The sequence below is a fragment of the Limosilactobacillus reuteri genome (genome assembly GCF_002254085.1).
Taxonomy (GTDB): domain Bacteria; phylum Bacillota; class Bacilli; order Lactobacillales; family Lactobacillaceae; genus Limosilactobacillus; species Limosilactobacillus reuteri_K.
Genome location: NZ_NGPY01000004.1, coordinates 1 through 57,287, shown reverse-complemented (window position 1 = coordinate 57,287; position 57,287 = coordinate 1). Strand labels below are relative to the sequence as shown.

General features: G+C 36.2%; 57 protein-coding genes, 7 pseudogenes, 1 riboswitch and 2 other annotated features (1 of these 67 running past the window's edge). Of the genes and pseudogenes, 34 read left to right on the top strand and 30 right to left on the bottom strand.

What is annotated here, in order from left to right; translation table 11 throughout:
* Positions 1–867: the 5' end (the start) of a peptide cleavage/export ABC transporter gene (locus CBG10_RS01365; protein ID WP_179230712.1), read on the bottom strand. It extends 1,113 nt beyond the left edge of the window; the window shows 867 of its 1,980 coding nt (coding positions 1–867); the start codon lies at positions 865–867; its stop codon lies beyond the left edge, outside the window.
* A 217-nt stretch (positions 868–1,084) separates the two neighbouring features.
* Here CBG10_RS01365 and CBG10_RS01360 point away from each other — a divergent pair, with 217 nt between their 5' ends.
* The 4 genes from CBG10_RS01360 (at position 1,085) to CBG10_RS11105 (ending at position 3,452) form a co-directional block, all read left to right on the top strand.
* A complete protein-coding gene (locus CBG10_RS01360; protein ID WP_094511405.1) occupies positions 1,085–1,447 on the top strand; it encodes a winged helix-turn-helix domain-containing protein in 363 nt (120 codons plus the stop codon).
* A gap of 60 nt (positions 1,448–1,507) precedes the next feature.
* On the top strand, positions 1,508–2,509 hold the full coding sequence (locus tag CBG10_RS01355; RefSeq protein WP_225361544.1) for an AzlC family ABC transporter permease: 1,002 nt from the start codon (positions 1,508–1,510) through the stop codon (positions 2,507–2,509).
* Between the two features lie 96 nt (positions 2,510–2,605).
* Positions 2,606–3,259, top strand: coding sequence for a glucose-6-phosphate 1-dehydrogenase family protein (locus CBG10_RS01345; RefSeq protein WP_094511404.1), 654 nt, complete (start codon positions 2,606–2,608; stop codon positions 3,257–3,259).
* 46 nt (positions 3,260–3,305) lie between these two features.
* Entirely contained in the window at positions 3,306–3,452 is a 147-nt protein-coding gene (locus CBG10_RS11105; protein ID WP_168353429.1) for a hypothetical protein, read from the top strand.
* A gap of 99 nt (positions 3,453–3,551) precedes the next feature.
* On the opposite strand, the pseudogene CBG10_RS01340 reads toward CBG10_RS11105, so the two are convergent.
* The 3 genes and pseudogenes from CBG10_RS01340 to hpt all read right to left on the bottom strand — a co-directional run bounded on the left by CBG10_RS01340 (position 3,552) and on the right by hpt (position 5,551).
* Positions 3,552–4,183, bottom strand: a pseudogene (locus CBG10_RS01340) (GyrI-like domain-containing protein).
* A 22-nt stretch (positions 4,184–4,205) separates the two neighbouring features.
* A complete protein-coding gene (locus CBG10_RS01335) occupies positions 4,206–4,883 on the bottom strand; it encodes an MgtC/SapB family protein (protein WP_019251876.1) in 678 nt (225 codons plus the stop codon).
* A 128-nt stretch (positions 4,884–5,011) separates the two neighbouring features.
* Positions 5,012–5,551: a hypoxanthine phosphoribosyltransferase gene (hpt, locus tag CBG10_RS01330; RefSeq protein ID WP_094509452.1), complete on the bottom strand. Its 540-nt coding sequence runs from the start codon at positions 5,549–5,551 to the stop codon at positions 5,012–5,014.
* 213 nt (positions 5,552–5,764) lie between these two features.
* On the opposite strand from hpt, the gene CBG10_RS01325 reads away from it, so the two are divergent.
* A complete protein-coding gene (locus CBG10_RS01325) occupies positions 5,765–6,784 on the top strand; it encodes a serine hydrolase domain-containing protein (RefSeq protein WP_019251878.1) in 1,020 nt (339 codons plus the stop codon).
* Positions 6,785–6,851: 67 nt separating this feature from the next.
* Here the strand turns inward: CBG10_RS01325 and arsC are convergent, their stop codons facing one another.
* Together arsC and CBG10_RS01315 are read right to left on the bottom strand one after the other, a co-directional pair.
* Positions 6,852–7,262: an arsenate reductase (thioredoxin) gene (arsC, locus tag CBG10_RS01320; protein ID WP_035169933.1), complete on the bottom strand. Its 411-nt coding sequence runs from the start codon at positions 7,260–7,262 to the stop codon at positions 6,852–6,854.
* Between the two features lie 333 nt (positions 7,263–7,595).
* Entirely contained in the window at positions 7,596–8,090 is a 495-nt protein-coding gene (locus CBG10_RS01315; protein ID WP_094502142.1) for a prolyl-tRNA synthetase associated domain-containing protein, read from the bottom strand.
* A gap of 244 nt (positions 8,091–8,334) precedes the next feature.
* Between CBG10_RS01315 and CBG10_RS01310 the strand changes: the two genes are divergently transcribed.
* Positions 8,335–8,595, top strand: a complete 261-nt coding sequence (locus tag CBG10_RS01310) for a type II toxin-antitoxin system RelB/DinJ family antitoxin (protein WP_225359330.1) — start codon at positions 8,335–8,337, stop codon at positions 8,593–8,595.
* Entirely contained in the window at positions 8,585–8,911 is a 327-nt protein-coding gene (locus CBG10_RS01305; RefSeq protein ID WP_094502139.1) for a type II toxin-antitoxin system PemK/MazF family toxin, read from the top strand. Before CBG10_RS01310 ends, CBG10_RS01305 begins: the two co-directional genes overlap by 11 nt.
* A 465-nt stretch (positions 8,912–9,376) precedes the next feature.
* Here CBG10_RS01305 and CBG10_RS01295 read toward each other — a convergent pair whose 3' ends face one another.
* The 5 genes from CBG10_RS01295 to CBG10_RS01280 form a co-directional block, all read right to left on the bottom strand.
* On the bottom strand, positions 9,377–11,536 hold the full coding sequence (locus CBG10_RS01295; protein ID WP_094511403.1) for a peptide cleavage/export ABC transporter: 2,160 nt from the start codon (positions 11,534–11,536) through the stop codon (positions 9,377–9,379).
* An 11-nt stretch (positions 11,537–11,547) separates the two neighbouring features.
* Positions 11,548–12,321, bottom strand: a complete 774-nt coding sequence (locus CBG10_RS01290) for a LytR/AlgR family response regulator transcription factor (protein WP_094502502.1) — start codon at positions 12,319–12,321, stop codon at positions 11,548–11,550.
* A gap of 12 nt (positions 12,322–12,333) precedes the next feature.
* Entirely contained in the window at positions 12,334–13,596 is a 1,263-nt protein-coding gene (locus CBG10_RS01285) for a GHKL domain-containing protein (protein WP_094502501.1), read from the bottom strand.
* Between the two features lie 17 nt (positions 13,597–13,613).
* A complete protein-coding gene (locus CBG10_RS11005; protein WP_136001999.1) occupies positions 13,614–13,778 on the bottom strand; it encodes a bacteriocin in 165 nt (54 codons plus the stop codon).
* Positions 13,779–13,919: 141 nt separating this feature from the next.
* On the bottom strand, positions 13,920–14,402 hold the full coding sequence (locus CBG10_RS01280) for a DUF3278 domain-containing protein (RefSeq protein ID WP_094509399.1): 483 nt from the start codon (positions 14,400–14,402) through the stop codon (positions 13,920–13,922).
* A 202-nt stretch (positions 14,403–14,604) separates the two neighbouring features.
* Between CBG10_RS01280 and CBG10_RS01275 the strand changes: the two genes are divergently transcribed.
* Both CBG10_RS01275 and CBG10_RS01270 read left to right on the top strand, forming a co-directional pair.
* Positions 14,605–14,811 carry a Blp family class II bacteriocin gene (locus CBG10_RS01275; protein WP_019251180.1) on the top strand — a complete coding sequence of 69 codons (207 nt, stop codon included), beginning with the start codon at positions 14,605–14,607 and terminating at the stop codon, positions 14,809–14,811.
* Between the two features lie 26 nt (positions 14,812–14,837).
* A complete protein-coding gene (locus CBG10_RS01270) occupies positions 14,838–15,026 on the top strand; it encodes a Blp family class II bacteriocin (protein ID WP_019251179.1) in 189 nt (62 codons plus the stop codon).
* Positions 15,027–15,668: 642 nt separating this feature from the next.
* On the opposite strand, the pseudogene CBG10_RS01265 reads toward CBG10_RS01270, so the two are convergent.
* Positions 15,669–16,595: pseudogene (locus CBG10_RS01265) on the bottom strand (AEC family transporter).
* Between CBG10_RS01265 and CBG10_RS01260 the strand changes: the two are divergent.
* From CBG10_RS01260 to CBG10_RS01240, 5 genes are all read left to right on the top strand, one after another.
* Positions 16,561–16,812 (top strand): helix-turn-helix domain-containing protein, encoded by a 252-nt coding sequence (locus CBG10_RS01260; RefSeq protein ID WP_094511401.1) that lies wholly within the window; start codon positions 16,561–16,563, stop codon positions 16,810–16,812. The pseudogene CBG10_RS01265 and the gene CBG10_RS01260 overlap by 35 nt on opposite strands.
* Before the next feature lie 96 nt (positions 16,813–16,908).
* Entirely contained in the window at positions 16,909–17,589 is a 681-nt protein-coding gene (locus CBG10_RS01255) for a response regulator transcription factor (RefSeq protein ID WP_065867372.1), read from the top strand.
* Complete coding sequence (locus CBG10_RS01250) at positions 17,586–18,917, top strand: sensor histidine kinase (RefSeq protein ID WP_094511400.1); 1,332 nt, start codon at positions 17,586–17,588, stop codon at positions 18,915–18,917. Before CBG10_RS01255 ends, CBG10_RS01250 begins: the two co-directional genes overlap by 4 nt.
* Positions 18,918–19,021: 104 nt before the next feature.
* Positions 19,022–19,672: a PepSY domain-containing protein gene (locus tag CBG10_RS01245; protein WP_019251410.1), complete on the top strand. Its 651-nt coding sequence runs from the start codon at positions 19,022–19,024 to the stop codon at positions 19,670–19,672.
* 121 nt (positions 19,673–19,793) lie between these two features.
* Positions 19,794–21,086, top strand: coding sequence for an FAD-binding oxidoreductase (locus CBG10_RS01240; protein ID WP_094501354.1), 1,293 nt, complete (start codon positions 19,794–19,796; stop codon positions 21,084–21,086).
* A gap of 339 nt (positions 21,087–21,425) precedes the next feature.
* Here CBG10_RS01240 and CBG10_RS11100 read toward each other — a convergent pair whose 3' ends face one another.
* Complete coding sequence (locus tag CBG10_RS11100) at positions 21,426–21,563, bottom strand: hypothetical protein (protein WP_019251408.1); 138 nt, start codon at positions 21,561–21,563, stop codon at positions 21,426–21,428.
* Positions 21,564–21,828: 265 nt separating this feature from the next.
* On the bottom strand, positions 21,829–22,164 hold the full coding sequence (locus CBG10_RS01235) for a carboxymuconolactone decarboxylase family protein (protein WP_019251407.1): 336 nt from the start codon (positions 22,162–22,164) through the stop codon (positions 21,829–21,831).
* A gap of 201 nt (positions 22,165–22,365) precedes the next feature.
* Here CBG10_RS01235 and CBG10_RS01230 point away from each other — a divergent pair.
* The 5 genes and pseudogenes from CBG10_RS01230 to CBG10_RS01210 all read left to right on the top strand — a co-directional run bounded on the left by CBG10_RS01230 (position 22,366) and on the right by CBG10_RS01210 (position 26,080).
* Positions 22,366–23,237 (top strand): annotated as a pseudogene (locus CBG10_RS01230) (aldo/keto reductase).
* Positions 23,238–23,339: 102 nt separating this feature from the next.
* Positions 23,340–23,744, top strand: a pseudogene (locus tag CBG10_RS01225) (flavodoxin); the annotation flags it as partial.
* Between the two features lie 60 nt (positions 23,745–23,804).
* On the top strand, positions 23,805–24,353 hold the full coding sequence (locus tag CBG10_RS01220; RefSeq protein WP_306819579.1) for a phenolic acid decarboxylase: 549 nt from the start codon (positions 23,805–23,807) through the stop codon (positions 24,351–24,353).
* 42 nt (positions 24,354–24,395) lie between these two features.
* Complete coding sequence (locus tag CBG10_RS01215) at positions 24,396–24,926, top strand: PadR family transcriptional regulator (protein WP_094511398.1); 531 nt, start codon at positions 24,396–24,398, stop codon at positions 24,924–24,926.
* A 152-nt stretch (positions 24,927–25,078) separates the two neighbouring features.
* Positions 25,079–26,080 carry a DUF1002 domain-containing protein gene (locus tag CBG10_RS01210; RefSeq protein WP_035169907.1) on the top strand — a complete coding sequence of 334 codons (1,002 nt, stop codon included), beginning with the start codon at positions 25,079–25,081 and terminating at the stop codon, positions 26,078–26,080.
* Positions 26,081–26,138: 58 nt separating this feature from the next.
* Here CBG10_RS01210 and CBG10_RS01205 read toward each other — a convergent pair whose 3' ends face one another.
* Both CBG10_RS01205 and CBG10_RS01200 read right to left on the bottom strand, forming a co-directional pair.
* Positions 26,139–27,128, bottom strand: a complete 990-nt coding sequence (locus tag CBG10_RS01205) for an asparaginase (protein ID WP_094511397.1) — start codon at positions 27,126–27,128, stop codon at positions 26,139–26,141.
* Positions 27,129–27,203: 75 nt separating this feature from the next.
* Complete coding sequence (locus CBG10_RS01200) at positions 27,204–28,076, bottom strand: LysR family transcriptional regulator (RefSeq protein WP_094511396.1); 873 nt, start codon at positions 28,074–28,076, stop codon at positions 27,204–27,206.
* 122 nt (positions 28,077–28,198) lie between these two features.
* On the opposite strand from CBG10_RS01200, the gene CBG10_RS01195 reads away from it, so the two are divergent.
* From CBG10_RS01195 to CBG10_RS01185, 3 genes are all read left to right on the top strand, one after another.
* Positions 28,199–29,077 (top strand): aldo/keto reductase, encoded by an 879-nt coding sequence (locus tag CBG10_RS01195; protein ID WP_019251399.1) that lies wholly within the window; start codon positions 28,199–28,201, stop codon positions 29,075–29,077.
* A gap of 72 nt (positions 29,078–29,149) precedes the next feature.
* Positions 29,150–29,512, top strand: a complete 363-nt coding sequence (locus CBG10_RS01190; protein ID WP_029507790.1) for a HesB/YadR/YfhF family protein — start codon at positions 29,150–29,152, stop codon at positions 29,510–29,512.
* A 101-nt stretch (positions 29,513–29,613) separates the two neighbouring features.
* Positions 29,614–30,285, top strand: a complete 672-nt coding sequence (locus CBG10_RS01185; protein ID WP_094511395.1) for a type 1 glutamine amidotransferase — start codon at positions 29,614–29,616, stop codon at positions 30,283–30,285.
* 244 nt (positions 30,286–30,529) lie between these two features.
* Here the strand turns inward: CBG10_RS01185 and CBG10_RS01180 are convergent, their stop codons facing one another.
* The 7 genes from CBG10_RS01180 to CBG10_RS01150 all read right to left on the bottom strand — a co-directional run bounded on the left by CBG10_RS01180 (position 30,530) and on the right by CBG10_RS01150 (position 38,777).
* Complete coding sequence (locus CBG10_RS01180; RefSeq protein WP_019251881.1) at positions 30,530–31,333, bottom strand: hypothetical protein; 804 nt, start codon at positions 31,331–31,333, stop codon at positions 30,530–30,532.
* Between the two features lie 239 nt (positions 31,334–31,572).
* Complete coding sequence (gene asnS / locus CBG10_RS01175) at positions 31,573–32,871, bottom strand: asparagine--tRNA ligase (RefSeq protein ID WP_094511393.1); 1,299 nt, start codon at positions 32,869–32,871, stop codon at positions 31,573–31,575.
* Between the two features lie 19 nt (positions 32,872–32,890).
* Entirely contained in the window at positions 32,891–33,901 is a 1,011-nt protein-coding gene (asnA, locus tag CBG10_RS01170; protein WP_019251883.1) for an aspartate--ammonia ligase, read from the bottom strand.
* Positions 33,902–33,966: 65 nt separating this feature from the next.
* Positions 33,967–34,219, bottom strand: a binding site (T-box leader).
* A gap of 58 nt (positions 34,220–34,277) precedes the next feature.
* On the bottom strand, positions 34,278–34,673 hold the full coding sequence (locus tag CBG10_RS01165) for a GNAT family N-acetyltransferase (RefSeq protein WP_094511391.1): 396 nt from the start codon (positions 34,671–34,673) through the stop codon (positions 34,278–34,280).
* A 14-nt stretch (positions 34,674–34,687) separates the two neighbouring features.
* On the bottom strand, positions 34,688–35,236 hold the full coding sequence (locus CBG10_RS01160) for a folate family ECF transporter S component (RefSeq protein ID WP_179225379.1): 549 nt from the start codon (positions 35,234–35,236) through the stop codon (positions 34,688–34,690).
* 54 nt (positions 35,237–35,290) lie between these two features.
* Positions 35,291–35,389, bottom strand: a riboswitch (THF riboswitch).
* A gap of 69 nt (positions 35,390–35,458) precedes the next feature.
* The gene (locus CBG10_RS01155) at positions 35,459–37,990 is read right to left on the bottom strand and encodes a M1 family metallopeptidase (RefSeq protein WP_094511389.1); all 2,532 of its coding nucleotides are present in this window, start codon (positions 37,988–37,990) and stop codon (positions 35,459–35,461) included.
* Between the two features lie 145 nt (positions 37,991–38,135).
* Positions 38,136–38,777 carry an SDR family oxidoreductase gene (locus CBG10_RS01150; RefSeq protein WP_094508808.1) on the bottom strand — a complete coding sequence of 214 codons (642 nt, stop codon included), beginning with the start codon at positions 38,775–38,777 and terminating at the stop codon, positions 38,136–38,138.
* Between the two features lie 204 nt (positions 38,778–38,981).
* On the opposite strand from CBG10_RS01150, the gene CBG10_RS01145 reads away from it, so the two are divergent.
* The 3 genes and pseudogenes from CBG10_RS01145 (at position 38,982) to CBG10_RS01135 (ending at position 42,948) form a co-directional block, all read left to right on the top strand.
* Entirely contained in the window at positions 38,982–40,304 is a 1,323-nt protein-coding gene (locus tag CBG10_RS01145) for a C1 family peptidase (RefSeq protein WP_094511387.1), read from the top strand.
* Between the two features lie 140 nt (positions 40,305–40,444).
* Positions 40,445–41,629, top strand: a pseudogene (locus CBG10_RS01140) (MFS transporter); the annotation flags it as partial.
* 5 nt (positions 41,630–41,634) lie between these two features.
* Positions 41,635–42,948: a hypothetical protein gene (locus tag CBG10_RS01135; protein WP_094511385.1), complete on the top strand. Its 1,314-nt coding sequence runs from the start codon at positions 41,635–41,637 to the stop codon at positions 42,946–42,948.
* On the opposite strand, the gene CBG10_RS01130 is transcribed toward CBG10_RS01135, so the two are convergent.
* The gene (locus tag CBG10_RS01130; protein WP_094511383.1) at positions 42,941–43,393 is read right to left on the bottom strand and encodes a winged helix-turn-helix transcriptional regulator; all 453 of its coding nucleotides are present in this window, start codon (positions 43,391–43,393) and stop codon (positions 42,941–42,943) included. The genes CBG10_RS01135 and CBG10_RS01130 overlap by 8 nt on opposite strands.
* A 64-nt stretch (positions 43,394–43,457) precedes the next feature.
* Positions 43,458–44,060, bottom strand: coding sequence for a nitroreductase family protein (locus tag CBG10_RS01125; protein ID WP_094511381.1), 603 nt, complete (start codon positions 44,058–44,060; stop codon positions 43,458–43,460).
* A 97-nt stretch (positions 44,061–44,157) separates the two neighbouring features.
* Between CBG10_RS01125 and CBG10_RS01120 the strand changes: the two genes are divergently transcribed.
* The 6 genes and pseudogenes from CBG10_RS01120 (at position 44,158) to CBG10_RS01095 (ending at position 46,361) form a co-directional block, all read left to right on the top strand.
* Positions 44,158–44,469 (top strand): winged helix-turn-helix transcriptional regulator, encoded by a 312-nt coding sequence (locus CBG10_RS01120; RefSeq protein ID WP_094501394.1) that lies wholly within the window; start codon positions 44,158–44,160, stop codon positions 44,467–44,469.
* 128 nt (positions 44,470–44,597) lie between these two features.
* On the top strand, positions 44,598–44,732 hold the full coding sequence (locus CBG10_RS11655) for a hypothetical protein (protein WP_257525328.1): 135 nt from the start codon (positions 44,598–44,600) through the stop codon (positions 44,730–44,732).
* Positions 44,733–44,950: 218 nt separating this feature from the next.
* A pseudogene (locus tag CBG10_RS01110) lies at positions 44,951–45,388 on the top strand (GNAT family N-acetyltransferase).
* Between the two features lie 128 nt (positions 45,389–45,516).
* Positions 45,517–45,750, top strand: coding sequence for a cytochrome b5 domain-containing protein (locus CBG10_RS01105; RefSeq protein ID WP_094511380.1), 234 nt, complete (start codon positions 45,517–45,519; stop codon positions 45,748–45,750).
* 134 nt (positions 45,751–45,884) lie between these two features.
* The gene (locus CBG10_RS01100; protein WP_003665104.1) at positions 45,885–46,103 is read left to right on the top strand and encodes a cytochrome b5-like heme/steroid binding domain-containing protein; all 219 of its coding nucleotides are present in this window, start codon (positions 45,885–45,887) and stop codon (positions 46,101–46,103) included.
* Between the two features lie 12 nt (positions 46,104–46,115).
* Positions 46,116–46,361: a cytochrome b5 domain-containing protein gene (locus CBG10_RS01095; protein ID WP_019251896.1), complete on the top strand. Its 246-nt coding sequence runs from the start codon at positions 46,116–46,118 to the stop codon at positions 46,359–46,361.
* A 52-nt stretch (positions 46,362–46,413) separates the two neighbouring features.
* Here CBG10_RS01095 and CBG10_RS01090 read toward each other — a convergent pair whose 3' ends face one another.
* On the bottom strand, positions 46,414–47,550 hold the full coding sequence (locus tag CBG10_RS01090; protein WP_094511378.1) for a 5-methyltetrahydropteroyltriglutamate--homocysteine S-methyltransferase: 1,137 nt from the start codon (positions 47,548–47,550) through the stop codon (positions 46,414–46,416).
* Between the two features lie 469 nt (positions 47,551–48,019).
* Positions 48,020–48,255, top strand: a binding site (T-box leader).
* A gap of 55 nt (positions 48,256–48,310) precedes the next feature.
* Between CBG10_RS01090 and CBG10_RS01085 the strand changes: the two genes are divergently transcribed.
* Complete coding sequence (locus tag CBG10_RS01085; protein ID WP_094501404.1) at positions 48,311–49,267, top strand: ketopantoate reductase family protein; 957 nt, start codon at positions 48,311–48,313, stop codon at positions 49,265–49,267.
* Positions 49,268–49,478: 211 nt separating this feature from the next.
* On the opposite strand, the gene CBG10_RS01080 is transcribed toward CBG10_RS01085, so the two are convergent.
* On the bottom strand, positions 49,479–50,873 hold the full coding sequence (locus tag CBG10_RS01080) for an APC family permease (protein WP_094501406.1): 1,395 nt from the start codon (positions 50,871–50,873) through the stop codon (positions 49,479–49,481).
* Positions 50,874–51,102: 229 nt separating this feature from the next.
* Here CBG10_RS01080 and CBG10_RS01075 point away from each other — a divergent pair, with 229 nt between their 5' ends.
* Positions 51,103–52,395 (top strand): alkaline phosphatase family protein, encoded by a 1,293-nt coding sequence (locus tag CBG10_RS01075; RefSeq protein ID WP_094511376.1) that lies wholly within the window; start codon positions 51,103–51,105, stop codon positions 52,393–52,395.
* Between the two features lie 9 nt (positions 52,396–52,404).
* A pseudogene (locus CBG10_RS01070) lies at positions 52,405–53,651 on the top strand (MFS transporter).
* Positions 53,652–53,694: 43 nt separating this feature from the next.
* Here the strand turns inward: CBG10_RS01070 and CBG10_RS11650 are convergent.
* From CBG10_RS11650 to CBG10_RS01060, 3 genes are all read right to left on the bottom strand, one after another.
* Positions 53,695–53,829, bottom strand: coding sequence for a hypothetical protein (locus CBG10_RS11650; protein ID WP_003675372.1), 135 nt, complete (start codon positions 53,827–53,829; stop codon positions 53,695–53,697).
* 260 nt (positions 53,830–54,089) lie between these two features.
* Entirely contained in the window at positions 54,090–55,895 is a 1,806-nt protein-coding gene (gene thrS, locus CBG10_RS01065) for a threonine--tRNA ligase (RefSeq protein ID WP_094501409.1), read from the bottom strand.
* Between the two features lie 328 nt (positions 55,896–56,223).
* Complete coding sequence (locus CBG10_RS01060; RefSeq protein ID WP_094511374.1) at positions 56,224–56,904, bottom strand: hypothetical protein; 681 nt, start codon at positions 56,902–56,904, stop codon at positions 56,224–56,226.
* Between the last annotated feature and the right edge of the window lie 383 nt (positions 56,905–57,287).

Sequence of the window (57,287 nt, the reverse complement as noted above, 5' to 3'; positions counted from 1 at the left end):
TATATTGATGCTACAAGTAATATAAATATTCGCTATAGCCTCAACTATCTTATTAGAATCATTAAAGCGAGAAATTATTTCACCACGTTTTCTAGTTTCAAAAAAGCTTATAGGCAATTTAAATACATGCTTCAAATAATCCATTATTATTTTTTGAGTTAATTTTTGACCTAATACATCTGTTAGAAATTCATTAATAAATTTCGCCAAATTCCCAACAAAATACCCAATAATAAGTCCTAATGAAACTATACTAAGTATTCCTAATTCTCGTTGGGGTAAAAAATTATCAATAATACCCTGAAAGAGAAATGCTCCTATTATCTCAGCACTCATGGATAGAATGGCACACATAACTATTAAAAATATTGATTTGTGAAATTTTGCTAATAAAGTTCTATAAGAGAATAAATTAGGCTGCTTAATAGTAACTGGTATATATTTTTGACTTTTTTCAAATAAAATTGCTATTCCAGTCCATTCTTTAAAAAAAGCTTCTCTTGATTTCTTAATTATTCCTATATCATTATCTGGATCTGAAAGTACGACATGTTTTTCAGTTATTCGGTTAAGCACATAATAATGCTGAAGACTATTATTTTTTATAACATGTACTATTAATGGTAAGTATGATTGAACTTTATCAAATTCATCATATTTCAAACGAATAGCTTTTCCTATCAATTTGTATGCTTTTGCAGCTTGGATTATTCCATATATACTGGTTCCTTCTTTTGAAGTTTTAGCTAATGTTCTTAACCTAGCGATTGGTATTTTTGATTTATAATACTTAAGTACCATACTCAAGGCAGCCACACCACAATCTGATTCATCGACTTGAGCCGTATAATACTTCTTAAATTTCACTTTTCTCCTCCTCTTTTTTACTTTTTCATCATAGCAAAATTGCACGTTTAATTTACTATTCATTATTTAACGTTGTTTTTTTGTTTTTTTTCGTTAAATAAGATACGTTTTTACCATTTATACAATTAAAACGACTATTTTTACAGTTTATCATTAGGGGCTGTTTGTGATAAATTGTCTCTAAAGAATATTGATATAGCTAATTAGGAGCATTATTATGTCTGAATTTGCGAAAATGACCACGTACAAGAAAGAAGAATTTTTAGAAAAAGAAATTCTAAAATATCTGCAAAAACTCCGACAACCAGCTACTAGAATCCAAATAGCAGAATACTTGGTAAAAAATACAGATAGCATTCCTAATGATTCACTAAAATATGTAACATCAAAGAAAACCGGTAGAGAATATATTCCATTTATGAATCGCCTTAGTTTTGCCATAACTTCACTAAAGAAAGCCGAATTAATTGATCACCCAAAACGCAGAACTACAGTTTTAACAAAATTAGGGCAGGAGATTAATCCAGATAATGAAGAATATATTCACGAACTAGTGATGAAAGGGGGGGCTAAATTATGAAATAGGTTGTACATCCCTTAAAATAAATTCAAGCAAATTTCAATAAGGGAGAATTCGACCATGAGAAATGAAGTACGTTATACTTTTCAAAAAACTAGTCCGGTAATGCTTGTTTTTCTATTTTTAGGCGCCAGCTATGGAATCTATATGTATAAACTGGGCTTTAATTTTTTATATCCATTATTAATGGCCGCTACCATTTTTGCTGGATCAGTCGAATTTGTAATTGGTAATCTTTTAGTTCAAAGTTTTCAGCCGTTGACCGTTCTTGTACTAACTGCCCTTGTTAATTCACGGCATATTTTTTATGGCATTACAATGTTAAAAAAATATTCCAATACGGGAAAGTTAAAGCCGATTCTTATTTTTGGAATGTGTGATGAGTCTTTTTCCTTAAATGCAACGTTAAAAGTACCAGATAGCCTTGATCGCTCATATGCTTATTTTTACATAATCGCATTTAACTATTTTAGTTGGGTAGCTGGTGCAGGCTTAGGTGGTCTCCTTGGGGGAATGATCAACTTAAACTTAGCAGGTTTAGATTTTGTAATGACGGCGCTTTTCATTGTTTTGTTTACAGAACAGTTGAAAAATGCCCGAACTCAGCGTGATGCTCTAATTGGTTTAGTATTTGCGATTATTTGTTTACTATTTTGCAATAAGAATGCTTTCCTATTAGTGACATTAGTAACACTTGTCGCGCTGTTTTCATTAAATTACTTAATCACGAGGAAAAAAATGACATTAACTGAACAAATTATTTCAATTTTAATCGCTGCAGTTGTAACTATGGCGACTCGCTTTATTCCGTTTCTGATTTTTGACCAGTCAAAAGAATTATCACCTTACCTGGAAGAACTGGAGAAATTCCTCCCAGCAGCAATCATGGGAGTATTAGTAATCTATTGTTATTGGAATATTTCTTTTGCTGAGCCTAGTAAGGCATTATTAGAAATCGTTGCCGGCTTAGTAACATTATTTATTCACCTTTGGAAAAGAAATATGCCACTATCGATCTTGGTCGGAACTGGCTTTTATATGGTGATGCTGAATTTGTTTTAATGAAGATAAGAAGCTAGATTATGATTCGTGTAAATTAAGAGTCATAGTTTAGCTTTTATAGTTATGATATTCTTAGATAAAAAGGGGCGAGCTAATATGACAGCATTAACTGAAAATATGTTTGCAATCTTTGATCAACCAGAATTTTCCTTTAAGAAGATTAAAGAAACTCATTCACCAGAAGAAGTTGCAGACCTAAAAGAGAAGTTTAAAGCAGTTTGGCAAGTGTGGAAGAAGGTAAATCAAACCATCGCTAGTCAATTACCAACGGACCAATTTGCGAAGGTTCACGTTGAGAGTTGGACGAACGGTTGGAACCTGCGCGACCATTACTGGGCCTCTTATCGCTTAGCATCGTTAGCAGACTATAATCCCTGTATTGGGGTAATGCTTGATAAAAAGCAGTTGCAGGTCTATTTAATGTTTCAACATTATAAGAGCGAACAACGACAAGGCACAGCGGATGAATATAATCAATTGCTGGATAAAGTACCAGAATGGGCTAATAGTATTGACGCCACACATTGGTATCTTTGGGATAAGGATGAGATGGAATTTTCTGATCATTTGTTGCTAACTAAATACCTCAATAATCATGATATTCAGCAACAATTTAATTCTGATGCCCGACAAACAAGTTTCTTACTTGGAAAGTTTGCATTTCGGGGAAAAGACCAAGTTAATGATATGGAAGAATACATCAGTTCAGTTATTAAGCAACTTACCCCACTATATGAAGAATTGAAGTGAAGATGTAACGGGGATGTTAAGTAGAAAAGAGTTCGGAGTGTTTTAGATGCAAGAGAATTCCCAACAATTACAACAAGATATTAAACATGATCGTCAAATGATTGAATCATCATTTGATAGCAATAAATTGTTTACCCCTAAAGAGATGAAAGAACGTTTTGGTAAGTATGGTTGGGGAAAACATGAAAATTAAGTACAAGCTGAATGAAATAATTAATTTGTAGCATAAAAGGCACCAGAAGTCGTAGTCATAACTTCTGATGCTTTTTTTGTTCACCTATTAATAGTGTTTTTAATTGTTTTTTACCGGAATTCGTAATACTGTTTTTAGATTTTCAACCTTGGTCCGCCGGGGATCTGACAAATAAATTTCATGGTGATGCCGATCATCGTTAATATCTACTTGTAAACCCTGTTTCTCAATAAATTTATGTATTTTGTCGATCGTTGCTGGTTCATCATCATATGACCCGATATGAAGTGCTTGCACACAGAGGCCTTCTTGCATTGACAGGAATTCTACGTTATGTAAATCAAGTTGCTTTTTTCGCTAGCCTCTTGAATTGCCCAGTCAAAAACGTCTTGAGTAACAAAGTCGGGAAGGCGAATCATTGCAATGAAATTGAACATTTCTTTGTGAGCGTAGTCAATTCCAGTGATACCATCTTGCCACCATAGTCCTTCTAGTGGGGGAACAACAAAATCAAAATAATCTGGAATTTGGTAGGTGCCTTTTTTACTCATTTTAATGGTATAAGCAACAGCGTAAAGCTTTTCAATTGCTTTTTTATACTCACTATTTTCTTGATTAGGATTACCATGTCCCCGCACAGTAAGATACTTCATCGCTGGGACATTGATTAAGCTAGGACTCTTTTCGGGAACATACAATTCTTTCTGCTCTTTTCTGAAATTACATGCCATTTTGTCATTTCCATTGTATGTTTTATTCTAGCTCAACTTTTTTAATATTGCCTAGCCCAGTAAGATCAGTAAAAACGTTCTCTGATTTACCCCCAGATCTTAATTCACCATAAAGTTGGCAGGAGATTTTTCCGTCTCCATAATCATAGATCGAGTATTTGAGCGGGACTTTAAAATATTTTTTGTTTAACTGATTAATAAGTGCATGCAAATCATCAGTGTTTCCTTCTAACTGGATAAAGCAAGAGAATCCTTTACTTTGCTTGAGTGCAAATTGATCCAGATATTTTCCAAGCACTTCTGCTAAGAGGACACAACAAGTACCGATAACCCCGATGCTATATAAACCACTACCATAAGCAAGGCCGATTGCACCAGTAACCCAGATCCCTGCTGCGGTTGTTAAACCATCAATTATTTGATCATGACGATTAATAATTGTTCCAGCACCCAAAAAACCAATTCCGCTAACAACTTGAGCTGCAATCCGCGATGGGTCAACATTCCAATTACTATGAGTAATCTTCATTAAATCGAAAAAACCATATTTTGAAATAATCATGACCATTGCTGCCCCCACGGCAATTAGGGCATGCGTTCGAATTCCAGCCATTTTAGCCTTGCTTTTTCGCTCAAAACCAATGATTCCACCACATAAGGCAGCCATGAGCATTCGTAAACACCAGTCAAGCCTAAGCAACGATTACCCCTCCTTTACCAAAAATCAATTATTATCAATTTTATTAACCTAACTGTACTATATCGCGTTTAGGTGTTTAAAGCCAAAAAGAAAGCTGAACGAAATAAAAATTTCCTTCAGCTTTTTAACTATTTCTCATATACAGAACGCTTTAGCACGCCCACATATGGAAGATTGCGGTAGAGACCATCAAAGTCTAAGCCGTATCCAACAATAAATTCATTGGGAACTTTAAAGCCAACATAATCGGCTTCAACATCAAATTCACGCCGGTCTGGTTTATCGAGTAAGGAGCAAATCTCAATACTCTTAGCGCCGCGATTAGCAAAAAGAGCAACGAGATACTTTAATGTATGACCAGTATCAATAATGTCTTCCATAATAAGAACTGGCCGATCCTTAATATCATGGGAAAGATCTTGAATTAATTTAACTTTTCCGGTGGATTCTGAACTTTCTTCATAACTAGAAACGTCGACATAATCAACGTTTAACTTGAAATTAAGGCGCTTCATCATTTCGCTAGTGAAAATCATTGCTCCTGTCATTACGGAAACTAAAACTGGAAATTCACCTTGGTATTTTTCAGTAAGGGTATTGGCAAGTTCATCTAAGCGTTGGTTGACTTGATCTTGAGTATATAAAACTTTTTCGACGTCGTTATTCATTCTAGCTCTCCCTTGATAATGTTCGTTATTTACGAACTATTTTTGCGGTTTTTATTTATTGACGTTAGAATTTTAACACAAATCGAATGAATTTAAAGTGTTTTAGCAAGAAAAATCAGATTTTTGTTCTGCTTTGTAAGATGAGGCATAAAATTTGTATAATACAGGTAGATATTTTTTGAAAACGGATGCCTGGAAGGGATGCTTATAATTATGAAAAAAGTTAACTTATATATTTTTTTGACGCTTTGTTCCTTTGCCATCTTCTTATTGACCACGCCATCAAAGGTAAAGGCAGAAGTAGTTGACAAACAAACGCAACACCAACTTCAAGATTATATGAAGGACCATCATATTAATGGAGTGATGCTAGTTAATGGCAAAGATGGGAAGCCAGTTGCCATTGAGAATCATGAAACCACGAATAAGGATCAAATCGTAAAGGCGGATCGACTATTTCCCACGGCATCGCTTCAAAAGATTGTAACGGGAACCGCTGTTTACCAATTAAGGCAAAAAAAGCAATTAGCTTGGGACACTTCGCTAAGTAAGTATTATCAGCAGATTGACGGTAGTAAAGATATTACGATTCGGGAATTAATGAATCATACCAGTGGCTTGATTAATAATGATCGTCCCTTCGAACCACTTAGAGGTCAAAAAGCACAAATTGCTTATATGCTTAAACATCTCAAGTATGATCATACGCACACGTGGGATTATCAGGATGTTGATTATGAAATCTTGGCAGCGATTGTTAGTAAGCAAACGCATCAAAGCTATAATGCCTATATTCGAAAAAACTTTGCTAAACCGCTCCATCTTCACCAAATTAAAGATTTTTCTGAGGTTTCCAAAAAAGAAATTCCGCAACCAATGGATCCAACAGTTGATTGGCACCGGGTAACTGTAACGACCTCCTCAGATTTTGGAGCGGGGAACTTATTTATATCACCAAACGATTATTGGAAGTTTGTATATAATGAGGTCCTGAAAGATCCAAAAATGATTAATGAATATTATCATCAAGCCCAGCATCAAGAAGTGGCCTATTTTGGTGGGGTCTACTTTGATGGGGATGTAATCCGGGCCAACGGGAGTATTCCGGGCTACAACAGTTGCTTTGTCGCCGATTACAAGACGAAACGAATGATTATGCTGTTCTCTAATAATATCGATTATCTAAAATTAAAGGCAGCTTCGGATGATATTCTCCATAATTATATGGAATAACGATAAATGCCTTCTGAGTAAACAAATGAGTTTTGCTCAGAAGGCATTTTTAGATATTAGTATAATTTTACGGGTTGCTTGCTAAGGCTAAAATCCGCTGCTTAATCTCATTGCGTACTTGCCGGAAAATTTGCAACTGCTGTTCAGGAGTTCCGGTGGCTTGTGCTGGATCTGGCAGAGGCCAGTAGATACTGTGCGTTGGAGGAGCGATGACTGGGCAACGGTCTTTGGCGTCTCCGCATAAGGTTACAATTAAATTGGCGGTCTTAAAATAATGAGGATCAATCGTTTTAGAATATTGGTGACTAATATCGATATTGTCTTCTGCCATTACCTCAATTGCTAGGGGGTTAACGCCATGAGCTTCAAGACCAGCACTTTGGATTTCGTACTTGTCTTTCAGAAAAATTCTTGCATATCCTTCCGCCATTTGACTGCGACAAGAATTGCCAGTACATAAGAAATAAATTTTATTCATTTTAGTAATATCTCCTGGGATAAAATTAGGATCAAGTAGGCTGAGGGACTAGAGAGAAGCAGAATTACTGATATAATAACATGAAAAAGTTAGGAATTTAAGTTGAAAACTAGTAAAAGTGAACACGAGCTTAAAATAGACTCATATATTGCTTGTTACTTATTCCTAATAGGTACGTTATGTCACAATGTAATTTCCTGACGGGGGATCACCTTATATCTGAAGGTGGCTCTGTTTTTTACTTGAACTTATTTGCTATTAGTGAGAACATTACAAGACAAAAAACTCCTCCAAAAAAGAGGGAGCTAATCGCGATAAGTAATCGACTGGTGGTTACAAATCAATAATTTCTGGTTCAAAATCAATCTGCTTAAGAAATTTGAACAGGTCATCTGTCTTAATAAAAATTGTATGAGTATTTTCATTAGGATGGAAGGTCTGAATTGGTTCGTCGACAATGTCCTTGTCAAAATACACCTTTACATTATGAGCTTCATTATTTAGGAGGCCAAATGGTGAAACAATTCCTGGTGCTAAGCCAAGTTGTTCTTGCAGATATTCCGGTCGAGCCATTGAAACCCTTTTAGCTCCAGTTAGGGCCATAAATTCATGAAAGTCCATTGGTTTTTTATCATCCATAATAACCATATAGAAATTCTTTTTCTTCCCTTTCAGAAACATGGTTTTAGTGCGAACACCTTCATGACCAGCGATATATGCATCAGCTTCTTCGGTGGTGTGAGTAGCAGGGTGATCAATCACAGTATAATCAGTTATTCCGAAATTCTTTAGGGCATCTTTAACTTGCTGATAGGTTCCTAATGCCATAGTTTCGCTCCTTAATTAAATTTTTTGTCATGAAACGCTTACATTAATTATAAAGCAAATTAAGCAATTAAATGAGCCAATATTTTTTCTGTAAAACTTGTTTCAATTAATGCTAGGGATCGAACTTAATATTTTTTATGGAAGAAATTTTAATTGAAGCCTTTGTTGCTTATTAGGAAATGTCATGATGATTCTTATATTTTATAATCACAATATGTTATCATATGATCGTGAGGTGATTACAATGAGTTCGAAAGTTCAAGTAAACATTGATCCAGAATTAAAACAGTCAGCGGAGAATATTATAAAGGAAATTGGTTTAACCCCGACAGCTGTAATAAATGGAATGTATAAACAAATAGTTGCCACAGGGAAAATCCCTCTTAGTTTTTCTTTGACACCAAAACAAAGGACGGAATTGGAGTTAAGAGAAGTATCCAAGAAAATTCCAGTTCGAGAAGTTAAAACAAAAGAGGAACTTGAGGAATTTTTTAATGAGGACTAATCAAATTTATACTGCTTATGTATCTTGGGGATTAGATGGGAAAAGGCGTCCAGTTTTGATCGTAGAAGATAAAAATAAAAATGTCTTTTGTTATAGAATAACAAGTAAATACAAAAACAAATCTGAGAGAATTAAGAAAAATTATTTTCCTCTTATGGATTGGAAAATAGAAGGGCTTGATAAGCAGTCATATGTTGATGTGGGAGATATTATTAAGCTTTCAAAAGAACATGTGTCTTTTAGACTTATTGGAGAATTGTCAACGCACGATATTGAAGCGCTGGTAGAATTTATTCGCAATCGATATGAGATATAGAAACAAAAACGTCGCAGAAAAAATTCTGTGGCGTTTTGTTTTGCAACTTGCGAGGAAATTAAAGCGTAAACGCATAGAGTCACAGTAAATTACCACGACCCTATGCGTTCAAGTTTCAGTTAACTGTAACCAGACCACTCCATCGCTTTAGTCAGGTCGATTCGATCTTTCCCAGTTGCGATCCAAGAAATATTTTGACGATTGCGGTAATCAAGGTAATCTTTTGTAACTTGTTCACTCGTAATAATTTAGATAAAAAAGCCTCTTTTGCCTTAAGATGTAGGTGTTCGAGCCAAAGTCAATAAGGGAAAAGAGGTAATAAGAATATGACTAATAATTAAACAAGTTAGTCATATAAAAAGTATAAACGGAAAATTATATAGTCAATATTAAAAGATTATATGGCTATTGTATAAGCTAAGGAGGCTTAATCTTTATGCAAAATTGAATAAAAATAGTCTCTATTTATTGTGTTTGCATAAGGTTAAAATATAACGATTTATTTTTGAGGAGTTCTTCATGAGAACCCCGTTCAATAATCTTACCATTATCAATAACTGTAATATTATTTGTAATTCGAGCTATTGAAAGACGATGGGCAATAAAGATAATTGTTTTTGAAGATAATGCCATGAGATTTTTGATTAGTTTCTCTTCTGTTAAAACATCAAGTCCACTAGTAGATTCATCGAAAATGAGTACTTTTGCTGGTGAGAGTAATGCTCTCGCTATTGTAAGTCGCTGCTTCTGCCCTCCAGAAAAGGTTGCTGCATTTTCATCTAATTTACTATCATATCCCAACGGTAAATGCATTATATCATCATGTATCATAGCGGTTTTACATGCAGTTACAATATCTTTTTCAGTAATCGTAGTGCGGTTTCCTAATAATAAGTTTTCTTTAATCGTTCCTGAAAATGTATAAGGAATCTGTGGCACGTAATTAATAAAAGAACGTAACTGCTTTTTAGAGATATTTAAAATATTTAGATTATTAATAAGAATTTCACCATTTGAAACATCAAAATAATTTACTAATAATTTCATCAAGGTTGATTTACCAGAGCCACTTAGACCTACGATTGTCATTTTTTCGCCAGACTTAATTTTTAAGTTAATATTTTGTAATATAGGAGAATTGTACTCGTAGCTATAAGAAACATTTTTTAACTCGATTGTTCCATTTTTTAATGAATGATTATGTTTAGTTGTATTTTCAAATTCGTCTTTAACCATGTATATCTCATTTAAACGATTATTAGCAACTTGCGCACTTTGGATTTTGGGTTGTAGGTTAATGATGTTTTGAAGGGAAGTTGTAAAGTAAACTAGTAATGCATTATAGGTCATTAATTGTCCAATTGATAATTCATTTTTAATAACCTGGTTAGCTCCAACCCATAAAATGATAAGGTTAAGCGAAAGTTGAACAAAAGTTTTGAGTCCTTGTTGTATATTATTTAATCTAGTGTGGACTAATGACTTGTGTAAGAAATCATTAAATTCGTTAGTAATCTTGTTAGAACGAACTTCTTCGCAATTAAGAGATTTAATAGTTTCGATTCCTCTAATATCTTCTATAATTGATGCACTTACTGTTGCGTTACTTTCCATTTCTTTTTGGTTTAGTTTCCTAAAATTACTAGTAAATGAAAAAATTAGCAGAGAATAAATAGGAATAACAAGCATAGTAATTCCGAATAATCTAATATCTTGTAAAGCAAGAACTGTACCTATAATTATTAAAATAGTGGCATCTAAAAAGATAGATATAATTGAACTGACAAGAGCATCAATTACTTTATTCGCGTCGGTAAAACGAGATAGAATATCACCAGTCTTTCTAGTAGAGAAAAATGCCATTGGAAGTTTTAAAACATGCTTTATATAGTTTAGGATAATAATTTTAGATAGTCTCTGCCCTAGAATAGCTAATAAGTAATCCCGAGAAAAAGTAAATAGAGTGTTAAAAAGATAGGCGAACAATAGTCCAATGCTAATAATTGCTAAAGGATCTTGAAGTTTATTAGGAATTAATGTGTCAAGTAAAGTTTGTAGATAATAAGAATTTAAAATATTAAGAAACGTTACAATAAAAGCTGCTGTAATAATTCCACAAAGTAGGGATTTTTGTTGAAAAAGTGGTCGACATAATCTTTTAAAAGTGGGGATTTTTTCTTGAATAGCTTTATAGTTCTTACCTGGTTTTGCAAAAATAGCAATTCCAGTCCATTCTTCAAAAAAATTGACCTTAGGAATACGTTTAACTTGTATATTAGGATCAGGATCAGCAATAAAAATATGTTTTTTGGAACTTTTAAAAACAACACAATAGTGAAGGAGCCCACTGTCTTTTTTTATGAGATGAGCAATAAAGGGATAAATTACATCTTTTGAATCAAATAAACTAGTATCTGCTTGATACGCTTCAACATCCATTTTTAACTTTTCTGCTGCTTTTACAATCCCAAGTGCAGTAGTTCCATCAGTAGTGGTTTTTGTAAATTTTCGCAGAGTTGCTAATGAAATTTTAGAGCCGTAATTATGAAGAATCATTGCTAGTGCTGCTACTCCACAATCAGCTTCATCAACTTGATTTATATAGTGTCTTCTAAAGTTATACATAAAGTGCCTCGTTAACAAGTTAGATTTTTATATAGATTATTTAATTCTTTAGCTCTGCTTCTAGAATAATTTAAACAATCATTGTTAGAAAACTTAATGAGCCGTTTTTTAGTATTAATTGTTTCAACATTTTGTAAGTTAATTAAGCTAGACTGAGAAGCCTTGAAAAACATAGAATAATTTTGCTCAATTGTTTTAATATCACCTGAGAATTCTCCTTGACCATTAGATGTAACGATCTTTAATTTATGAGGGAATTTTGTAGTAGAGATATAAAGGATATTACTGAAGTTTACATTTATAATCCTTGTGCCAACTTTATAACTGAATGTGTTTTTTTTAATATAGTTAAATTCATTCAGTTTCCTTATAGCTAGTTCTAGGGTTTCGGTTAGCCGTCTTTGTAAATCTCGTTGGCTTGTGGTTTTAGTTATATAATCCAACGGATTAATTCGACGTTGAAAGGTGAGAAAAGCTAGCTCTTCATGCGTTGTAATAAAGATTATTTGTGCTTTTTCGTTAAGTGTTTTTATCTTTTGAGCTAAATCTAGACCACCTTTTGAATTGGAATTTTCATCTAACTGAATATCTAAAAAGGCAATAATATTATTTAAATCACTATTAAACTCAAGGTAATCTAAAACACTCTCTGCGTCCGTTGCAATCAAATCAATGGTTGGATGAATATCTTGTTCTTCAAGAATAATTGATGACATTTTAAGCAGGGTAGCGATATTTTTTGCTTGAGTTCTGTCATCATCGCAAATTATTAAATGATATTCCATTTTTTGTCCTTTCTATTCAAAAGAAATTATAAGAGTAAAAGATTCATCTTCTATGCTATAAGAAGTAAATGCATTATTATATTTTGCAATCGTTTTTTGTACTGTAGCTAGTCCTAAACCATGGTGGTTAACTTTATTTGAAACTCCTTCTGCAGTGATATTTCCAATATCAATGTTAGAATTACACGAATTCTTTATTTCAAATTCTAGTTTTCCAGGTGTTGGTTGATAAAGCATAGAATAAATATATATGTTATTTATTCCGCTTTTTTTAAGTTGCTCGCATTCTTCAATTGCATTATCATAGGCAATTCCGATTATTCTGGTTAAATCAAATAAATCTATTTTTGGTAACTTAGTTACTTTATTTACACATTCAAATTTGTATTTTATGTCTTTCTGGTATATTGAATTTAATTTACTAATAAAGATACTTCGTAAAACATCATTTTTGATATTCTTTGTGTCTTGAAATTGCCAAAGCGAGTCTTTTCCTAATCTTTCTTTCGAATATTTTTCTAATTTTTCCAATAGTTCTAAATTGTTACCACTTAAAGCGCTAAGTTTTAAACTATTTAATAAATTTTGATAGTCGTGCTTAAAGCGCCTTAACCTAGATTGGCTTTCTTCTAGATTTTGAATTAAGAATAGTAAGTCTTTCTTTTCTTGTAAATTTAGCTTTTTCTGTTGGATTTGTTTATTAGCTTTGTAGATAAAAATGGTGAAAATACATTGTAAAATTAATAGACAAAAAATAGCAATAAATGATGGCGTAAAACTTGGAATAGTAATGATTATAAAACCAGCAATATTTAAGGTTATAAATAAATAAAATAGAATCCATAAATTGATGGAACTCTTATCATTTTGAAAATATTGGATAGGATTATAGATCCTTAGAATAATAAAGCTAGAAAAATATAAAGTAATGCTAATTAGAATTTGGTAATTGATGGAAATACTGAAAAAATTTCCTATAACATAAGTGCAGAAATCTATAAGAATTGAATTTAAGGAAACCAATAATAAAGCGCTAATCAATAGATATTTAGGCGTTTTTTTCTTGTAATAGAGATATAAAAGAAAGGCTTCGAGTAGTGGTGAAAAGTAAGCGCCAATATACCCAAGGCCATCAATGATAAAAATAATAATAAAAGTGCTTAATAGAAACCATATATCAGTAATAAAAAGCTTTTTTCGTAAAAGAAAAAGAAATAAAAAGTAGTCAATCACTATAGAGAACAACGAAGTAAGTATTTGGAGATAAAAATTCAAAGTAATTACCTTCTAAATTAGTGAAAAATGCCTTTTAACTTTTTATAAATTGTATATGTGTAATCTTTATCAGTTATTCGTCCAAAGCTTTGAAGAGATACCATTTGGCTAGATTGTTGTTGTATATTACCACCTATAGTAGTTGCTAATTGTTTTGTTGAAAGTTTTTTATAACTTTGCATAATTCCGTCTCCTAACAATTTTTAATAGTTTTATTCTAACAAGATCTAGTTTTTAAATCAGTAAAATTCAAAAGTGGGTAAATAGCACTCAAATTCTGTAAAGAAGGTAGTTGTTTATATGAGTTTTGAAAAATATTTACCTTATTTGTTTCTGTACCAAGTAATAAGAGCCATAAGCACCCCATATATAATCCCAATTACAGTTGGAATTATATAACTCATGGGATTTTTTAATTCGCTAATAAGTGAAGTATGAAAACTAAGAGCATTTGTAAGAGAATTAAGTAAATAAATAATCAGTGTTATATATACAGCTGAGGCAAAACTATTCTTTACAATATGTGTGTTATCATGAGTCACGACTCGATTAATTTTACGTTTTGCATATATAGAATAGCCACCAACAATATAAACAGTAAAGATCAGTAACGCCCCAGCTAAAATATTAAAAGACAATTCATAATTCTCTGTTGTAGTAACAATGAAAAAGGAAATAAGGACAGCAACGAGGTTAAAAAGAAATAAGCTAACAGCGATATTAAGACTAATCTTCGCCATATAATCTTTATTATCTTGATTTGTTAATTTGGGCATATTATAGAACCATTGAAAAAGTTTATTCATTAATTTATTCCTTTTAAAAAGTTTGGTTTTTACCATAGCATAATTTATCTTTTTTAATAATTTTCTTCTAATTTTAGTGGAATTTTAGCATATTAGGATGTTGAAGCAGGATATGAGTGTAATTTGTACAAATTAGAAGTTTCCATTTAGCAGTCTTAATTTACTTTATGCTTAAAGTATAGAAATTAAGGAGGTAATTGTTATGAAAAAATTAGATAATTCACAATTAAAAATGATTTTAGGTGGTAAAAATTCCTGGCAACAAAACGTCTGGGGAGTTGCGCGTTCTACAGCAGCAGGTGCAGGGCTTGGTGCAGCTATCTGTGGCCCAGGTTGTGCATTTGTTGGGGCACATTATGGTGCTATTGTTTGGGCAGGGACTACTGGTGCTACCCATGGCTTTCACTAAAAATTAAGAATACGAGGAGAATTGTAATGAAACAATTAAAATACAACCAATTAGAACTTATTATCGGCGGGAATCGTTGGGGAAATGCAACAATCGGCGCAATGAATGGTGCCAAATATGGAGTGAAACTTTGCCGTCCTGGTGGTCCATGGGCCATGGGAGGATGTGGTCTTGTTGGTGCTGGCATCGGCGGCTATGTTGGATATCGTTTCTAAAATAGGAGGAATTCTTTATAAAAAATTTTTTGTTTGATCCATTATATTTTTTTGCTATAGCTTTTATATATTTAATATTTGATTACAATTTTGGCATGATATCGATGTCAATCTTTTGTGGACTTTCGTTATTAATTAGTAATCTAGGAAAGAAATTTTTATATCTGCAAGCACTATTGTTCATAATATATGGATTATTACTTTTTATAGTTCATCCAAGCACATGGATAGTTTCTGTAATTTTGATCTTAATTGGAATAGTTTTCTTTATATTTTATTTTAGAGGCTAAACTGGCTTCTAGAAGAAGACTGGAGTAAAAGGTATGATCCCAGTTGGATATTGGAATCATACCTTTTTATCTTGCACTTTAACTTTATAAATTTCATTACGCAAGACTCTTCGTTACTTTAGTTTAAATACTCAAAGTATATGCTAGAGTTCTTGCGTTTTCTTGTTTTTAAAGCAAAAACGCATAGAATCACAGTAATTTAACCCGATCCTATGCATTTAATTTTCAATTGTAATATATGGTTTATTCATTTATAAAGCCTCCTTAATATCTAATTCCATCATAGATTAAGGAGGCTGTTATTTGAAATGCTTATTATATTTAATACTTTATTCAAAGATTGTATATATCATTACCACAAACTAGCAAACCAATAGACTAATGGAATAGTTACTAAACTCAAAATGGTTGAAATACTCATTAAGACGGTTGCTGGCCGTGCATCCCCATTTGATTGTAAGGTAAAAAGAACGACTAATCCTGCTACTGGACATGCACTAAGAATTACTGTGGTGAAGAGTGGAACACCGGTGATTCCTAATAATAATAAGATAGTTGTCCCTAGAATTGGGAAGAAAATATTCCTTACGAAGAGACTTCCCCAGAGTGCAGTTGGTAATTTGATATTTTTAATACTTAGATTGGCAAGATTACTTCCGATGACAATCATTGATAGTGGAGTAAACGCTGGACTGGTGTAATCAATAAAACCAGCAATTAATTTTGGCAACCGAAAAGAACTAATGAATAGGAAGAGGCCAATAATAGCGATAATATTAGGATTTAAAATAATTTTCTTTAACTATGTTCTCCAATCATGAGGCTGTCGTTTTTGAAAAATTCCAATTCCCTGGGTCCATGACATGACATTAAAATCAATCATTGAGGCGACGGCATAGAAGACCCCCACACTTCCAAAAAGTCCTTGTGCTAATGGAACGCCCATAAAACCATTGTTAGAATAGATACTTCCCTAAGTTGCAATTTGACGAATATTTTGGTCATTTTCTTTATGAAAAAGTAGTTTTGCAATCAAAATTGAAACAAAATAGGTCAGAAAGACACCAGCAATTAATAGTAATAATTGATAAAATCGTGATCGCGAAAACGGCTGTTCAAAGGCCTTAATAATTACGATTGGCGATAAAAAGTAGAGTGTAATATTTGTTAGGTCATTAATTGATTGCGGATGGAGAAATCCGAGCTTTTTAATAACTGCCCCTAAAAGCATTAGTAAGAAAATAATGATGACCTGGTTAAAAATTTGCCCAATCGACATTGCATCACTTCCTTCAGTAAAACATCCTGATGATAAAAAGAAAATATATTATTCATTAACGAGTAATGGGAAAAAAGTAGCAAAAGTTCATGATCAAATGCATGAAACAATAAAGACTAAGTTGGTTGATAAACTAACCGCAAAATATTCAATGGATGAATTAAATATTGTTGCTAATTTCTTAAATGATTTATATCGGCTTGAACAAAAATTCTAATTACCAGTAAAAAAGTTTCATATGAAACTTTTTTTATTTGCCTGCAATCAAAACAGCTAAAATAGTATATAGGACAAAGTAATTGGAGGCAAAATAATGAAGAAAGCTGTAATTATGTTAGTTGAGGATGAGGAAAGTCTTGCAAGTTTCTTAATAACTGAATTAGAACTAGAAGGATATGAAGTTATCTGGGCCAAAGATGGGCGTGAGGCACTCGAGATATTTAAAGAAAAAGATATAACCTTAATCTTATTAGATTGGATGCTCCCAGTTTATGATGGTCTCACAGTTCTACGCCGAATTCGGCAATCAAGTAATGTGCCAATTATTATGATTACGGCTCGTAGTCAAACTTCTGATATTAGTATGGCACTTGATCAAGGATTAGATGATTATATTACTAAACCGTTTGAGATTGAGGAACTTTTAGCACGAATTAGGGTTGTATTACGACGATTGGGTCAAAAAAAAGCAGAGAAATATGATTATAAATTTAGACCATTTGAAATTAATTTACTGAAACATCAATTTATGGTTGATGGCAAGCGGGTTCATTTAACGCCTAAAGAATTTTCCCTCATGGTTGCCCTAATTAAAGAACCAGGAGTCGTTCAAACCCGTGATGACCTTCTTAATGAAATATGGGGGTATGATTTTGATGGTCAGACCAATACTGTTGATGTCTATATTCGTGCTTTGCGCAACAAGTTAGGCAAATACCGCGACTTAATTAAAACGGTGCGAGGGATTGGTTATGTATTAGGTGATGAGCAATGAGTAACACACATCCAGTAACTGCATCGCGGCAATTAACTCGTCTTTTCTTAATGTTGTTTACAGTGATTTTAGTAGTTATTAATCTTCTTTTTGTGGTTACCGCCACTAATTTAATCTATCGTTATGCTGATGATCAGGCAGAAGAAGTGATTGAGACAATTGAGGAAGATTGGCCCGAAAATCAAAATCGCGAAACTTTTTTGAATGCTTATGTTGCTCGTCAAGACGATGACGCAATCGAGATCACTGATGGTAAACGAGAATATACCTCACCCAAAGCCCATAAAATTTTTAAACGAATTGACCAGCGAAATTTAGCAATCAAGAATCTACAGTTAACCCAGCATGGAGTCTATTATTTACGGCAGCAAAAAATAGACCATAATCGAATCGTCAAAGTAGCAATTAATGTTGATGATTTAATCAAATTAACAGGCTGGCTCTTGATAGTGACGCTGTTAATTAACCTTGCAATAAGTATCATTGCTCTCCCCATCATTCATCGTTTAGCTCGCCGATGGACCCGACCATTGACTAATTTAGATAATGAAATTGATGCAATCACGCCCCAAAGCAATCGATTGCAAACTTTAACGGTTCCGCAACAACCATTAGAGGTACGAAAAGTTGCCCAGTCTTTTAATCATTTGCTAGGACGGCAATATCGTACAATGCAACGCGAAAAAGAATTTATTGCAAATGCATCTCATGAGTTGAAGACACCACTTGCTGGAATTTTAGGACATGTAAACCTAATAAGAAGGCATGGGGATAAGCATCCGGAATTAATTGCTAAGTCATTAAAGTACATTGATCAAGAAGCACAGCGAATGAGTCAGTTAATAAATGAACTGCTTATTCTAGAAGGACATCAGACTAAAAAACTAACAGAAATTAACTTGTCAAAAATTATTTTCGCTGAAGTTGAGTCACTCCAAGGGGCATATCAGCAGAAATTTATTACTGATTTAAATCCGAATATATCTTACCGGATAACAAAGGGTGACTTTCAAAGTCTTGTTCATAATCTCTTAGAAAACGCGGCCAAATATTCACCTCCTGATTCAACGATTAATGTCCAATTAACGGCGGATGATCACCAAATAATATTAAGAGTTGCCGATCAAGGGCGGGGAATTGCTAAGGAAAATCGGGAAAAAGTTTTCGAAAGATTTTACCGTGAAGATGAATCACACTCCAATAAGATTGCTGGTTCAGGGATTGGCCTGGCGATTGTCAAAATGATTATCGAAAAATACCACGGAAAAATCACGATACGCGATAATGAACCAAGTGGGACCATTTTTACGGTTTACCTTCCAAAATAAAAATGAAGATTTCTTCATCATACTTTCACCGGTTCTTGGTTTTAGTTGACCGATTATTTTGTAGAATAAAATTACCAATTAAAGTTAAGAAGGGATGAATAAAAATGACTGAAAAAATTGAAAAAAGACAAGACCAACAACCAAAGCCCGACAAGAAGAAAGCAAGGAAGTTCCCAAAGATGACTAAAAAGGTTCTGATTACCGCCTGTGTTTGTGGAGGACTTGTGTTAGGAGCTGGAGGCATTGCTGGTGTCGCCGCAATGGATGGTTATCATGCTCAAATCGAAGCCGCGGTGAAACATGAAAAGTTAGCTAATAAGAGCGACATCAAGATTAACCAACAGGCTGCAATTGATCAGTTTAACAAGAAGTACCCAGATAAGCACCTCAATGAAGTAGAACTGGAAAGTGACAAGGGAAAATATGTGTACAAGGTAAAGGGCTTTGACAATACCAACGAATACAAGGTTAAAGCCAATGCCAAGGATGGCAAACTAATCTCTAACAAGTCTGAAAAGCTTGACCAAAATGAGAAGGAATATACCTTAGATCCAGGTAAGGCAATTAGCCGTGATGAAGCGAGCCAAATTGCCGAAAAAGCCGCTAAAAAGGGTAGTGCGATCGAATGGAAATTAGAACAAGAAAAGGAAAATCAAGCTGTTTGGGAAGTTAAAGTAAAAGATGGCCGGACAGTTAAAGAAGTTAAGATTGATGCCGGTTCGAAAAAAGTATTAGCCGTGGAAAACAACCATTAATTTATCCATAATTTGCGCATTCATCCCCCACTTCTATAAGTGGGGGATGAATCGCCTTCTTAAAGCAACGAGTGCTTTTTCTTCAGTTGCTGGTCATGTAATAAATACGAGGAGAACAAAAATGTTAAAGAAACACCCTTTAGCCTTATATATTACGTGGATAGTTGCTTTAGCAGTTATTCCATTACCGTTAATTATCTTGACAAATAATCAATTAACGGCTGATTATGAAGATCTTTTTGCTTATGATGTGGGGATATTGGCCTATGTTTGGTGGTTGGTTATCATTTTCCTCTCAACTCGTCCAAGATGGCTTGAAAAGTATATTGGCATCCCTTCAATGTATTTTTTGCATGCTTTGTTAGGCGTTGCAGCGCTGATTGCTGCGACTGCTCACAAATTTTTAAGTCCCGGCGCTGATCACCTTGTTGAAACGACGGGAGATATTGCTTGGTACTTGGCAATTGTCGGTATAATTTACGCGATTGTCTTTATGTCGGGATGGTTAGTTGACCGCTTTAAGCTGCTTCGTCAAATTAAACTAAAGTTAAGCATAATTTGCTCCCATCAAGTTTCTGTCTGGATCCACCGCTTAAACTTACTATTAATCCTACTGATCTGGTTGCATGTTCACTTAATAGATGATTTTAGCGAGATGACAAGTTTTATAACAATATTTGATGCGTATACTTATATCATTATTGGTTATTACTTGTTAGCAAAGTTTATCACGCTGTTTAAAACAAATGGAACAGTGATAGCGAATAAACAGCTTGCACCGAATACTCAACAGTTAGTAATTAAGTTAGATAAAAACGATCCAGCTTATCAAGCCGGTGACTTTTACTTTGTATCTTTTAGGGGCAGTAAATCAATTGGGAGGGAAAAGCATCCTTTTTCCGTTACGTCCGCCCCTAAAAATAACCCTCATGAAATTGCCTTTACGATCCAAAAACTTGGGGATTTTACAAAAAAGATCCCATCAGTACAAATTGGAACAAGAGTATATTTAGAAGGACCATACGGACAATTTGATCGCATTATCCGTAAATTACCTAAGGATCAACCATTAGTGTTTTACGGGTTAGGATCAGGGTTAGCACCCCTTCTTAGCTTGGCAGAACAATATGGAAATCAACGACAAATAAAAATATTATGGTCTTCATCAAAAAAGAACGGCCTATATTTTGAAAAAAACCTGGAAAAATTAAAGAAAAATCCTAATATTACGGTTATTGCAAAAGAAGGTCGTTTTACGGAAGAATCAATAAAAAAAGAATTGTCACCTAAAGAAATTGATCAAGGACTCTACTTTATCGTGGGACCAGCTCATGTCATCTTAAATGTCGAAAAGATGCTTCGGAAACTTAATGTTAAGTCACCACACATAATTGATGAAAGATTAACAATGTAATAATGATAATATGCAACCAATCGCGGGGGTACGGAGTCAATCTCAAGTTAAAGATTCTCGATCAAGGAATTGAAGCACGGGCTGATATCGTTCGGGAAAACAGTTGAGGCTGGGAGAAAATGAATCGCACCCTGTCAAGTGAACATGTAAATATATAAAGTATTTAAACAGCTTGATTCCGGTATTCTACTGGGATTAAGCTGTTTAATTGGATATCTGTCAACTGGTATGGTTGACAGATATCCATATATTTCCATGTTCACCTAGAAGGGAGCATACCAGAATTGTGTAAAGTCCACGGCAATCGTCATTACTTTAATGTGGTATTTGTTAGTAATATCATACTCGAGCTGGGCAAGCTTTTTGCGGATTTCGTCCGACTAAAACCAGGTTACCGCCTTTTTGTGCATGGATCTTAACAAATTCCATTCCCAGACCACCAGTGGTACCAGTAATTAAAGCAGTTTCTTTTGACATAATAATTCTTCCTCAAAATCTTATCCTTCATTTGATGTTGATTACATTATAGGTTGAAGAAAAGGAGAAGTAATATCATATGATGCCAGTGGTTAATTTGTATCAATAATTAGTACGTAATTTAACGGCGAGGGCCCCTACTTTATTGTTAGCGGTTGAGCTGGGATCGTGCAGCCAATAAAAGGAAGGCTCTTTTTACAAGATCAAATCACAATAGGCCGAAAATAAAAAACGCGCCATTAAAGACACGTTTTAAATTGATTTTTTAATCGTCCCATACTTTTTTAGCAACGTTGAATGCGGACCAAGCATTAGGCCAGCCGACGTAAAAGGCTAATTGAGTAATAATTTCTGCAATTTCATCTTTCATAATACCGTTGTTCTTAGCAGTTTGCATGTGGTAAGGGAGTTGTTCAAAGGCACCCTTTGTAATCAACGCGGTAACGGTTAGAAGACTGCGATCACGAAGGCTTAATTCCTTTTCCCGTGACCAAACCTGTCCGAATAATACATCATCATTTAATTCTGCAAATTTAGGGGCGAAATCACCAAGTTGGTCGCGACCAGCTGTTTCTTTGCCATGAAAATCTTCCTTTCTCAACTGTTATTTTTGGTTACTTTTACTATAAGCCGAGATAGATAAAATGGAAAATACTTATATTAAGTAGGTAATAATGCAAAAAATGAATAGTTAAAACAAGTATACATTTAGAGTATACTAATATGATAATCAAGTAATGTTAGTTTAGAAAATTTGATGCTAATATTTAGACAATGATTAAAGCAAAGGAGACGAAAAATAATGTCTAAATATAATGTACCTACTTTCAAATTAAACGATGGTAATGAAATTCCAGTAATCGGCTTTGGAACTTTCCAAATCCCAGCTGACGGCACGACATACAATGCGGTTAAGGATGCCCTAGCTGCTGGTTATCGTCATATTGATACCGCTGCTGCCTACATGAATGAGCAAGAAGTTGGCAAAGCAATTAAGGATAGTGGATTCCTCGAGACCAAATCTGGGTTACTAGCAAGATGTGGCTTCAAGATTACAAGTATGAAGACGCTAAAAAGGCCATTGAAACTTCCCTTAACAAGTTAGGGCTTGGTTATATTGACCTTTACCTCCTTCACCAACCATATGGGGCGGTTAACGAAGCGTGGAAGGCAGTTGAAGAAGCACAAAAGACTGGTAAGCTTCGTTCAATCGGTGTTTCCAACATGACACCTAAGCTTTGGAACAAGTTTGTCCCTAACTTTGATGTAACTCCTGCGGTAAACCAAGTTGAATTTAACCCTTACTTCCAGCAAAAGGAATTACGGGAAATTCTTGCAAAGGATGATGTTCGTCTTGAAGCTTGGGCACCCCTTGGCCAAGGTAATGCCGACTTGCTTCATGAACCAGCCATCGCGGCTATTGCTGAAAAATACGGTAAGAATACTGGTCAAGTAATTCTTCGCTTTGAAAATCAAGAAGGAATTGTTGTCTTTCCTAAGTCGGTTCATGAAGCACGAATTAAGAGCAATCTTGATATTTTTGGCTTCGAATTAACGGATGAAGAAATGGATCAAATCCGTGCGCTTGATAAGGGTAAGGGAATGCATGATCCTGATGCGCCCGGTGTTGGTGAGATGTTATTAAATGCGTATGATATTCATGCTAACGATTAATACTTTTAAAGCATAGATAAGGATTAACTATAAGTATTTTTCATCATTGCTTTTTTACGTTAAAATTTATACAGTGTTTTAAGATAAAGGAGGCCCCCAAGAATGGCAAAGACCCTTGTTTTATACAATTTCGCAACTAACACTACTAAGAAGATTGCAGAACAAGTTGCGCAAAAGCTAAATGCTGATATGGCAGAAATTCATCCGGCACAACCATATACCGCTGCTGACCTTAATTGGCATGATGAAAGCAGTCGGACAACGGTTGAACAACACGAGCATAATAGCCGGGTTGATATTAAGGATGATTTACCAGATATTAGTGGCTATGACAATATTGTCATTGGGCACCCGATTTGATGGGCAATTCCGCCGCGGATGATTAGTACGGTGATTGATCATCTTGATTTAAACGGGAAGAATTTAGCACTATTTGCTACTTCTGGTGGAACAAGCTATGATCGCTCACAAAACTATGTTGAACGAACGGTTAATGAAAATGGTTATTATTTGGTATTGTGTCGATAACGATATAAAACAAAATGCATAGAGAAGAGAATTGAATGGATGATCAAAATGACCGCAAAGACTTTTAAGACCCTTGATGATTTTCTTGGGACCCATTTTATTTATACTTACGATAATGGTTGGGAATATGAATGGTACGCTAAGAATGACCATACTGTTGATTACCGTATTCACGGTGGGATGGTAGCAGGCCGTTGGGTAAAAGACCAAGAAGCAAATATTGTAATGTTAACAGAAGGTATTTATAAAATTACTTGGACTGAACCAATGGGGACAGATGTAGCTCTTGACTTTGTTCCAAATGAAAAGAAACTTAATGGAACAATCTTCTTCCCAGCGTGGGTAAAGCAACATCCTGAAATTACGGTAACTTTCCAAAATGAGCATATTGATCGGATGCATGAAGTGCGTGAGAAATATGATACATATCCTAAGCTGGTCGTTCCTGAATTCGCCCACATCACCTATATGGGAGATGCCGGCCAAAACAATGAAGATGTAATTTCTGAAGCACCATACGATGGAATTACTGATGATATCCGCGAAGGACGTTACTTTGATGAAAATTATCACCGGATCAATAAATAATTAGTATAATAAAGGAAGAATTAACAGTTGGAGGGCTTCACAATGCCAAAAAAACGAATTCTTCCTTTTATTATTTTAGGAATTATTAATAACCGTCCGCACATTACCGGGCGCGAGATTACTGCTGAATTTGAAACTGAAATTGGCGATTTTTGGCGCGCATCGCATAGTCAAATTTATCCAGAATTAAAAAGAATGGTGAATGATGGTTGGATCGCTGCTTCAACTAGTCAAGAAAATGCAAAGGAACGGTATTATCAAATAACATCAGAAGGGCAAGAAGTCCTAAATCATTGGCTCGATCAATTAGTGACAGAACTTCCTATCCACGAAGATTTATTCTCGTTAAAATTATTTTTTATTAAAGATCAAAATGATGATCGAATTCCGCAATTAATTAATCGCCAACGTTCGCTATTAGAGAAAGAGTTAAAATATCTTCAACAGCGATTGACGCTAGTTTTTCCCAATAAAGATGCGATTAAAAAGAATTATGGACACTATTTAATTCTGACACGAGCTATTTCGCGAACAAAAGGACAGATAGCGTGGCTAAAAGAGATAGAAGAGTAAGGATGAAAAATGTAATAAACGCTTTCTTCTCAAGATTAACCCATCAACTCAATCATTAAACTGTGGTAAAGAAAATAAAATCTGCTAGTATTTGCGCGAGTTTTTCTTTATTATTAACGTAAATTAAATTCGTTTTAAAAGGAGTATATAAAGTGCGCTCAAATAAGTTAACTAAGATTCTAATTACTTCTACTTTGACATTGTCTTTATTGGCAGTGCCGATTAGTCAATCAACTGTTTTCGCAGCTGAAACAACTAGCGAAAGTACAAGTAATAGTTCCAGCACGCAAACGCATACCCTCAATAAGTCATATGTTGTATATGGAGCAGGGGCTGCCGATAAGAATGAATTAAACAATGTACTAGCAGTCGACGATAATTTTACAACGTTAACGGCCACTGCTAGTGATTATCAAAAGTACATCAATCCTAATGGTTCCACAACTAATGCCGCCATGGTTAGCTCAGTAGCAATTGTTCCCACCGATCCAGGCTCTGGAATTAAAGTTAACGTGAAAAAATTTAATGGTGAGGATAATATTACAAAAGTAACCGCTCAGCAATACGCAATGGTCGCTCAAATGGCTGGTGTTACAGATGTTACTATCACCGTTAGCGCTAACCGGGCTGTTTCTGGAGAGTCAGCTTTAACAGGTGTATATAAAGCAATTGCCGCAGATGGTGTTAGTTTAAATGCGCAAAACACTCAATCGGCCAACCAAATGTTAACCGCCACAAATGGAGCAATTGAAGCTAATAAAGATGATAGTAAATATCCTGGTAAATTGATGGCTGCTGTTGGTGATACCACTAAGGAAATTAACCAACAGAAGAAACAAGGAACTACTCCAACGCAAAATCAAATTCAAGTAATCTTTAATCAAAAACTTGAAGAACGAAATATTTACAATGAAACGAAAAATCATGAACAACCGATTATTAACGCCCTTGTTCAGTTTAATAATGCTCCAATTAGTTCAAGCAAAGATTATAGCTCTCACGTAACCGATACGATTAATAATGTAAAGAATTCATCAGGGGATATGATGAATAAAGCTAAAAAATTCTTGAATTCTCAAGATGGGCAGGCAGTTAAGCAGCAGGCACAATCTTGGTGGACACGATTTGTTAACTGGGTTCGTAGTTGGTTTTAATTGACGTAAAAAAAAGAGGCAGGTGAAAAACAAAATTTTCATCCTGTCTCTTATTCGTTTAATCTAACGTTACTTCACCAGCAACATCGGTATTGAAGAAGTCTGCAATTTCTTTAACATCCATCCCTTGACCAAGACCCCACATTAATTTAGTGATGGCACTTTCAGAAGTCATGTCGCGGGCGCTGATTGCTCCTTCTAGTAGTGCAAGTCGTCCGACCTCGTATTTTGTTAGGTCGCTTCGTTCATAAAGACACTGACTGGAAGTAATAATCGGGATACCGTTCCGAATTAATTCACCAACTGCGGCGACCATATTCCGGCGAATAGAGGTCATTCCTCCGAGACCATACGCTTCAATCACAATTCCATGACAACCGTTTTTAGCCATTGCATGGAGCAAGGCAGGGTCAAATCCAGGGAAAAGCTTTACGAGTGAAACATGGGTGTCGATCTTAGTATTTAATTGACTTTTACCAGGTTGGGGATGTCGGTGATCTCTGATGGAAAAGCCATCTGAAGTAACTTCTCCTACTGGTGGGACATTCACGCTTTCGAAAGCATCGAAGGCGGTTGTCCGCACTTTAACACTTCGACAGCCACGCATTACTTTACGATTAAAAGCAATATAGACTCCTGGTTCGCAGTTAGCAGCGGCCGCAAAGGCAAGTCGTAAGTTATCAGGAGCATCACTAAGGATCACATTCATTGGCACTTGACTACCGGTTAATACTACGGGGATGTCGATATGTTGAAGCATGAAAGTTAGCATTGAGGCAGTATAAGCCATCGTGTCTGTACCGTGTGAAACGACTATCCCGTCATAGTCATTACGATGGTCATAGATAGACTCAGCAATAATTTTCCATTCTTCTGGCTGGATGTTAGATGAATCTAATTCGAGAATGTCACGAACAGCAATGTCATATTCCAGCCGACCAAGCATTTTGATTAATTCCTCGCCAGATTCGCCTGGAGCTAGTCCTTCATCGGAAACAACCGAGGCAATAGTTCCACCGGTTGAAAGAAGTAATAATTTTTTCGTCATTTTTAGTCACCCTGATTCATTTTTATTAATATTTTAAATAGGGATTTTCATTGAAACAAGTTAAACGCCTATAATTTAACTTAAATTGGGCCAACTTTGATTAATTTCATTAAGTAGGGACGTTAAGGAACTTTTTTGTTTCTTAAGATAGTTAGCATAAAACGTCATTGTTGCAGCTTCGTCAGTAATGGGAAGCCTGACACGATTGTCGTCTGAAGTACGTTGTCGTGGATTAACTGTTGTTATATTAGTGCTAAAGTATGGGAAACTGGAATATTTTGTGATTTCAGTAAGTGCGGCCCATTCTTCTTGATATAAAAATTTAGCATTTAGAATATATTTTTGGATAATTTCTTTCCACGGTCCGATATCGTTCAAAACGACAAAACTTAAGCCGGCTAGGTCCTTGAAAGAAACCTGTTGGGAATTAGCAAGGTACATAAATTTATCAAGATTAACATAGAGATTTTCAGCACCTAAATAACGCGATTCAATTTGATCAGTTTGAATCTCTTGGTCGCTGATAATTATTGAATTTTCATTATTTAAAAGTGAAGTGGTGATTTGTTCAGGAGTAATAAACTTCTCATCAATCGAAATTTGTGTAGAGAAAGATGCATTTTTTGTGTGAAGAAGAATTAACGGTCCAGGAGCAATTGATGCAATTTTAATTACTGATTGTCGCGCAGCATAATTTTGAAGCTGCTGAACAAAATTGCGGTTGACGGCGAGAACTTCAGTAGCTTTTTCAGCGGCTAATTTTCCTGTATCAGTAAAGATAATTCGATTTGGTTGGCGGTCAAATAATTGAATTCCAAGCTCGTCTTCTAATTTTTGCATCCCCCGGGTAACGGTTGGTTGGGTAACGTTAAGTTTTTCAGCGGTTTTAGCAAGTGTTTTTTCACTGGCAAAGGTCACTAATTCTTCAAGCAAGTAATTGTCGATCATTAGACCGCTCCTTAATAGTATGCGCTGATTGTATACTACCATGTAAAGGTAGTAATTTTCAATTTGTAAATTAGCAATTAATATATAGACAACAATTAATTACAGGAAGGAAGAATGATTTTATGACAAATGTACCAACAGTAAAATTAAATAACGGAGTAGAAATGCCAACCCTTGGATTTGGAGTATTCCAAGTTCCAGACTTAAGCCAAGCTGAACAAGCAGTTACCGATGCTCTTGAAGTCGGCTATCGTTTAATTGATACTGCTGCTGCTTACCAAAATGAAGAAGCAGTTGGAAAGGCAATTAAGAATAGTAGTGTAAACCGTGAAGATGTCTTTGTAACTTCTAAGTTATGGGTATCTGATTTTAACTATAAGCGGGCTAAAGCAGGGATTGACGCTTCACTGCAAAAACTTGGCCTTGATTACATGGATCTTTACCTTCTCCACCAACCATATGGCGATACAATGGGTGCTTGGCGAGCATTACAAGAAGCACAGAAAGAAGGTAAGATTCGCGCAATCGGTGTATCGAACTTCTACGCTGATCAACTAAAGGATCTTGAATTAACAATGCCCGTTAAGCCAGCGGTCAACCAAATCGAAGTTAACCCTTGGTATCAACAAGCCCAAGAAGCTAGGTTTGCGCAAAGTGAAGATATTCGTGTTGAAGCATGGGCACCATTTGCGGAAGGTAAGCATGATATCTTTACCAACGAAACAATTGCTGAGATTGCTGCTAAATATGGTAAGAGCAATGGTCAAGTAATTCTTCGCTGGCTCTTACAACGTGGCATTACTGTCATTCCTAAGTCAGTTCATAAGAATCGGATGGAAGAAAATATCAATGTCTTTGATTTTGAACTTTCTGATGATGATATAAAGAAGATGGCCAGTCTTGACAAGAATGAAAGTCAATTCTTTGACCACCGTGATCCGGTTACGATTGAACAAATTTTTGGATCCAGTTTAAAGATGGTTCAAGATGACGAAAAATAAAGGTCTCACTAGTCTTTGTTTATGGATCAATTTATAATTAAAACAATTATTAACATCCAAGGAGTGATTGAAATGCAATTAATTATTACTGATCTGGCTAGCAAGTGGTTCCAACAAAAATTTAACCTTACTAGCGGTGATGGAATAAAATTTTATGGTAAAACAATTCAACCACACAATGTTAAACATGGTCCTAAGCAGGGATATAAACCTGAATCGACGATCGATGAGGCAACAATCGTCATAACCAAAGATGGTATTAATTACCATGTTAACTTTGCGGATGCTTGGTTCTTCTCAGGACTAGTTGTTACTGTTGATTATCAGCAAGAGACTGAAGAGCCAGTTTTTATTTTTCGCCGTGAAGATAATGGTGAAGCAGACGTTGATGCTGCAACCGGAGCATCACGAAAATATGAAGAATATTGGGAATAAAAATTATTGTTAAGCTCATGATTTGATGTTATAACAATAATATCTTAGGTACTTGCAGGCGATACCTAGCACAACATTGCCGTCGACGGAAAGGATATTTGATGAGAATCAATGTTTTGCAACATACGCCAAATGAAGGACCAGGAACAATTCAAGAATGGTCACAGGATCGTGGACATGAGATGTACGTTTATCATCCATATCAGTTTGGTAATTTGCCGACTGCTGACGAGACTGATATGTTGATTATTCTTGGCGGTCCCATGAGCCCGAATGACGATCTACTGTGGATTAAGCAAGAACGAGTTTTAATTCAGCAACTATTGGATGCTCATAAGCCAATTTTTGGTGCGTGTTATGGGGCCCAACAGATTGCGAAGACACTCGGTTATGCTGTTAAAAAGGCACCACATAAAGAAGTTGGTTGGGCACCGGTGTATCTAAAAAGCGATATTATTTCTGATATTCCTCCAAAATTAGCTGCTTTGCATTGGCACGAAGAGATGTTTGAAGTTCCAGCTCAAGCTGACTTATTATTTAGTAGTGACTTAGTTAAAAATCAAGGCTTTGTTATGAACGGTAATGTAATCGGACTTCAATTCCACTTTGAGCCGACGGCAGATAATGTTCGCGAGATTGCTGTAAATGATGATCAATATCCATTAGACCATAATGATCTTCACCAAAATGGAAAAGAAATCATTCAGCATGGCGTTCCGGCTGAAAATAAGCGAGTTATGTATCGGTTATTGGATTTTATCGCAAATAGCTAAAGCGCAAAATTATTGTTAATACGAATATATTTCTAAAATAAATAAGCGAGGCTGGTTAAAAACAACTTCGCTTTTTATTTTTTAAAATTTTTTGGATGACCGTAAGCATAACCTTGTCGAAAAGGGATCTTTAGTTGATTTACTAAAAGTTAGGAGAGGGATGCTTTTCACGTATTGAAATATAGTATAGGCTAATAAGCTAGGTTCGCTTATGATTTTGATAATCTACAAATTGTCGCAATAATTATATGTTTTTAAGTTTGTTAAACGATCTTACACACTTATCATCTAATGGTTCGATTTGATCAATAAAGTTATCATACTCGCCATTAATCTTTGTAGCATGATCAGTAAAGTGTTTGATATTTAAATATGCTTGATGGTAAATTCTCTTTTCTTCTGGTGTTGCATAGTCATTATTTTGAATTTGCTGATTAGCTGTTTTGATTAACGCTAGCCCTTTTTCTATGTTTTTAATTTCTTTATCATGTTTATTTTTAATCGTAGTTGTTATTACTGCATTTTCAGCATTCTCGTTCGACTGTGTGAGCGCATTATACCACTCATCAGCTTCATTGTTTAATAATTCCTCTGTTGTACTTCCAGTCACTTCATAGCAAGCCTTGAACGAACGTTGAGAAGTCAAATATTCTTCTTTTTGTTGCTGAGTAATATGATACGTAATTAATTTTTCTCCACCGTATAGAAATAGGGATGCGAGTAGTAAAACAATAACTATATTTCGATTAATTTTTGTTTTGTGTTTGTCTCTACGATAAAGAAACCAACGAATTAAAAAAATAATTATGGCTACTATATTAAGACATGTAGTAACTCCTAAAAGACCATTGATAATACCAAATAAAGTAAACGCTGTTAGGTACCAAGAAATTATTATTATAGAAATAGAACAAATCAATAATTTTTTATTTGTTCGGTATTTCTTTCCTTCTTTAACTTTTCTTTCTTTATAACATTGAATGGAAAAAATGATGGCAGAGATTATTCCTAGCCAAAAAACTACTGATAAAAGTAATAAGTCTGTCACGATATTTAAATTCCTTCCTGCTAGTGGGATTAGTTAGAAGTACAAAAATGTTTGTAATAGATTTTTGTATACTCTTAAAAGATAATCATAAGCAATCTCTAAATATATTATCATAGGGATACGGACCTTTGTAGTTAATGTAAGATGGCAAAAATAGTAATGGATATGCCTTATTTACAAAAAAGTAAGAAAATACACTAGATTAACGTGTTTTTCTTACTTTTGAGTTCAAAATATTATTAAGGGTTCAAACGGTTAAGCATCCGTGGGAATGGAATAGTTTCACGAATGTGGTCTTGGAGAGTAATCCAAGCTAAGAATCGTTCAAGGCCCATTCCAAATCCAGAGTGAGGAATTGAACCGTACTTCCGTAAATCATCGTACCAACCGTAATCTTCTTTACTTAGGCCGTTTTCTTCAAGTTTGTTTGTGATGTATTCGTAATCGTAAGAACGTTCAGAACCACCAATGATTTCACCATAGCCTTCTGGAGCAAGCAAGTCCGCACAGATAACTTGACGAGAATCTTCAGGGTCTTCAGGCATGTAGAAAGCCTTGATTTCTTTAGGATAGTTCAAGATAAATACTGGCTTTTGGAATTGATCTGCCAAGTAGGTTTCTTCTGGTGAACCAAAGTCAGCACCGTATTCGACATCAAAGCCACCCTTTTGAAGCATTTCGATTGCTTCTTTATAAGTGATTCGTGGATATGGTAATTCAGTAAATGGCTTCAAACTTTCTACACTACGACCTACCATTTCAAGTTCGCGTGCACAGTGGTCAATTAAGTCTTGAACCAAGTAAGCAATGTATTGCTCTTGAATCTTAAGGCTTTCATCTTGGTGCATCCAAGCCATTTCTGGTTCGATCATCCAGAATTCCATTAAGTGCCGACGAGTCTTTGATTTTTCAGCACGGAAAGTAGGACCCATCGTGTAGACGCGACCTAATGCCATGGCACCAGCTTCTGCATATAGTTGACCAGATTGTGAAAGGAAAGCAGAGCGGTCGAAATAGTCAGTTTCAAATAATTCTGTTGTCCCTTCAGGAGCACTTCCAGTTAGTTCTGGAGCATCAAATTGAGTAAATCCATGCTTTTCGAAGAATTCCATTGTCGCAAGCTTAACACGACTTCGAATCCGCATTAATGCCCACGGCTTGCGAGAACGTAACCATAAATGACGGTTATCAAGCAAGAAGTCAATTCCATGTTCCTTGTTACCGATTGGGTAGTCTTCACTTTCGCCAACAATGTCAAAGTCTTTGATGTGAATTTCATAACCAAACTTTGAACGCTTGTCTTCAGCGATTTCACCGGTTGCCCAAAAACTGGTTTCTTGGTGTAAGTCGTGCTTAGCAGAATCAAATTTTTCTTCCGAAACATCATTTTTACGGATGATTCCTTGGAAAAATCCAGTTCCGTCACGGAGTTGCAAGAATGCAATCTTACCGCTTGAACGCTTATCAGTTAACCAAACACCAATTTTAACTGTTTCCCCAACATGTTTAGGCGCTTCACTAATTGTAATAGTTTCCACTTTTATACTCTCCCTTAAATTATAGAATTTGAATGTGGTTTTCTTCACACTTCTTAATCATATCTTCTGGCCAAATACTTGCCTGTACTTCTCCAATATGAGCTTTGCCAAGAAGGAGCATACAGAGACGGGATTGACCAATTCCTCCACCAATTGTATATGGTAATTCGCCATTGAGCAACATTTTATGGAATGGTAATTTTTCACGATCAGTTGCATCGGCTTGTTCAAGTTGGTATTTCATTGATTCTGGACTAACCCGAATCCCCATACTTGAAATTTCGATCCGGCGTTGAAGAGGTTCATACCAGAAAATAATATCACCGTTTAAGCTCCAGTCATCGTAGTCAGGTGCTCGACCATCGTGAGGCTTACCACTGCGTTGCAACTTGTCACCAATCTTCATTACAAAGACAGCACCAAGCTCTTTAGCAATTTTATCTTCCCGTTCAAGTGGGGTGAGGTCTGGCCACCGATCTTCAAGCTCTTGCGTTGTAACAAAGTGAATCTCATCTGGTAAATGGTAAACAGCTTGCGGGAACTTGTACCAAACTTCATGTTCCATGTGCTTAATCACTTTGAAAATATCACGAACTGTATCTTTTAAGGTTTCTTCTGTTCGTTCATCCTTACTAATAATCTTTTCCCAGTCCCACTGGTCAACATAAATTGAGTGGAAGTTATCGAGGTCTTCTTCCTTACGAATGGCGTTCATGTTGGTGTAGAGACCTTCATGCATACCAAAGCCGTACCGCTTAAGAGCAAGACGTTTCCACTTAGCAAGGGAATGGACAACTTCAACAGTTTCGCTTGGCATATCCTTCATTTCAAACGATACTGGTTGTTCGACACCGTTTAAGTTATCGTTTAATCCAGTACTCTTTTCAACAAACATTGGTGCAGACATCCGTTGAAGGTTTAGCTCTTTACCAAATTCGTCTTGGAAAGTTTCACGAATATAACGAATAGCAGCTTCAGTTTCTCTAATTGAAAGACGTGGATCGTAATCCTTTGGAATAGTTAAGTCCATAATAGACACTCCTTAAAATAATAGATTTAGGAATGAATTAAAAAAGCCCTTCGTTCCCCTTATAATCAAGGGACGAAAGGCTTTTTTCCGCGGTACCACCCAAATTGTCTAGTATAAAACTAGGCCTCCTCAAGAGCACAACATGCTCTGCCGGTGAGGTAACGGTCCGGATCCGGCCAAGCCTACTTTAAGTAAACTTATTTGGGTTGGCAGCACTCGCGAAAGTGTTATTCACTAGCATAGGGTCGACTGATTTCTCACTATCATCAGTTCACTGAACGAATACAACTAGTTACTCTTCTTTCTCATCGCTTTTTTATTTTGTTAACTGTATTTTAACCTAATTCATTTAAAATGCAATACTTTTTAAATGAATTTATTTTAACCATGTCATCTCGGCTTCTAAACTATTATGTTTAGTAATCTGAAAACCGTTTTGTTGGTAAAACTTAATAGCACGCTGGTTTTCTAAATATACATCTAAAACGAGTTGTTGATGTTCTTCTTTAGCAACATTCAGTAAGTTAGTACCAAGATGTTGTGATTGGTACTCTTTTGCGATAAATAAACCAGCAATATAATTATCTTGAAGCCCAATAAAGCCTTGAATATACTCATTGGCAGATACTGAACAGTAAACATCTACTTGTTGAATTGCATTTTGAACATTTGACGAATTTTGATACCAATAATTTGGATTAATGAAAGGATGAGCCTCTAGGTTAGTAGTTAACCAAATATCCATCACTCTATTGATATCAGTTGATTTCATTTTTCTAATCATGATTATTTTGAAATTAAATTTAATCGTGGTAATTGCCGCAGTATAACTAGTACAAGCAAGGTTTCAATCGGCCACATGATCAACTCTTTTGGCAAACGAATGAAAAGGAGCGCCATGAAAGTATGACTGCTACTGCTGGAACTTAAGCTCATAAGATAAAGCCATAAAGTTGTTCCGATAACATTAGTAAGAAGAAGTTGAAAAAACTCATAAATTAAAATTCGTTGCCAACTTATCCGTTGTTGATATAGGAACATTCCTGCAATTACGCCAGAGATAAATGCTGAGAGGGTAAAGCCAGGAAAGAATAAGCTTCCTGAATTTAAAATAGTATTACTTATGATATCAGATACGACCATTGACCATCCACCAATCCATGGACCAAGGCAATAGCCAATAAGTGCAGTGGCAATAAAACCAAAACTAAACTTTAAAACCGCTGGATCTCCAATTGAAAGTTTATTTAAGATTACCTGCAGTGCGACCAACATAGCAGCTAAAGTTAAATTCTTTGTAGTAAAACGCGGTCCGGCAAATGATAACGTAGACATATCAATCCACTCCCTTTTAAAAATTTTGTTAGGGAACACATTGACGTTTCCGTTCATGGTGAATGCGGAATAACAAAGCAGCTAGTCATTAGCCTCCTTCTAACGTTCACATTCCGTTCCGTTAGACAATAACTCTGAGATTCCTACCCCAACAGTAGTAATATATGCTAAGTCTAAACACGAATCAACAAAATAGGTGAAATTTACTATTAATTAATTTCGTTATTGTTGAGCGATTGCATCATTAACGGCTGTTTGTTCTTTGTTAATTAAGTTAACTTTGCTTTCAATTACGCTAATGTCCATTTTAATTTCCCGGGTTAAACCTGGTGTATTAAGTTTGGGCTCAAAGAAGTCTTTAAATTCGTTCAATCGTTCCGGAGTATGGAAGACGCCAGCAGTGACAGTGATAAAGGTAGCAAATTCCATATCGCCACCAACTGTGTCATTTAACCATTGCCATTCATCACGAAGCCAGTTCCAGGCAGCTTGCTGACCTGCTTGATTGGCAAGAAGTCCACGATACCATGCTCGTAAATCTTGAGGCTTAATGACATCAGCATCTTTAAAGTAACTAACAACTTTTGCAATTAATGCTGGATCAGTTGTATTTGGTATTGCCATTCGCAAGTCTTGTTTAAAGCTTGCGTCCGCCGTTTGTTGGTAAGCTTTGATCAATTTATCGAATAATTCAGCACTTCCGAAGTTTTGAACTTCATTTTTAAGAACCAACCCACGAATATCCGCCGAAAGGGATTCTAATTTATCTTGATTTTCGGTGAAGATTTGATGAGCTTGAGTAATTGAATCATTATTGCGTGCAAATAGTGAAGCACCAAGAATGTAAGGACGCGTTAATTGATCATCATTGCTTTCGCCATCTTTAGGTAGCCAACCAAGCCGCTTTACCTGGTCCTTACTTAATAAATCAAAGAATTGTCGTAGTTCTTGTTCAGCAGGAGAATCAGGCTTAGCAAACATTTTAAGGCTATTAGCTATTTGGTATAGTTCAGCGTTAACAATGGCAGAAGTACTATCTTTAAATTGCTTTAATAATGGAATTAATGACGCATAAGATACTTGTTGTCCTTGAGCAAGCAGCCGCAGATCTTGAAGAAGTTGGTGCTGGGCGATCGGGTCTAATTCATCAGCGTGATCTAAAATATCGTTTAGTAGCGTATCGTCATATTTTACGATGAAGTGTGAATTATTACCGAGATTTAGCCGGAATGGTTGATCATTCTTATCACGTAATGCTTGATAATTGCCAAGGTTGAGTTCTTGTTCAGCCATAATTTGAGGAACTTCATCATAGTTACTATTAAGCGGGATTTGCCATTGCCGATCAACATCTTTACCATCACCAATGAAGAATTGCTTTTGTGACAGTACTAAATCGCCATCATCATTAATTTTTGCTGTTACAACAGGATAACCGGGTTGTTCAAGCCATGAATTCATGATCTTTCCAATATTAAGCCCTGATGCATCGCCAAGAGCTTTCCATAAGTCAGCTCCAGTTGCATTACTGTATTTATGAGCAGCAAAATAATTCTTAAGGCCTTCTCGTAACGCTTTGTCACCTAAAAGAGCCCGGACCATTACTAACATTCGCGATCCTTTGGCATAAACAATCGCACCATCGAATAAGGCATCAATTTCGGCCGGATTGTTAACATCAACATGAACGGATTGAACACCATCAGTTGCATCCCGTTGTAATGCCATTGGCGCTTCTGAAGTTTGGAAAAGTTCCCAAATATGCCAGTCGGGCTGGAGAGCATCAACAGCAACATATTCCATCATATTAGCAAAACTTTCATTGAGCCATAAGTCATCCCACCACTTCATTGTCACAAGGTCACCAAACCACTGGTGAGCTAGTTCGTGTGTGATGACAGTTGCAACTAATTGTTTCATTTCAAGGGAAGTGTTGTCTGGATCGAGTAATAAGTAAGCTTCCCGGTAGGTTACCAATCCCCAATTTTCCATTGCACCGGCAGAGAAATCAGGTAAAGCTAACTGCCATGAATGGGGAAGGGGGTACGGAGTTTGATAGAAATCCTCGTAAAATTCGATTGCTCGTTTGGCAATGTCTAATGCAAAATCAAGTTCCTTTGGTTGGTGCGCTTCCGTTGCGAATACTCCTACTTTAACGCCACCCTTTGTCTCAGTAATTTTACTTTGGAGTTCCCCAAAGGCAAAGGCAACAAGATAAGTGGACATCCGCACAGTTGGTTCAAAGTAGTGGATACCATTTTCAACATGATCTTCTGGCATATTAGCGATAACGGTTTCGCCAGGATGCTCATCAAATTTAATTGCTAGACTGAAGATAGCTTTAGCCTCTGGTTCATCGACACAGGGAAAAGCTTGCCGCGCAAAAGTTGTTTCAAATTGAGTTCCAATAATTTGCTTTTTCTCCCCATCAACCTCATAGTATGATGGATAAATTCCCATCATTGAATCGGTTAACTTAGTATTATAAGTTACAGTAAAAGTTACTTTACCAGTTTGCGGAAGGGTAATCCGAACTGCCTCGGCATCATTATCAATATTAAAGTCTAATTCTTGACCGTCTGCTTGAACGCTAGTGACCTGCAAATTTTTTTGGTTAATTGCAATTTGAGGATCATTAGCATTCCCAGTGATCGTTGTTTTTCCATTAATTATTTTTTTTGCACGATTAATATCGATAAAAACATCATAATGGTCAGGTTGGAAAGTATTATAAAAGCGTTCGAGTTTTGCCATATGAAAAGTTCCCTTCTTAATTTATTTTTAATGTTTATTATACGGCTGATGAGAAGAATTAGCTAAATTATTACCTAATTTTAGAATAGAAAAAGTTGTAGACCAATCTTATGTTATTTAGACAGGTCTACAATCTGTAAAAAAATTAAATTTGATCTAGTGCTTCTTCAATCGGCGTATTTCCACTCCGCATCATGATTACGTGGCCAATTGTATTGTCGTGTTGTAGGATATCGGCTAAAGTCTGGGCAACGTCAGGAATTGGATTAGAGGTTGCAGAACCTTCACCAATTTGAATTTTACCGGTACCAGGTTCTTCAGTTAAGTTAGCGGGTTGAAGGATAGTGTAATCAAGTTTTGTATTTGAGATGAGATAATTATCAGCAAAGAATTTGGCAATATTGTAGTCCATAATTGAAGCTAATGATGGAATCCTTGACCACATTTCAGGCTGTAAAGCATAGAGAGAACTTAACATAATGTAACGTTTAATTCCGTTTTTTTCGGCAGCTTGTATTGTTTTAACTGCTCCCATCGCATCAGTTTGCAGTAAATCTTTCCCGCGAGATCCAGCAACAAAGTAAACTGCATCCATGCCCTTCATTAATTCAGCGATTTTTTCAACGCTATCATGTAGGTTCAATTTAACAGTAGTAACGTGGTTTAACTTAATAACTTTTTCAGGATGACGAGCACCGGCAGTAACTTCATTACCGGTAGCAACTAAATCTTTAATTAAGTCAGTAGCGACACGGCCTGAACCACCGACGACAAATACTTTCTTCATAACTAATCGACCTCCTAGATGAATTTTAACGCAGTTTATCCAATTTATAATTAAAAGTGACCTATTACATATGATTTTAACTAATTTTTTGTAAGCAGTAAAGGATGATGATTCCAAGCTTTAATTCAATAATTTTGCCTAAAATGCGGTATCATTAATAGTGTATAAGTCATTTTAGAATTTTAGGCAAAGAAGGGATTTATTGTGACTGAAGAACACGATTTAACCTCAAAAATGGTTGAAGAATTAAAGAAAGAATTTCATTCACGTAAAGATGCAGAAATTATTGCCCGGGCAATCCAAAAAAATGGAATTAAGGCTGCGAGTGAAGATCCAATGGCAAGCGAACGTCTTCATCGAGCATTTTCCTATGAAATTAAAACGGGAAAGCCAACCAACCAGCGTCATAGCGGACGTTGCTGGTCTTTTGCAGCGTTAAACACATTACGTCATAAGTTTGCGACAAAATATAAGTTCAAGGACTTTGAATTGTCACAAAATTATCTGTTTTTCTGGGACCGAATTGAGCGGGCAAATATGTTTTTCCAAAAGATTATTGCAACTGCTGATAAGCCCTTGCATGATCGAACCGTTGATTTCTACCTTAGTTTCGCATTAAATGATGGTGGACAATGGGCGAATGCTGCTTCTATTATCGAAAAATATGGTGTTGTTCCAGAATATGTAATGCCTGACACACATAATACGAAGGATACGTCAGATGTGGCCGAAGTATTTGACAGTTTAATGCGCAAAGATGCAATTGAATTACGAGCAATGGTGCAAACTAATGCCAGTGCAGCGGAATTACAGGAAGCACAAGAGCGAATGATGGGTGACGTTTATAAGATTGTGGCCTACTCATTTGGTGAACCGCCTGTAAAATTTGATCTTGAATATCGGGATGATGATAAAAAATTCCATCAAGTTCTTGGCTTAACGCCATTAAAGTTCTATCATGAATACTTTGATACAAACTTAAGTGACTATATTGTGGTTACTAATGCACCTGATCATGAAATGGACCGAAGTTATTTAATGCCAGCTCAAGATAGTGTGGTTAATGGTTTGCCGATTAAATTTGTTAATGTTCCTTTTGAAGAATTACAAGAAGGAGCTATCAAACAACTGCAAGCTGGTGAAACGGTTTGGGTTGGAAATGATGTTCTCCAACAAATGGACCGTAAGCGAGGCTTGATGGATGCAAAATTATATCATCGCGAGGAATTGCTTGATGTTGACTTTGTAATGGATAAGAAGCACCGTTTGGAAACTAAGCAAGCTGTCGTTTCTCATGCAATGACATTAACAGGCTTTGACATGGTAAATGATCAACCTACACGATGGAAGATTGAAAACAGTTGGGGTAAAGATAATGGCGATAACGGATACTTTGTAATGACCCAAGATTGGTTTGAAGAGTATACTTATGAGGCTGTTATTAATAAGAAGTACCTTAGCGATCGAGTAAAGAAAGTAGCTGACAGTGAGCCCGTTACTCTACCAGCTTGGGATTCTTTGCAGTAAAATATAAATAGTGAAGTACACACGAAGAGGTTGGGAAACAACACCCAATCTCTTTATTTATTTCCTGGGAAATCATTTAACTTCCCCAAATAGTTGTATGATAGTAATTAGAATTTAATTAAAATCATGCAAAGAAAGCAGGGGAATTGATGGCGAAGGAAAAATCGATTTTTACAAAAGATGTTGTGCTCGTAATGGCGGCCTCATTCTTTTTTATGTTTAGTAATATGTACTGTAACCCATTGATTAACGGTTATGCTCAAGATTTAGGCGCATCAAGTGCTTTTGCAGGTATAATCGTTGGAATGATGAGTATTGTTTCAATGTTTTTACGACCAATTGCTGGTAATTTGACTGATCGTTTTTCGAAATATTCATTAGCTTTTTGGGGTGGAATATTGTGCTTTATTGGGGTTGCAGGTTATGTATTAACGCCTAATAGCACATTCCTGTTAATATGTCGTTTGGTTAATGGATTAGGATTTGTGTTATGTACAGTTTGTATGACAACCTGGCTATCATATTTAGTTCCATTTAATCATGTTGGCGAAGCAATGAGCTTTTATGGACTGATGAATGCTTTGGCAATGGCATGTGCCCCCGCTGTCTCAATTAACTTATATCGAATCATTGGCTATCGAGCTGCAATGGTGATTTCTGCATTATCGGCTTTACTAGTTGTTGTCACAATTCAGTTTGTCAGTAATCGTGCCCAACCGGTAGCACACTCTGTAAAACAAAGTGGCCTCCATATTAAAATTATTCAGCGAGATGCTATTCCAGTTGCTCTTCTAACAGCTTTATTTGCTATCCCATATTTTGCAACGCAGGCAGATATTGTTGAATATGCTGAACAACGGCACTTATCTATTGCTGTCGGCGCTTATTTCTTAATTTATGCTGTCGTTCTTTTACTTAGCCGGTTATTCTTACGGACCCAATTTGATACTGTTCGTTTTGAACCCTGGTTAATTTTAAGCACGGTCGCAACAATCTTTTATCTTATTATGTTAAGTATTATGAAAAATAATATTGAAATGGCGCTGGCGGCCGCTGGAATGGCATTTGGCTATGGTATTATTTATTCCGTTTGTCAATCAACTGCAATGATGTTAGCTCCAGATAATGAGCGCGGTTTAGCGAGTTCGACATTCTTTCTCGGCCTTGATATTGGAATGACGCTCGGGCCAATTATTGGGGGAATTATTGATAGTACGTTACCTGTGAAATATTTTTATCCCGTAATGCTATTTATTGTCCCGCTAGTTATTATTATTTTTCTAGTAAACCGAAGGAAACTGAATAGTGCAATTGACCAGCATTAAAGGCAATGAAAAAATTAGAAAAGTTGACTGGTGTCTGTAGTTTATTATTAAATTTAATGCCTTTTTTGCTGTATATTTCTCTTACTAAAGAACAATCTGATATCTTTGTTGGTGCTTTACCCTTCGCTATTTTCTATGCTTTCCGGCATACAATTTTATTATTTTGTCGTGATTTAGAATACGATTATCAACGGCTGGCCTGGATTGGTCTTTATAGTGGAATTGTTGGTTACTTTTTAGGGATGTTTGGTGGATTTCAACCAATCTTCTGGGACTTGTCAGGTGTAGGGGCAGGGATTGCTTCTCAACTATTTCCAACTGCAATAAGTCAGCGGAAACGATTAACGAAACAAGGACTATTACCTAAACAGGATCATCTTAAACCACTTTTTCAAATTATTATAGTTTTGATCGGTGTTGGAATAATTATGTGGATAAAGAAGCCAGTGATTAGTTTTGCTTTAATGCTAATCATTACTTTTGGTGCAATGGGATCAATTTGGAAAACGCCCCACGCAATTCGCCCGTTGCCAGTTCGTCTACATTGGGCTAATTACCTACTAGCATTAATTTTGCTTGGTGCGATGTTACTGTTGCGATTAGGGAGAAGTTTAGGCTTTGGGAAACCACTTGAATGGGGAACTGCTCTTTTATTAATCTTCCTCATTACGATAGTCCTTGCCTTACTTGTAAACCATCGCCGATTACTTCATTATCCAAATCATTTACGGCAACGAATAATGCTTTATGGTGCTTGTGGTCAATATTGGACTTTGTATAGTACTGTTTTTATTGGCATTTTATATGGCACAAGGATGTATTCTTGGACAATTGTTGCTTACTTATTTGCTTTCGTCTTTGGAGGGATACTGGTAAAGCAAATGAATCGCTTGTTGCACTTTAAGGATTACCAAATTAATCTAGTAATGATAATATTTGGAATTCTTTTAACATTCTGGCTACCAACATATTTTATTGGCGTATTTATTATCCGTAGTTTTGCCGGTGCAGAACGTAAAATAGCAATTGACGACTATGAGGAAGCAACCCATAATTATAGTATTTCTTCGATTGTCAATTATTACTATGCATCAATTGCGGGGATAATTTCCCAATTAGTAATGTGGGAAAGCTTATTTATTTTCGCTGGACCAACGGGAATGAATAGAATTTTTGGCGCTTTTTCAGTGGGAAAAACAAGCGCCCAAAGCTTTTCAATTATCATGAATACCCATCTTATTCTTGCGGGTTACATGATTATATTTATAATGGCGTTGATTTTTAGATTAAAGAACACAAAAAAGCAAGAACTTAGATAGAAATATCTTTGTTCTTGCTTTTTACAATTTCTTGTCGCCAATGATTAAGATGTTTTTTAGTGATGACACACAAACCATCATCGCCGACCTGATTCATTTCGTCAGTACACATGATTTTGATGTCACCAGTTTGTTTTACTTTGTTTTCGCCCCAGTAGTTTAAATAACGAAGGGCGGCATAAAGGTTTTCACCCTCAGGAGTTAAGCGATATTCAACGTGGGGAGGAATTGTATTGCAACTTTTACGGATAATGAGGCCGGCATCTGACATTTCACGAAGTTGGTCACTCAAGACTTTACACGAGGTACCTAGTTGCTTAACTAGTTCACTTGTCCGTCGAGGATGATCAGCTAAGAGATAAAGAATAACAGACTTCCATTTACCGCCGATGATTGCTAGAGCGTAGTTTGCTCCAGTATTATACATTCTAGGTTGCCGTTCCATTAAAATTCCTCCTTTGGCGTTTATGATAATGATATAACGTTAAAGGAGAGGAAGAAAAATCAGTTTACTTGATTAATTTGAACATCTCTTCGTCATCAAGGTGAGCCTTTTCTCCAGCTGGTGCCTCAATTGACCCAAATGGCATTTCAGCACGCAATTGCCAATCGGCTGGAAGATTAAATGTTTGATGAATAGCATCATCGATCAATGGGTTGTAATGTTGAAGACTGGCACCGATTCCTTGTTCTGCAAGTGCTGTCCAAACGGCTTGTTGAGCACCACCGAGGCCTTGTTCAGCCCAGTTTGCAAAATTAGCTGCATATGATGGATAATCATTCTCTAATTGATGCACAATTGTAGTGTCGGTAAAGTAGAGGATCGTTCCATAGCCTGCTTTGAAACTATCAATCTTTGCCTTTGTTTTTTCAAAAGCATCTGGACTCTTAGCAATTTTACGTAAAGCATCCTCAACGATTTCCCATACTTTATCTGATGACTTGCCAAATAATACGACTGCCCGTACTGTTTGACTATTAAAAGCAGTTGATGAGTTTTTGATTGTTTGCTTCACTAAGTCAAAAATTTCTTCAGGTGTTTGTGAAAGATTATCACCAAGCGCATAGATTGAACGACGATTTGCAGCTAAACTATTAAATTGTGAATTCATAATAATCACTCCCGTACATTCATTTACTTACTAATAGTAACTGAAAAACAAAAATATACAAGAAGTGAATTTTATTTCACCAGAGAAAGGAGAAGAAATGGTCGAAAAAGATTGTCCGATTGAGAATACGCTTAAGTTAATAAACGGAAAGTGGAAAAGCGTAATTATATATCAAATTAGTGAATATGAGCCTTGTCGTTTTTCGGAGTTGCAAAAATTAATTCCGGATTGTTCAAAGAGAATGTTGGCTCTTCAACTAAAGGACTTAGAGGAAGCAAGTATTATTCAAAAGCGTGTTTATTCGACAGTGCCGCCTAAGACTGAGTATTCATTGACGGAAGTAGGAAAAAGTTTGGTACCAATAATTAGGTCAATTAACCAGTGGGGCAAAAAATATACTAAAAAATAAAATTTTGCCGATTACTTGTCCATCAATCATATCTTACCTGAATGTAACTACCTTACTTGTATGTACTTACTTTTAATTGGTACAGAGGATTGTATACTAAAAGTAGAATTTACGAGGAGGTAAAAATAATGGCAAGAGAAGTTCTGATTCTGGGTGCAACTGGGAAAATTGCTGGACAAGCAATTGATGCATTATTAGCAAATGGTAATGACGAATTATTATTGTTTACTCGGCACCATATGCACGAAAAAACTTTGGTGTGAATAAACCAAATACAGACGGGGATAAACCGGCCTGGTATTGAACCGCTAATTGCAAGATAGATTAATCCATTGTATACTGATACCCAATAATTTAATAACGACTCGTCTTTAGTCCCCGGATTAAAGACATTAAGAGTACTAGCCATCTTCTACTAGGGCCTGTCACAATGACATGAAGAAGTTGGTTAGTACTCTTTTATTTTTTAGGAGGTTTTAATATGAATGTTGAAGTAAAAACACTAAACGAAATGACAGCTCAAGAATGGTGTAAATTGGCGGAAGTACGGGTAAGGGTTTTTGTTGTTGAGTAGGAATGTCCTTATCAAGAAATCGATGAACAGGATTATCAAGCTCACCATTTAATGTTGAAGGACGAGCAAGGAGAATTAGTAGGTTACACGCGAATGATGGCTAAGGATGATGATCATGCGACTTTTGGCCGTGTATTAGTCTTGAAGCAATTTCGTGGACATAAACATGGTCGCCAGCTAGTTCAGGCAACGATCGATGAAACTAAGCGTCTTTTCCCAAATAAGACAATTCAAATTCAAGCTCAAGCGTATCTTAAAGAATTTTACGCATCGTTTGGATTTAAGCCAATTTCAGATGTTTACCTTGAAGATAATATTCCGCACTTAGATATGGTATTAGATTAATTGTGAAGAAAATACTAATAGAGTAGTAATTTTGCATTAAAGTAAGGTAATTATTAATTTGTTGTGTGCGCTTCCATGATATAGTGAGGATATTGAACTGACACTATCAAATAAGTAGGCAGAATATTATGGCAAAGACATTTACAAGAGAAGAATTAAAAAAATATGATGGGCAAAGCGGGAATCCAGCTTATGTAGCAATTAATAATCGTGTCTATGATGTAACTCATATTCCTGCATGGCAAGATGGTACCCATCATGGAAATAAGGCAGGATTGGATTTGACAGATGTTCTGTTTAATTACTCTCCGCATAAAGATCGGGTGTTGGCCAAATTACCGTTAGTAGGACAATTAGTGTAAGAAGGACTGGGTTTATCTTAGTCCTTTTTTATAAAATTAACTTGTTGCTTTTTAGTCATTGGAGTGCTTTTAGTTTATTTATTAAATAATAGTGTTATATTTAAAATAATAATGGACTTTAGGAGGAACGACTCATGGCTGAGAAAAAATTTACACGAGATGAATTAGCTAAATATAATGGTGATGGCGAAAAACCACATTACATGGCAATTGATGGGTTAGTTTATGACATTACAGATGCTCCTAAAAAAGGAATCAGCATAAAAGAGTTAATGGAAGTCGTTTTTGGCCGTTCAAAAGAGAAAGATGAAATTCTAAAAAAGTTAACAGTTGTGGGAAAATTAGCTGATTAAGGAGGTGGTTAGATGACAAATAAAACATTTACTAGAGATGAGTTGCGTAAGTATAATGGACAGAATGGAGCGGATGCATATATTGCAATCGATGGAATTGTTTACGATGTGACTCATAGTCCTGCTTGGAAAAATGGGATTCATCATGGATATCAAGCCGGTTATGATTTAACGGATGCACTGTATAAGGTTTCTCCCCATAAAGACCGCGTATTGGCAAATCTACCCAAGGTGGGGACTTTAGTCGGAGAAGAATAAATAGCAGGAACTCTCAAAAGTATCTTGAGTCCCTGCTATTATTCATTTGAAATTATCCCCAAACTTCTGTAGCAATTTCTTTAACAAGTGCAACCTTCTTCCATTGTTGTTCTTCTGTTAAAATATTTCCTTCTTCAGTTGATGCAAAGCCACATTGCGGACTAAGACAGAGCTTATCTAATGGATGGAATTGCGCGGCTTCATGAATTCGTTTGATAATTGCTTCCTTACCTTCAAGTTCACCTGATTTTGAAGTAATTAAACCAAGAACAACATACTTATCATCAGGAACTTTGCTAAGTGGTTCAAATCCGCCAGCACGTTCACTATCGTATTCGAGATAGAAGGCATTGACGTTTTCCTTAGCAAATAGCGTGTCGGCAACTGGTCCATATCCACCGGCAGCAGCCCATGTTGAGTGATAGTTTCCGCGACAAACGTGGGTATTAATTGTTAAGTCGGCAGGTAAATTAGCAATTGCCTCATTGTTTACTTTTAAGAATCGTTTTTGAAGAGCTTCGAGCTGAGATACATCAGCATTGGGGTCTTTTTTCTTTAGGTTAGCAAAGGCGTTAACAGAAATTCCCCATGTACAGTCATCTAGTTGAAGAGTACGACAACCAGCAGCATAAAGATCTTCAATCACTTGATGATAAGCAGCGGCAACGTCATGATCTAAATCTTCTTGGTTGGGATAAAATTCTTTAGCATTAGCTTGATTTTCGGGACGAAGAAATTCTTCTAAAAATTGTGCTGGTGCAGGAATGGTTTGTTTAACTTGAACGCCATCAGAGGTATGAGCTTGGGTAAATTTGAAATGTTCGACAAAGGGGTGATTTTCGCCAGAGATTTTTCCCGTAATTTGAGCAGTTTCAGGACGAGTCTCTTCATCTGCAAACTTATAGCCTTCCTTTAGAGTAGCTTTTTTAACGCCATTTAATCCCCAGAAGAAGTCAAGGTGCCACCAACTGCGCCGGAATTCACCGTCAGTAACTGCTTTCAAGCCGGCAGCTTCTTCTTGTTTAATCAAATTAATAATTGCTTTATCTTCAACAGCTGTTAAGTCTGCTTGTGTTATTTCGCCGTTTGCAAATTTTGCGCGAGCTTCTTTCAGCTCTTGAGGACGAAGGAAGCTTCCAACGATGTCATAACGAAATGGTGATGTAGTACGTGTAGTGAATTCAGTCATAGTAAATCGATCCTTTCTATTCGTGATGGGTTCAAGAATTGAAGCAATAAAAAAGTCCCTAGGAAAAATATTTTTACTTTTCCTAGGGACGTTGATTAATCAAAAGTTAATTAACGTGTTACCACCCTAATTTGATAGTATCTCACAATACTATCCTCAATAGGTACACTGATGGAAGCTATACCCAGACGTTTTATCGGTCGTCAATCGTGAACTACTTATATAGAATACTCGTAATTCGTGAAGCTCCAAGACCATCTTCATCTCAGTCTCTTATGTCACTTCTCATCAACCGTGATTTTCTGTAATAAGATTCTAAGATTACTCATCTTTTCTAAGCTGTTTCTCATTTATTTATCATTATAATACGCGGATGAGATATGAATGTCAAGATAATTTACAACAAAAAATAAATCTTGACATTTATAACCTAAAGTATTAAATTAGATAAAAATTAAAACATGATTATAAAAACACGTTGAAAAGAAGAGTAATTATGAGTGGATTAGCAGAGAGTCCTTGGTTGATGGAAAAGGATAACCTGCTTATAATGAAAATCACTTTGAGTGCCATGATGAAATTAGTAATTAATGGTGGGATCAGCCCATTATAGCTGACGTGTTTAATGGAAACATTGAACATTTGAGGCTAATAATGTGAATTATTGGCAAATTAAGGTGGTACCACGCAAAAAGCGTCCTTAGGTTAAGTTATTTAACCTAAGGACGCTTTTTTATAGTCATAAAAAGGAGAGATAATTATGAAGTTTACAGTCGTTGGTGCGGGTGCAATGGGATTACGGTTTGGTGTTCTATTACAAGAAGCGGGTAATGAAGTTGATTTTGTTGAAGGGTGGTTACCACATTACAACAAGATGAAAGAACAAGGAGGAGTTTATGTAACTCGCGAGCATAAAAATAGACATCTTGTTCCGGTTAACGTTTATACACCCGAAGAATACGAGGCTACAGATGCTGATTTTGTTTTCTTTGAATTAAAACAAATGCAGTTAGACGATATGTTAAAACGTTGTGAACATTTCTTGAAGGATCAATATGCGATGACAGCGATGAATGGAATGGGACATGTTGAAAAATTATTGAAGTATTTCCCAAAAGAAAAAGTGGTTGCTGGAACGGCCTTAGTAGCAACTATCTTAACCAGACCTGGCGAAGTTGAATTTGTTGGCGAACGAGGAATGGGAACGACTAATTGGGCTAATTATACTGAAAAGCCTGATGAGAAGACTCAAGCGTTAATGGCAGAACTCAAAAAAGCAAACTTTAATCCATCCCTTAAAGATGATTTTATGGGAACGCTGATGGCAAAGGTAGTCTTTAATTCAGTTGTTAATACCCTTTGTACTATGTTTGAAATTACAATGGGTGAGTATGCGGCATTTGACAAGGCTGATGAACTATCCCGTCAATTAATTGATGAAGCATATGATGTCTGTGAGCGTGCTGGAGTACAATTGGTTAATACGCGAGCAGAAGAGCTAGAAAGTGTGAATTATGTCTCTAAAGTTGGCTGTCCGCATCATTATCCATCAATGTACCAAGATATGAGTCATAATCGTCCAGTGGAAGTTGATTATATCAATGGTTACTTTGTTAAGCTGGGTCGCCAATATAATTATGAAGCCAAAACCCATAATTTTGTTACTAATTTAGTCCACTTAGCGGAAACGACTCGTCAAAATCGCAGTGTTAAATAATATTAAAATGAGAGTGGGAAATAACCTTCTCGACAAGGCGGTTGGCTAAGCTAGGACGATGATTAGCACGGCACGGGCTGATTATCGTTCGTACTTAGACTCGAGCCTTGTGGTTATTTTCCACGTTATCTTTCTATTGTTCATAAAAGTAGTTGAGGCTGAGAGAAAACTTTTGTTTTCTCCCAGCCTCATCATAATTTAGAAATAAATTTTAAGCGCCTGGAATATCACTTTCATCTTGGAAATTAAATTCGTTTGCATGACGAAGAGAGTAGCAGAAGTAAACTCCTAATCCAACTAGCAACCACAATAAGTATGTTAACCAAGCATTAAGTGAGATGCTTACTAATAAAACAATACAGATCAATACTGATAGAACAGGAATAACGTTGCCAAAAGGTACCTTAAATGGTCGTTTTAATTCTGGATAACGGTAGCGTAAGATAATTACGATAAGCGAAATTAAAGCAAAGACAACCAACGATCCAATATTGGCAATTAATGCAAGATAATGGAGATCAAATTCTCCAGCCAAGACAGCTGCAAGAAGTCCGACTAACCAAATAGCACGATTAGGACTTTGAGTTTTGTCGTTAACTTTAGCGAGGCCTTGAGGAAGAAAAGCACTTCGACTCATTGACTTCATGATATTTGAGCCAGCATAGATGAATGCGAAGACAACAGCCATAATTCCTAAAACAGCACCAAGCGAAACAATCTCAGCCACGTATTTATGACCTTTAGCTAAAAGAACATATGACATAGCTTCAGAGACATTCAAATCTTTATAGCTTAGAACTCCCGTCATAACAAGACTAACTAAAATATAGAGGGCCGTTGAAATGACTAAACATAAAATTATTGCCCGGGGAATATTTTTATCAACATCTTTAGCATCTTCAGCAGAAGTAGCTAATGCATCAAATCCAAGGAAGGAGAAGAAGACAGCAGATGCTCCTGTGAAAATTCCTTTGTATCCATATGGTAAAAATGGGTGCCAGTTAGCTGGATTAATATGTTGAGCACTAACAACGATAAATAGAACAATAATAAAGATTTTGACACCAACCAAGAAGTTGTTAACAAGTTTACTTTCACTAGTTCCCCGTGTCAGAATAATCGTCATAAAAAGGATCATCAAGACAGCAGGGAGATTTACATAACCACCAGTTGCAGGAGTAACCAGTAATTTATGTGGTAAATTAACTCCAAGAACTTCGAGGAACGATTGCACGTACCCGGTCCAACCATTGGCTACGGTAGCAGTTGTAGTAACGTAGACCCCAATCAGCGTCCATCCAGCAAGGAACGCCATAAATTTACCAATTGAAACCCACGCGTAGTAAAAGGCACTTCCTGAATTGGGGAGGCTAGTGGTCAATTCTGAATAACAGAGACCAATTAAACCACTGGCAAGAGCAGCAATCAGAAAAGAGAAAACAATTGCGGGGCCTGAATCTTCCGCGGCGACAATTCCAGTTAAAACTAAAATTCCAGTTCCGATGATTGCGCCAATACCTAGAATAGAAAGGTCGAAGAGGCCGAGAGTTTTCTCATGCTCTTTTCCCTTGGGTAACTGATTTTGCATGATTATGATTCCTTTCATAAAATACTGAAAACTGAAACTTAATTTTACATTAAAAATTACTGTGAATCAAATTTCACTTTAAAATTTATTGGCAATCCACAGTCTACCAATAGGGGTTAACCATTCTATTATACAAATTTTAGGGCTTACGATGAGAATGACTTTTGATAATTTCTTTCAAAACTAGTTATTAACAATAATTTATTTTAAAATAGCTAATGAGTTTGAAAAGAAAGCAGATGAACAGATGAAACAGCATAAGCTAATTGTTATTTCGCTAGATTCACTAGGATTTCGTGACCTAAACGAATTACGCCAAATAACACCAACATTAGCGAATTTAATAAAAAAAGGAACCTGGGTAAAAAAAGTTGAAGGAATCTTTCCAACGTTAACTTATCCATCCCATACTTCGATTATTACCGGGCAGTATCCGGCTGTGCATGGAATTATTAACAATACTAAATTGCAGCCACGCCGGCAATCGCTTGACTGGTTTTGGTATCGAAAAGATATTCAATCGGTGCCTCTCTATGATGTTGCAAAAGAAAAGGGCTTAACAACTGCTGCATTTTTGTGGCCTGTTACTGCTGGCAGTAAGATTGATTATAACCTTGCAGAAATCTTTCCTAATCGAATTTGGACAAATCAAGTACTTGTTTCGTTAAAGGCAAGCAGTCCGTTATTTCTATATGAAATGAATAAGAAATATGGTAAATTACGGCACGGGATTAAGCAGCCGTGGCTTGACGATTTTGTAACAGCATGTGCGGTTGATACGATTAAAAATAAAAAGCCGGACTTAACCTTGATTCACTTAGTTGATATGGATAGTATGCGTCACCGTTATGGGGTTCGGTCACCACAAGCAAAAGAAGCATTACACCGTTTAGATAAACGCGTAGCTAAGATAATTCAAGCGACGAAAGATGCCGGTACTTATGCGCGAACGGACTTTGTAGTTTTAGGGGATCACTATCAAATTAATGTTGATAAGATGATTCATTTAAATATGTTGTTTGCGCAACAAGGACTTCTTCACCCTCTTAGAAAGAAAATTACTTATCGAAATAACTGGCAAGTCACTGCTAAAACTTGCGATGGAGAAACCTATATTTATACTCGTGGTGCCGTGGATCGAGGAAAACTTAAGCAAATGATTGCTGGTATTGAAGGGGTTGAGCAAATCTATGATAACGCAACGGCAATTAAACGAGGCGCGGATCCTAAATGTACGTTTTTGGTTGAAGCTAAGCCGGGATATTATTTTACTGATGAGGTAAACAGACCAGCAATTGTTGAAAAAGTTGCTCCAGAATCAATTGGAACTCATGATCGATATCGTGGAGTCCATGGTTACGGGCCAACACAAGCAAATTACTTCACTACCGCTATTTTTGCCGGTCCACAAATCAAAGGTGATGCGACTGTTGAAAATGCTCACCTGGTTGATGAAGGACCGACATTTGCTAAATTATTAGGATTACATTATCCGACTGCAACTGCCGGACAAGTAATTAATGCAATCTTTAAAGACTGAGGTGACGTTGTGAAGTTTACAAGACAACAATGGCAATGGATTTTTTATGATTGGGCAAATTCTGGTTATGGAATTTTAGTTGTGACCGCTGTTTTACCAGTTTATTTCAAAGCAGTAACTGATCATGCCGGTGTTAGTGCAGCGAATTCGATAGCGCTGTGGGGATACGCAAATAGTTTTGGTACACTTATTATTTCTTTACTTGCACCTTTATTGGGAGCATTGGCTGATTATCCGCATGCAAAAAAGCGCTGGCTAAATCTCTTTACTTGGTTGGGAATTTTACTGACAATTGGTCTTGCTCTTGTTCCAATCAAATATTGGCAGGTGCTTTTACTTGTTTATATTGGATCGATCATTGGTTACTCAGGAGGAAATTTATTTTATGATAGTTTCCTAATAGATGTAGCTGATAATAAGCAAATGGACCGTGTTTCGTCGACCGGTTATGGAATGGGCTATCTAGGAGGAGTGGTCGCCTTTATTATCTTTTTAGTGGCAGAACTAAGTAAAGGTTTTGGCGGTCTCCTAAGCAGTTATGGAGTAGCCCGATTTAGTTTTATTCTGGCTGCAGTTTGGTGGGTTATTTTTGCGTAGCCGTTATTAAAAAAATGGTCATCAACGTTATAGCGTCAACAGTATGAAAAAAATCCTTTTATCGATAGTTTGCGCCGTCTGAGAAGAACCATGCATCATATTAATCAATATCAGCAGTTGACATGGTTTTTAGTTGCCTATTTCTTCTATATTGACGGTGTTGATACAATTTTTACGATGGCAACAGTTATTGGTAAAGACTTAGGAATTCAAACAACGATGCTGATGGTCGTTCTGTTAGTAGTTCAGTTAATTGCTGTTCCATTTCACTTTTGTATGGTTGACTTGCTAATAAGTTTTCTACGAGACGAATTATTATGCTAGGCATTATCGTTTATTTCTTTATTTGTCTTTATGCTTTACGGTTAGAAACTTTGATCGATTTTTGGATTTTAGCTATTTTAGTTGGGACAAGCCAAGGCGGACTTCAAGCACTTAGTAGATCATACTTCGGCCGCCTTGTTCCTAAAAATGACAGTAGTGAATTTTTGGGTTTCTATAATATCCTTGGGAAGTTTTCCGCAATTCTCGGTCCCTTTATTGTTGGAATCGTTACTCAATAAACTGGTAAATCGACGGTCGGTGCGGCTTCATTAAGTGTTCTATTTGCCCTGGGGTTAGTTATGTTTATATTTGCTTCGGCTATTAAGGATAAATAAAAAAGGTCATGATCGAGAAATTCCTAATCATGACCTTTTAAAATTACTTGCGAACGTTAAGGATACCTTGACCAATACCAGCAGGTGTATCAGTCTTAGCTTCAAATGAAAGGCCGCTAGCGTGATGTTCTTCAGTAGCTTTACCCATTGCTTTAAATAAATCGTTCATAGTAGACATATCTTATACCTCCAAAATAAATAGTTTTTGTTTTTTATGATTAGTTATTATATTTAGTGGCTCAAAAGTGAGCGTTTATTACTATAAAACCTTTGATTAATAGTGTCAATCACTAATTTTAGGTTGTCCAAAACTTCACGAATGTTTCGAAAACGGTTTATTTTTGGTGGTTAAAGTTATGCTAAAAATTTCGCTTTCATAAAATTTAAAACAAAAAAATGGCTTTCACAAAGTTGTGATAAAGCCATTTTTAGTCTTAATTACTTTTCACGGGAGTAAGAAGCAATATCTTCAAGAATTTCATTCATAAATGCTTCTTGACTCATTTCATTTTGTTCCTTTTCACCGTACTTACGAACAGATACACCATTGTTATTCTTTTCATCGTCTCCAACAACAAGAGTATATGGAACCTTTTGTGTTTGAGCTTCACGAATCTTATAGCCCATCTTTTCGTTTCGGTGGTCGACATTAACCCGGATGTTAGCAGCCTTCATCTTCTTAGCGAGGTCATCGGCGTATTCACCATGAGCTTCTTCATTAACAGGGATGATGTGAACTTGTTCTGGAGCTAACCAAGTTGGGAATGCACCCTTGTAAATTTCTGTCAAGTAAGCCATGAACCGTTCCATTGTTCCAACAACACCACGATGAATCATAACTGGTTGATGTTCTTTACCGTCTTGACCAACGTAGGAAAGACCGAATCGTTCTGGAAGCATGAAGTCAAGTTGAATCGTTGACATTGTTTCATCATTTCCAAGAGCAGTCTTGGTTTGAATATCAAGTTTTGGACCATAGAAGGCAGCTTCACCTTCAGCTTCATAATAATCAAGGTTAAGGTCATCCATTGCTGACTTCAACATTGATTGGGATTTTTCCCACATTTCGTCATTAGCATAGTACTTCTTAACGTTCTTAGGGTCACGAAGAGAAAGACGGAAGCTGTAGTCGGTAATATCAAAGTCTTCGTAAACGCTCATTATCAACTTCAAAATCTTAGCGAATTCAGAACGAATTTGGTCAAGGGTAACGAAAGTGTGACCATCGTTCAAAGTCATTTCACGAACCCGTTGAAGACCAGAAAGGGCACCTGATTTTTCATAACGGTGCATCATACCAAGTTCCGCAATTCGTAATGGGAGATCACGGTATGAACGAATATGGTGCTTGTAAACTTGAATATGGCTTGGGCAGTTCATTGGCCGTAATTCAAGCATTTCACCATCACCCATGTCCATTGGTGGGAACATGTCGTCGCGGTAGTGTTCCCAGTGGCCAGAAGTCTTGTATGCATCAAGATTCATTAGGACTGGAGTATAAACGTGTTGGTAACCATCGGCAACTTCCCGGTCAATGATGTAACGTTCGATTGTTCGGCGAATAGTAGCACCTTTTGGTAACCAGTATGGTAAACCGGCACCAACTTTAGGATCAACAAAGAAGAGGTCAAGTTGGTTACCGATAACACGGTGGTCACGTTCCTTAGCTTCTTGACGTTTCTTTAAATCTTCTTCTAATGCATCCTTCTTGTAGAAGACAGTTCCGTAAATCCGTTGAAGCATAGGATTGGAGGACATTCCCTTCCAGTAAGCACCAGCAACAGAAAGCAAGCGTAAGTTTTTAACAACATTACCATACAAAAGAATGTCATCATCTGCAACAGCTTTAACATCGCCAAGTTGGTACATTGCTACCTTGCCGTCTTTGGCATTTTCGTTGATCAATTCAGTAGAGAAACGATCATCTTTTACCTCGGCAAGAGCCTTGTCAACAGGTACTTCAACAAATTCTACCTTAACATCGTTCTTTGCCATTCCCTTGATTACGTCTTCAAGAGCTGGTAATTCGTCAGCAGAAACTTGTTGATTATCTTTATCAGAATCAACGTGGAAACCATCTTCGTCAGCGACAGCTTCACCAAGTCGAATACCCTTAAATTCTTGTTTTAATGCAGCCTTTAACATTAATGCAGAAAGTTTACGTAATGCTTCTAAACCTTCTTGTGAATCCCGATCGATCTTCTTAACTGATCCATCTGGGGACATAACAGCAACCTGAGCCATAGAAATCTCTCCTTTAATATAAATAAAAACGTCCCTGATACTTTCAACGTTGAAAGTATCAGGGACGTTAATTAACAGAAATTAGCGTGGTTCCACCCATCTTTAGGACACACTAGTAATGTCCTCTCTAAGGTGCGGTAACGGACACGATCCGACTAGCCTTATCTCGGCTAATAATAAGGGAAGGTGGTACAACCATCATTGTCACTCACAAGTGCTTCCACTCAAGGCACTTACTCTCTGTAGAGGACTTTGAAGGTGCATATCCTTCAATCGATTGTCTTGATTATAGCACGCCCACTTTAATTGACAACCCCTTTATTCCAAATTAATGTTGATTATTTTGAGAATGAGGTTGAACTGGTTGCGGGTTTGACTGGGAGCTAGCGCTTTGCGAACTTTGATTAGGCTGTGACCCAGAATTGCTGCTTGCTGGTTGTGAAGTAGATTGTTGTTGGCTGTTGCCTTGATCATGATGTTCTTCCTGCGATGGTTGGTTTTGTTGTGGAGTTGAGGAAGAGTTAGTAGTTGGTTGTTGGTTAGTTGAATGATTTGTCTGAGGCGTGTTATTCGAACGACTAGGAGTTGAAATACTATAAGTATCTTGAGTATCATTGTCATCACTGTCATTGGAACTTGAACGATGCTTATGACTGCTACTGCTCTTTTTATGCTTCTTGTGTGATGAAGTGCTTGTGGAGACAGTAGTGTCATTACTATCAACATTGACAGGGTCCTGTTGTTTAACTAGGAAAATAACAATGGTTGCAATTAAGACAACTAATAGACCGCCTAAAATGACCTTAAACATTCGGCGAGAAATTCCATATGGATTCTTTTTCTTATTAGGGGATGCTGTCTTATGTTTATGGTTAGGGGTAGTCTGTTTAGGTTTACGATTAAAGAAAGAACGTTTTTTCTTTTCTTCTCCTGGCTTAGGAGTGTCATAAAGCTCAACCCGCGTAGGTCGCCGCTTATTGTTATTTTGATTATTATCTTTATTATTCAATGATTTCACCTCATACTTAATGAGTAATATATCTAGTTCCTTATTATACCATGGTGAGCCTAGATGTATTAAAAAATGGCCGACTCATTATGGGCCGACCACTTTTCGTATTTCTTCATAGCTATTTTGAGGGGGATAGTATAGAAGAAAAATAGGGGTTTATTTATATTAGGGATTGTCTATACTATACCGTTCAAGTATGAACATTTTGTGAAAGAATCGTTACAAAAATAAAAAACTGGAAATTTACTTCCAGTTTTTTGTTTGTGCGCCCGGCATGGGTATTAGCTAGGCGGTGAAAGTCCGCTATGGGCCGTAGTAGTCGGAACCATGAGCTGAGGACAAGGGTGTCCGTCGTGAGACGGAATCTGAAGGAAGTCTAA

Excerpts from the sequence above, each read along its gene's own strand:
- CBG10_RS01165 (WP_094511391.1), bottom strand. The coding sequence starts at position 34,673 with ATGAAATCAACTGATATCAATAGAGTGATGGATATTTGGTTAACTACT.
- CBG10_RS11005 (WP_136001999.1), bottom strand. The coding sequence starts at position 13,778 with ATGCAAAGTTATAAAAAACTTTCAACAAAACAATTAGCAACTACTATA.
- CBG10_RS01195 (WP_019251399.1), top strand. The coding sequence starts at position 28,199 with ATGACAAATGTACCAACAGTAAAATTAAATAACGGAGTAGAAATGCCA.
- CBG10_RS01255 (WP_065867372.1), top strand. The coding sequence starts at position 16,909 with ATGAAGAAAGCTGTAATTATGTTAGTTGAGGATGAGGAAAGTCTTGCA.
- CBG10_RS01185 (WP_094511395.1), top strand. The coding sequence starts at position 29,614 with ATGAGAATCAATGTTTTGCAACATACGCCAAATGAAGGACCAGGAACA.
- CBG10_RS01240 (WP_094501354.1), top strand. The coding sequence starts at position 19,794 with ATGTTAAAGAAACACCCTTTAGCCTTATATATTACGTGGATAGTTGCT.
- CBG10_RS01205 (WP_094511397.1), bottom strand. The coding sequence starts at position 27,128 with ATGACGAAAAAATTATTACTTCTTTCAACCGGTGGAACTATTGCCTCG.
- CBG10_RS01305 (WP_094502139.1), top strand. The coding sequence starts at position 8,585 with ATGAGGACTAATCAAATTTATACTGCTTATGTATCTTGGGGATTAGAT.
- CBG10_RS01090 (WP_094511378.1), bottom strand. The coding sequence starts at position 47,550 with ATGACTGAATTCACTACACGTACTACATCACCATTTCGTTATGACATC.
- CBG10_RS01345 (WP_094511404.1), top strand. The coding sequence starts at position 2,606 with ATGACAGCATTAACTGAAAATATGTTTGCAATCTTTGATCAACCAGAA.
- arsC (WP_035169933.1), bottom strand. The coding sequence starts at position 7,262 with ATGAATAAAATTTATTTCTTATGTACTGGCAATTCTTGTCGCAGTCAA.
- CBG10_RS01100 (WP_003665104.1), top strand. The coding sequence starts at position 45,885 with ATGGCTGAGAAAAAATTTACACGAGATGAATTAGCTAAATATAATGGT.
- CBG10_RS01120 (WP_094501394.1), top strand. The coding sequence starts at position 44,158 with ATGGTCGAAAAAGATTGTCCGATTGAGAATACGCTTAAGTTAATAAAC.
- CBG10_RS01260 (WP_094511401.1), top strand. The coding sequence starts at position 16,561 with ATGATGACCTGGTTAAAAATTTGCCCAATCGACATTGCATCACTTCCT.
- CBG10_RS01160 (WP_179225379.1), bottom strand. The coding sequence starts at position 35,236 with ATGTCTACGTTATCATTTGCCGGACCGCGTTTTACTACAAAGAATTTA.
- CBG10_RS01080 (WP_094501406.1), bottom strand. The coding sequence starts at position 50,873 with ATGAAAGGAATCATAATCATGCAAAATCAGTTACCCAAGGGAAAAGAG.
- thrS (WP_094501409.1), bottom strand. The coding sequence starts at position 55,895 with ATGGCTCAGGTTGCTGTTATGTCCCCAGATGGATCAGTTAAGAAGATC.
- CBG10_RS01245 (WP_019251410.1), top strand. The coding sequence starts at position 19,022 with ATGACTGAAAAAATTGAAAAAAGACAAGACCAACAACCAAAGCCCGAC.
- CBG10_RS11100 (WP_019251408.1), bottom strand. The coding sequence starts at position 21,563 with ATGTCAAAAGAAACTGCTTTAATTACTGGTACCACTGGTGGTCTGGGA.
- CBG10_RS11655 (WP_257525328.1), top strand. The coding sequence starts at position 44,598 with ATGGCAAGAGAAGTTCTGATTCTGGGTGCAACTGGGAAAATTGCTGGA.
- CBG10_RS11650 (WP_003675372.1), bottom strand. The coding sequence starts at position 53,829 with ATGTCTACTATGAACGATTTATTTAAAGCAATGGGTAAAGCTACTGAA.
- CBG10_RS01360 (WP_094511405.1), top strand. The coding sequence starts at position 1,085 with ATGTCTGAATTTGCGAAAATGACCACGTACAAGAAAGAAGAATTTTTA.
- CBG10_RS01130 (WP_094511383.1), bottom strand. The coding sequence starts at position 43,393 with ATGGAACGGCAACCTAGAATGTATAATACTGGAGCAAACTACGCTCTA.
- CBG10_RS01275 (WP_019251180.1), top strand. The coding sequence starts at position 14,605 with ATGAAAAAATTAGATAATTCACAATTAAAAATGATTTTAGGTGGTAAA.
- CBG10_RS01215 (WP_094511398.1), top strand. The coding sequence starts at position 24,396 with ATGCCAAAAAAACGAATTCTTCCTTTTATTATTTTAGGAATTATTAAT.
- CBG10_RS01310 (WP_225359330.1), top strand. The coding sequence starts at position 8,335 with ATGAGTTCGAAAGTTCAAGTAAACATTGATCCAGAATTAAAACAGTCA.
- CBG10_RS01270 (WP_019251179.1), top strand. The coding sequence starts at position 14,838 with ATGAAACAATTAAAATACAACCAATTAGAACTTATTATCGGCGGGAAT.
- CBG10_RS01325 (WP_019251878.1), top strand. The coding sequence starts at position 5,765 with ATGAAAAAAGTTAACTTATATATTTTTTTGACGCTTTGTTCCTTTGCC.
- CBG10_RS01295 (WP_094511403.1), bottom strand. The coding sequence starts at position 11,536 with ATGTATAACTTTAGAAGACACTATATAAATCAAGTTGATGAAGCTGAT.
- CBG10_RS01280 (WP_094509399.1), bottom strand. The coding sequence starts at position 14,402 with ATGAATAAACTTTTTCAATGGTTCTATAATATGCCCAAATTAACAAAT.
- CBG10_RS01155 (WP_094511389.1), bottom strand. The coding sequence starts at position 37,990 with ATGGCAAAACTCGAACGCTTTTATAATACTTTCCAACCTGACCATTAT.
- CBG10_RS01200 (WP_094511396.1), bottom strand. The coding sequence starts at position 28,076 with ATGATCGACAATTACTTGCTTGAAGAATTAGTGACCTTTGCCAGTGAA.
- asnA (WP_019251883.1), bottom strand. The coding sequence starts at position 33,901 with ATGGACTTAACTATTCCAAAGGATTACGATCCACGTCTTTCAATTAGA.
- CBG10_RS01135 (WP_094511385.1), top strand. The coding sequence starts at position 41,635 with ATGAAAAAATTAGAAAAGTTGACTGGTGTCTGTAGTTTATTATTAAAT.
- CBG10_RS01290 (WP_094502502.1), bottom strand. The coding sequence starts at position 12,321 with ATGGAATATCATTTAATAATTTGCGATGATGACAGAACTCAAGCAAAA.
- CBG10_RS01250 (WP_094511400.1), top strand. The coding sequence starts at position 17,586 with ATGAGTAACACACATCCAGTAACTGCATCGCGGCAATTAACTCGTCTT.
- CBG10_RS01220 (WP_306819579.1), top strand. The coding sequence starts at position 23,805 with ATGATCAAAATGACCGCAAAGACTTTTAAGACCCTTGATGATTTTCTT.
- CBG10_RS01190 (WP_029507790.1), top strand. The coding sequence starts at position 29,150 with ATGCAATTAATTATTACTGATCTGGCTAGCAAGTGGTTCCAACAAAAA.
- CBG10_RS01355 (WP_225361544.1), top strand. The coding sequence starts at position 1,508 with ATGAGAAATGAAGTACGTTATACTTTTCAAAAAACTAGTCCGGTAATG.
- CBG10_RS01095 (WP_019251896.1), top strand. The coding sequence starts at position 46,116 with ATGACAAATAAAACATTTACTAGAGATGAGTTGCGTAAGTATAATGGA.
- hpt (WP_094509452.1), bottom strand. The coding sequence starts at position 5,551 with ATGAATAACGACGTCGAAAAAGTTTTATATACTCAAGATCAAGTCAAC.
- CBG10_RS01315 (WP_094502142.1), bottom strand. The coding sequence starts at position 8,090 with ATGGCATTAGGAACCTATCAGCAAGTTAAAGATGCCCTAAAGAATTTC.
- CBG10_RS01085 (WP_094501404.1), top strand. The coding sequence starts at position 48,311 with ATGAAGTTTACAGTCGTTGGTGCGGGTGCAATGGGATTACGGTTTGGT.
- CBG10_RS01075 (WP_094511376.1), top strand. The coding sequence starts at position 51,103 with ATGAAACAGCATAAGCTAATTGTTATTTCGCTAGATTCACTAGGATTT.
- CBG10_RS11105 (WP_168353429.1), top strand. The coding sequence starts at position 3,306 with ATGCAAGAGAATTCCCAACAATTACAACAAGATATTAAACATGATCGT.
- CBG10_RS01150 (WP_094508808.1), bottom strand. The coding sequence starts at position 38,777 with ATGAAGAAAGTATTTGTCGTCGGTGGTTCAGGCCGTGTCGCTACTGAC.
- CBG10_RS01105 (WP_094511380.1), top strand. The coding sequence starts at position 45,517 with ATGGCAAAGACATTTACAAGAGAAGAATTAAAAAAATATGATGGGCAA.
- CBG10_RS01125 (WP_094511381.1), bottom strand. The coding sequence starts at position 44,060 with ATGAATTCACAATTTAATAGTTTAGCTGCAAATCGTCGTTCAATCTAT.